The following is a 57073-nucleotide window of genomic DNA, read 5'->3' on the forward strand; positions in this document are numbered from 1 at the left end:
CCTCACGGCGCAACCGCTCGATCTCCTGCTGCTCCGGCTTCATCTGCCCGTGGCCGGGAAAGGCCTGCACCGGATCGGAGCCGAACTCTTTCACCCATTTGCGCAGAACGTTCTCATGAACATCCAGGTCGCGCCCGGCCTGCGCCACCGACACCCCACGCTCCCTAACCAGCTTGACCGCCTCGATCTTGAACTCGCGACTGAACTTCCGTCTCTTCATCGCCCACCTCCGGCTTCATGAAACACCTAATCTCGGTGTCCATCAAACCGGCAGCAGCTCAACCCCACCCCGTCTCACATTTTCGCTGCGCTCAATGTGAGCCGACCCTCCCCCTCCAGGGGAAGGGTAAGAGGCACCGTTCGTGCCGCACCGTCCTCATCTGCAATTCTGTCCTGCGCTGCCCCGCCCCCCGTTGAGCAACACCAAAACTATCTCTAATCTGGCCCCAACCAAGAACCAGGAGACGCGCCATGTCCGCTCCGCGCGACGACGAATTCGGCTTTGCGCCCGACTACGATTCTCCCGTCCCCTACATGCAGCGCACGCGCGACTATTACGCGGCGATCGGCTACACCACGCCGTATCGCTGGGCGCATTACACCGAGGCGCCGTTCCAGCCGCTGAAGAAGCCGCTGGCGCAATCGCGCGTCACCATCATCACCACGGCTGCGCCTTACGATCCGGCCAAGGGCGACCAGGGGCCGGGCGCGGCATATAACGGCAGCGCGAAGTTCTACCAGGTCTATGACGGCGACACGTCCAAGCCACACGACCTGCGCATCTCGCACATCGGCTACGACCGCAAGCACACTTCGGCCACCGACAGCGGAAGCTGGTTTCCGCTGCCGCAGCTCTTGAAGGCCAGCGCCGCGGGACGGATCGGCGAAGTGAGCCAGCGCTTCTTCGGCGCGCCGACCAACCGCAGCCATCGCGTCACGCTCGATACCGACGCGCCGGAGATTCTTTCGCGCTGCCTGGCCGACAAGGTGGATGTCGCGGTGCTGGTGCCGAACTGCCCGGTCTGCCACCAGACCACGGCGCTGGTGGCGCGGCATCTGGAGCGCAACGGGATTGCGACCGTGATCATGGGCTGCGCCAAGGACATCGTCGAGCACGCCGCCGTGCCGCGCTTCCTGTTCAGCGATTTCCCGCTCGGCAATTCCGCCGGCAAGCCGCACGACATCGCCTCGCAGGCCCAGACGCTCGAGCTCGCGCTTCGGCTGCTGGAGTCCGCCAGCAGCCCGCAGACCACGATGCAGTCGCCGCTGCGCTGGAGCGAGGATGCCTCCTGGAAGCTCGACTACAACAACGTCGCGCAGCTCTCGCCGGAAGAGCTCGCCCGCCGCCGGGCCGAATTCGACAAGCAAAAGGAGATCGCGCGCGGCAACCGCGCCGCCTGACGTCCTCCAACAACAATAAACCAAGGGAGAGCGGCGTGACGCGACCGTTCGAGGGCGTGAAGATCCTGGACTTCACGCAAGTGCTGGCCGGCCCGTATGCGAGCTACCAGCTCGCGCTGCTCGGCGCCGACGTCATCAAGGTCGAACGGCGCGAGGGCGAGGACATGCGCCGCACGCCGCTCAGCCGCGAATGGGCCGAGCGCGGGCTGGCGCCGGCGTTCCAGGCCATCAACGGCAACAAGCGCAGTCTGACGCTCGACCTGCAGAAGCCGGAGGCGATCGCGATCGTGAAGAAGCTCGTGGCCCAGGTCGACGTCGTCATGGAGAATTTTCGCCCAGGCGTGATGGACAAGCTCGGCATCGGCTATGAGGCGCTGTCGGCGATCAATCCCAAGCTGATCTATTGCGCAGTCTCCGGCTTCGGCCAGACCGGCCCGGATCGCCTGCGGCCCGGTTATGACGGCAAGATGCAGGCGCTGTCGGGCATCATGGCCATCACGGGCCATCCCGAGACTGGGCCGACCCGCGCGGGCTTTGCGGTGTGCGACGTGCTCTCGGGCGCCACGGCCGCGTTCGGCGTGTCGAGCGCGCTGTACCAGCGCGACCGCACCGGCAAGGGCCAGCTCATCGACGTCTCCATGCTGGAGGCGACGCTGGCGTTTCTCTCCGGCCAGATCGCGGACTGGTCGGTTGCCGGCCATCGCCAAACGCTCTCGGGCAACCAGGCGGTCAGCCGCAGGGCCACGGCGAATTTGTTCAAATGCGGCGACGGCCACATCCTGCTCGCCGTCAACAACGAGAAGCAGTATCGCGCGCTGATGAACGCGCTCGGCCGCGAGGACACGCTCACTGACCCGCGCTTTGTCGACTGGTTCGCGCGCAACGAGAACGAGGGCGCGCTCCGCGCCATCATCGAAGAGGCGCTGGCGCAAAGGCCGGCGCGTGAATGGGAGACGATTTTGGAAGACGCCGGCGCGCCCTGCGCCAGCATCTGGAAAGTCGAGGAGGTCATCGACCATCCGCAAGTGAAGGCGCGCGGCGCGATCCAGGAGCTGGATACGCAATACGGCCGCCTGCGCTTTGCCGGCAGCGGCTTCAAGCTCGCCCATGGCGGCGGTAGGCTGGACCGGATGGCGCCGGAGCTTGGGGCGGATACGGATGCGGTGCTGGGCGAGCTGGGGTTTGATGCGGCGGAGATCGCGGCGTTGCGGGCGCGGGAGATTGTGTAGCGCTGCCGCACGCTCCGCTGCCTAGAACAACGATCCCTGCCCGTCATCCGCCGGGCTGGCGGCAACCTTCCGCACCGCCTTCTTCGGCCTGGCCGCCTCTGCCTCCGTCTCCATCTCCTCCGCGCTGATCGGCAGCACGAGTTGCGCGTCGTCATTGGCAACGCGGTTGACGCGGGTGGAGACGGGGTGCCAGGCGAATTCGCCGATGCGCGGAGCGGTCATCAGCGGCAGGATCGCGTCGACCTCGTCGCTGCGATGATCGAGCCAGCGCTCGAAATCGCGCGGGCTGATGGTCACGGGCACGCGGTCATGCAGCGCGGCGAGGTCCTCGCCCGCCGCGGCAGTGACGATCGCGACCGTGTCGAGCTCCTCGCCGTTCGGCCCGACCCAGGTTTCGAACACCGCGGCAAAGCCGAGCGGTTCGCCGTCGGCGCGGTGGATGAAGAAGGGCTGCTTGCGGCCGCCCTCCGACTTCCACTCGTAATAGCCATCGGCTGGAATCAGGCCGCGCCGGCGGCGAATCGCATTTTTGAACGCCGGCTTCTCCAGCACGGTCTCGGAGCGGGCGTTGATCAGGAGCGTAAACCCGCGCGGATCCTTGACCCAGCCCGGCAACAGCCCCCATCGCATCAGGCGGAAATGGCGCGCGCCGTTCTCAACCAACACCACCGGAATCGGCTCTGTCGGGGCGACATTGTACCGGGGCGGGAAATTCGGCTGCTCGACATAGCCGAACAGTTGCCGCAAAGCCGCGGGGGCCGAAGTTATGACGAAGCGTCCACACATCCTTGGGGGCCTATATAGGGTCCGTTCAGGTCCTTTTAACCCCGAACGTTAACACTGCGGCAGATGAGCTCAACGGCCTCCAAACCCGCGCGCACGCATGTACAGACGGGCCCCGAGGCGGCCGCCTGGGCCGAACGGCTGCGCGTGGCCAACATCAACCCGCGGACCGGGCTTGCCACCGACTATCTCAACCATTTCAATGAAGCCGTCATGCTGCTCGAAATGGTCCCCGATATGCCCGAATGCGCCGAAGACTTCCTGACCTGGACGCCGCTGTCCTATGCCGAGCATTTCACGGCGTCGAATTTCAAGGCGCGGGACCTCGCCATCGAGGCCTATGAGAAGGCCGATCCCAACGTGCGCGCCCAGTTCGACCACATCACTGATACCATGACCTCGATCCTGACCGCGGTGGGCTCGGCCATGCGCGAGGTCGAGAAGGACACGACCCGCGTCCGCCTCGCCGAGCAGGCCACGCTCTGGGTCAAGCCGCTGATCGCGGCCTGCGGCGGCATCATCAATGGCGGGGCGGAAGCCGACGTCGACACCATCATGGCGAACTCGGCCGGATAGGTGACGAGATTGGCCGCCGTCGTCCAGCCCACCCACCCCCAGCTTGCGGTCAGCGCGGCCATCTTCCGTGACGGCAAGGTGCTGCTGGTCCGCCGCGCCCGCTCGCCCGCCAAGGGGTTCTATTCGCTTCCGGGCGGCCGGGTCGAGTTCGGCGAATCGCTGCATCAGGCCCTGAGCCGCGAGGTCGACGAGGAAACCGGCCTTCGCATCGAGATCATTGGCCTCGCGGGCTGGCGCGAGGTGCTGCCGGCCGCGGCCGGCGCCGGCCATTATTTGATCATGTCGTTTGCCGCCCGCTGGAGGGCGAAGGAACCGGCCTTGAACGACGAGCTCGACGATTACCGCTGGATCGCGCCGGATGCCCTCGCGAGCCTCGGCGACCTCAAGCTGACCGGCGGACTGGAGGAGGTCATCCTGTCCGCCCACCGGCTGCTTGGGGCCTGACGGCCCGCCTTGCGCCCGCCGTCCCGAGGGGGCATACAGCCGCCGATGTCCACGCGATTTCTGGCCATTTTTGCCCTGATTCTCGCCTGCGCCTCCGTGCCCGCGAGGGCCCAGGACGTGGCGGCGCCGTTTGACGGCGATTTGCAGCGGTTGGCGGAGATCCTCGGCGGGCTGCATTATCTGCGCGGCATCTGCGGATCCAACGAGGGCAACAAATGGCGCAACGAGATGCAGGCGCTGATCGATGCCGAAACCCCCTCCGGCGAGCGCCGCACCCGCATGATCGCCGGTTTCAACCGCGGCTATAACGGCTTTCAGCAGACCTACCGGAGCTGCACGCCGGCCGCGACGGTGGCGATCCGCCGCTACATCGAGGAAGGCTCGAAGATCTCGCGCGATCTCACGGCGCGCTACGCGAACTGAACACTCTCCACGTGTCATTCCGGGGCGCGCGCAGCGCGAGCCCGGAATCCATTCATCCATCGTCTCTGCAGCCTGATGGATTCCGGGTTCGCGACTTCGTCGCGCCCCGGAATGACAGGGAGCAGGAACCCTGTCATCGACTTTGTTCACAGCCGTTAACCGTTCTTAAAGATGTGGCCTAGCGGTCGTTAACGCCCGTGCTACACCTCTCGCACAGCGCATCGCCGTGGATCGCGCCCCAGCCCTGATCGAGTTTCATGAGCCAGCCGATTTCCTACGCCCCCGCCCGCGCGCCGCTGCCCGATCACGAGCAGAAACAGGCTGCCCTGAGCTATCTCAACGAGGCCTGGGCAGAGGCGCGCCATGACGGCGTCGACGGTGATTGCCTGGCGCAGGCGAGCCTGTTCGCCGCATTGGCCGAGCTCGTCGGGACCTATGGCGAGGACGCGGTGGCGAAGTTCGTCGAGGGCTTTCCCGGCCGCATTCGCAACGGCGAATTCTCGGTCGGCATCTCCAGGCAGTAAGCCCATTTCCAAAAATGACCCCGCCATTCGGGCGGGGCCAGTAAACGGATGAATGACTTTGTGAAGTCGTCGCGAAGTCTGCTGCGATTTATCGCACGAAAGCCGTTCCCCGCGGACAAGCGTTAGTCTTGCAATGAGCGGGAGATGTTCCTGAGACGATCGGGGATGCGGTCCTTCCCTCCATCACGGCGCAACCTTGAGCGTCGCCTTCATGTTGGGATGATAGCGGCAGTAGTAGTCGATCGCTCCCGCCTTCTTCAGAACGAATGTCGCCGATTTCTTCGGCGGCAAGTTCACATCGAAATCGCCATTCTCTGAGGTGGCGGTGTGGGCGAACACGTCCTTGTTGATCCATTCGATGGTGTCGCCCACCTTCGCCGACATTTCGGCTGGTGAGATCACGAGATTCTCCATCGTGATGCGAATGGTCGCGGCACGCGCCGGGACGACCATCGACAGGAGGACGACCGCAAGTGCGATCGAAGCGAGGCGTCCCGGCATCATCTGACGCTCCTATTTCAGCTCGGCCGCGACGTGCTCGGCGTGGTGCTGATGACCCTGGAAGATCTTCAGGCCGGTTTGCAGCAGGCTCTTCAGCTCCGCGTTGCTCGCAGACGGGATCAGCTGCGTCTCCAGCGCGCCATTGACCGCCTTGTGGTAGGCGACCTCGTTGGCGACATAGGCCTTGTCGAAGGCAGCACCGCTCAGCTTGTCGAGCTCGGCCAGCTTGTCGCTCGCCTGCTTCGACAGCGCGCGGCTGGTGTCGTTGTCTTCAGGCGTGACGTTCAGCTTCTTGACCAGCGCGAGCGCCTGCTTGTTGACGGCCTCGTGGTCGCGCAGCATGTCCTCGGCAAACGCCTTGACGTCCTTGCTCTTTGCCTTCTTCTGTGCCTGCTTGGCCGCTTTGATGTCGATCACGCCCGCGGTATAGGCGACATGTGCGATCTGCGGATCGGTGGGCTTGTCGGCTGCGCTGGCACTTTGCAGCAGTACGGGACTCGACAATAGAATTGCTGCGGCGGCCGCCGCGCTCCATCGGATCAACATGGCTTGACACTCCTGTGGAGCCGGAACAGTTTCCGGCGTGTTGCTTGCACAGGTTGGATGCCGATTTCGCGCGAACGTTCCCGGAAAATTACGCGGCCACGCCAAGGCGCCTGAGAACCGCCTCGGTCAGGCGCTCGCAGCGCCGGCCGGCGAACGGAAACGCATCCAGCACGACCGGACCGATCTTCTTCTCGACATTCGCGCGCAACAGCGTGCGCGCACGGTGCAGCCGCGTCTTGACGGTCTCGGGTTTGATGCCGAGCAGCTCGGCGGTCTCGTCCACGCTCATTCCCTCCATCACCCGCGCGATGAAGACCATGCGGAAGGTGTCGGGCAGTTCATCGACCGCGTGTTCGACGACGCGCTGGATCTCGCGTTGGGCCATGGACTTTTCCGGATCAGTTGCGGCGGACGAAAGCGGAAACTGGATGATCTGCGCTTCGAGCACTGCCTCCGGCAGCGATCCCAGTTCGACCTGGGGCTTCCGACCGCGTGCGCGTCCGAGCGCTTCGTTGATCGCAATGCGCGACAACCACGTCGACAGCGCCGACTCACCAAGAAAGCCGTCAAGATGGGTGAATGCGCGGACATAGGTTTCCTGCACCACGTCCTCGGCTTCGCTGTCGCTGCGCAGGATGCCGCGGGCAAGCCTATAGAGCCGGCGGTTATTGGCCTGCATGATCTCGCGCAAAGCGGTCTCGTCCCGGTGCCGCGCGCGGTCGATCAGCGCGGCTTCCGATGTCCTGGCGTGAGCGGACAGGCTGGCTGCGGTCCCTGGCATGGCGGTTACCTTATCTCCATTGGTTCCGGACATTGGATGCAGGCCCAGGCGAAAGGTTCCCAATCTTGTTACTCGGGGCTCTTACCCTCCCCTGGAGGGGGAGGGTCGCTTCGCGTGGAGCAAAGCGCAATGCGAAGCGGGGTGGGGTGATCTCTCCACAGGGGCACCGCCCATGGCGAGAGACTGTCACCCCACCCCGCTCGTGCTTCGCACGATCGACCCTCCCCCTCCAGGGGAGGGTAACAGCAATCCTCTAATCCGTCTCGATCGGCAGCGACGGGTCCCTCGCCCATTCGCCCATGGATGCGTCGTAGAGCGTCAGCTTGTCGTAGCCGAGTTGCGTCAGCAAGAAGAGGTCGATCGTCGCCGAGATGCCGCCGCCGCAATAGAGAATCACGTTCTTGTCGCGCGTGACGCCCTGGGCCGCGAACTTCGCTTCCGCATCTGCAAGGCTCGTCAGCGTCTTGTCGGCGTTCACGAGCGTTGCGGCTGATACGTTGACGCTGCCGGGCACGCGGCCCGACCGGCCATAGCGGCTCGGCTCGAGGCCGCGGTGAAACTGCGGCCCGAGCGCGTTGACCATGACCGTCGCGGGATCGCCGATCCGCGCCTTCACGGTGGTCTTGTCAACGAAGAATCCTGGGCGCGGCGCGGCCTTGAAGATCGTGGGTGGATAGCCCTTCGGTGCGCCCGTCTCGACCGGCCGCCCCTCCTCCTTCCATTTGTCGAAACCACCGTCGAGCACGCGAGCATCGGCGCCGAGCGAGCGCAGCATCCACCAGAACCGCGTTGCCCACATCATCGTGCCGATGCTGTAGACCACGATGGTCTTGCTCGCACCGAGGCCGTGGCGGCCGAAGGCGATCTCCAGCTGGGCCACATCGGGCATCATGAAGAAGTATTGCGACGAGGTGTCGGAGAACTCGCCTTGCAGGTCGAGGAAATCGGCGCCCGGGATGTGGCCGGCCGCGAACGTCTTGTCGCCGGGCACCGCGCGATAAGGTACATCGCTGCCCGGCGGGACGGGCTCGTTGTACGTCGTGCAGTCGTAGAGGCGAAGATTGGGATCGCCGAGCATGGCGGCGAGTTGCTCGGTGGTGATGAGGGGTGTCGGTTGGGACATTGTCGCCTCGCGTTAAAAGCCGTAGCCGGGTGAGCGTAGCGAAACCCGGGAATGGGCGAAACCCCGCATATCGCTTCGCTCATGCGGGCTACGACCTTTCCCTCGTCATTGCGAGCGCAGCGAAGCAATCCAGACTGCCGCCGCAGAAAGAGCCTGGATTGCTTCGCTGCGCTCGCAATGACGCGCGTGGAGGCACTACGTGGCCCCAGCACAGCACCCTACTGCTTCAGCGTCTCCAGAAACCGCACCGCCTCGCCTTGCGACGGGGTCATCAGCTCACCCTGCCACATCACGCGGCGGCCGCGGATGAAGGTGCCGACGGGCCAACCGGTGACACGGACGCCGTCATAGGGCGTCCAGCCGGCTTTGGACGCGACCCATTTGTTGGTGATGGTCTCGCTGCGCTTCAGGTCGACGATGGTGAAGTCGGCATCGTAACCGGCGGCGATGCGGCCCTTGCAGGCCATGTTGTAGAGGCGTGCGGGGCCGGCACTGGTGAGGTCGACGAAGCGCGCCAGCGAGAGCCGACCCGCGTTGACGTGATCGAGCATGATCGGCACCAGCGTCTGCACGCCGGTCATGCCCGAAGGCGAGACCGGATAGGTCTTCTGCTTCTCTTCGAGCGTATGCGGGGCGTGGTCGGAGCCGAGCACGTCGATGATGCCCTGCTCGATGCCGCGCCATATGCCGGCGCGATGATCGGCCCCGCGCACTGGCGGGTTCATCTGGGCGAGCGTGCCGAGCCGCTCGTAGCATTCGGGCGCGACCAGCGTGAGATGGTGCGGCGTCGCCTCGCAGGAGGCGACATCCTTGTGGTCACGCAGAAACTCGATCTCTTCCTTGGTCGAGATATGCAGCACGTGGATACGCTTGCCCGTCTCGTGCGCGAGCTTGACCAGGCGCTGCGTCGCCATCAGCGCCGCGGTCTCGTCGCGCCAGACCGGATGCGAGCGGGCATCGCCCTCGATGCGCTGCGATTTGCGCTCGTTGAGCCGATACTCGTCCTCGGCGTGGAAGGCGGCACGGCGGCGGATCACCTGAAAGATGCGGCGCAGGCTTTCGTCGTCCTCCACCAGAAGCGCGCCGGTCGAGGAGCCGATGAAGACCTTGACGCCGGCGCAGCCGGGTGCGCGCTCGAGCACCGGCAGGTCCTGCACGTTCTCGCGCGTGCCGCCGATGAAAAAGGCGAAATCGCAATGCATGCGGTGGTGGGCCCGCTTCACTTTGTCGGTGAATTCGGTCTCCGTCACCGTCAGCGGCGCGGTGTTCGGCATTTCGAACACGGCGGTGACGCCGCCCATCACGGCGCTGCGCGAGCCGGTCTCGAGGTCTTCCTTGTGCGTCAGCCCGGGCTCGCGGAAATGCACCTGCGTGTCCATCACGCCGGGCAGGATGTGCAGGCCCTTGCAGTCGATCACCTCCGCGGCGCTGCCTTGCGACAGCGGGCCCAGCTCGGCGATGCGACCGCCCGCGATGGCGATGTCACGAACGCCCTCACCGTCCTGGTTGACCACGGTGCCGCCCTTGAGGATCACATCGAAACGCTGGCTCATGGCTGAAGGCCTCTCTCATCCCCAAGCGCAGGGCTCGAGGTCTTGTCGTTTATGCGTTGCGGGCTTACGTTCCGGAGCAACATGTCGCAAGAGATTTTCGCATGAAATCGGCGTTTCTTCCCGACCGGGGCGTGGTCAAGGTCGCGGGCGAGGATGCGCGCAACTTCCTCAACGGCCTGGTCACGACCGACCTCGACAGGCTGAAACCCGGCCTGGGGCGATTCGGCGCGCTGCTGACGCCGCAGGGCAAGATCATCGTGGACTTCCTGATCACGGAAGCGCCCGCGGGTCACGGCGGCGGGTTCCTGATCGACTGCCCGAAAGCGCTGGCGGACACCCTGGCCACCAAGCTGAAGTTCTACAAATTGCGCGCCAAGGTCACGGTGGACAACCTTTCCGGCGATCTCGGCGTGCTCGCAGCCTGGGACGGCCAGCCCGCGGTCCAGCCCGACCTTGCCTTCGCCGATCCGCGGAATGACGGGCTCGGCACCCGCATCCTGATCCCAGAAGATCTCAAGCAGAAGCTGTCCGATCTTATCGGCGCCGAGCTGGTCGATGCGGCCGAGTACGAGGCGCACCGTATCGCGCTCGGCGTGCCGCGCGGAGGGCTTGATTTCACGTACAGCGATGCGTTCCCCCACGAGACCAACATGGATCGTCTCGCCGGCGTTGATTTCGACAAGGGCTGCTATGTCGGTCAGGAGGTCGTCTCGCGCATGCAGCATCGCGGCACTGCACGTACCCGCAGCGTCAAGGTGCTGCTCGACGGTCCTTCACCCGAAATCGGCGCGACCATTCTTGCCGGCGACAAGCCGGTCGGCACGATCGGCTCGACCGCCGGCGGCAAGGGCATCGCGCTGGTGCGGATCGACCGCGTCGCCGATGCGCTCGACGCGGGCCAGGCGCTCACCGCTGGAGGGCTGGCTGTGACGCTCGCTGAACCAGATGCCATTCGAATTCCAGCCAAGCAGCCCATCGCATGAGCCGCGCTCCCCGTCTGCATCCCGATGGTCTGACCCGCTGCCCCTGGCCGGGCGAAGATCCGCTTTATGTCGCCTATCACGACACCGAATGGGGCGTGCCGGAATATGACGACCGCGCACTGTACGAGAAGCTGATCCTGGACGGTTTCCAGGCCGGCCTGTCCTGGATCACGATCCTGCGCAAGCGCGACAATTTCCGTAAAGCCTTCGACGATTTCCAGCCGGAGAAGATCGCGCGCTATAACGCCAAGAAGGTTCACGCGCTGATGAACGATGCCGGCATCGTGCGCAACAAGGCCAAGATCGACGGCGCGATCCTGAGCGCGAGGTCGTATCTCGATATCATGGAGAAGGGTCCGGGCTTCTCGAAGCTGCTGTGGGACTTCATGGACGGACGGCCCAAGGTCAACCAGTTCAAGACCACAGCGAGCGTGCCGGCCTCGACGCCGCTGTCGGTGCAGATCTCCAAGGAGCTGTCCTCGCGCGGCTTCAAATTCGTGGGCCCGACCATCGTCTATGCCTTCATGCAGGCGACCGGCATGGTCAACGACCATCTGGTCGACTGCCACTGTCACGCCACCTGCGGCAAGACGCAGCGCAAGCCGCGCCTCAAGGCCAAATGACTGCGAAGAAGACCGCGCCCGATGCGCAGTCCCGCGCCTGGCAGCGCATGCTGTCGGGCCGGCGGCTCGATCTGCTCGATCCCTCTCCGCTCGACATCGAGATCGGCGACATCGCCCATGGGCTGGCGCGGGTGGCGCGCTGGAACGGGCAGACCCTTGGCGCGCACATCTTTTCGGTCGCGCAGCACACGCTGCTGGTGGAGACCGTGCTGCGGCACGAGATGCCGCGTGTCGATCAGCGCGTGCGGCTCGCAGCCCTGCTGCACGATGCGCCGGAATATGTGATCGGCGACATGATCTCGCCGTTCAAGGCGGTGCTCGATGGCCACTACAAGGCGGTCGAGAAACGGCTGCTCGGCGCTATCCATATCCGATTCGGTTTGCCACCAGTGCTACCGGAGGAGATCACGCTGGCCATCAAGGCCGCCGATCGCGGTGCGGCCTACCTCGAGGCAACCGTGCTGGCCGGCTTCAAGCAGCCCGAGGCAAGGCGCCTGTTCGGCAAGGATCCCGGCCTGCCCGACAGCGTCCGGCGCGATTACCTGACGCCCTGGACGGCGGCGCGGGCTGAGAAGCAGTTTCTGGAGCGGTTTGGCGCCGTGTTTGCGTAGGCGCTGTTGTGACTGGTGGCGCGTCTCACTCCGCGGTCGTCCCCGCGGACGCGGGGACCCATAACCACAGGGAGCGGTTGCAGCGCAAACTGGCGACCATGAGTCTTCGCCAAACCCAATCCATCCTGTGGTTATGGGGTCCCGGATCCGCACTCCGCCCTGGACAACGCTGCGCGTTGCCAAGAGCTGCGTTTGTCCGGGACGACAGTGAGGCTTCGCTTTGCCCACCCAACAGCGGGCGTTATAATCGCCCAAAAAGGTCCGCCATGATCCACGTCTGTTCCCTTGCCGCGCTTCCCGAGACTGTCCGCACCACAGGCGCCAGCCATGTGCTGACCGTGATGGCCAATGTCGAGCAGGTGGCACGCCCGGTGTCGGTGCTCCCCGCCAACCATCTCAAGGTGTCCATGGACGACATCACCGAGGAGATGGACGGCTTCGTCGCGCCATCGGAGACGCATATCGAGCAGGTGCTGACCTTCGTGCGCGGCTGGGACCGCAGCGCGCCGCTGGTGGTGCATTGCTATGCCGGCATCAGCCGCTCCACCGCGAGCGCGTTCGCAGCCGTGTGCGCGCTCAATCCTAATCGCGACGAGATCGAGATCGCCAGGAAGATCCGCGCGGCCTCGCCGATCGCCTCCCCCAACCGGCGCATCGTCAGCCTCGCCGATCGAGCACTCGGGCGCAACGGCCGCATGCTGCGCGCGCTCGACGAGATGGGCCCCGGCGCGATGATGGTGGAGGGCCGCCCCTTCGTGATCGAGCTCGAATGACAGCTGGTCGCCACAATGGAGGTGCGCCCCCTCTCCCGCCTGCGGGAGAGGGTATCTCGGCGACGAAGACTCCCCCAGAGGAAAGAGCCCTCTCCCGCCTCGCATCTGTCGATGCGATGCGACCTCTCCCGCAAGCGGGAGAGGTGCAGCGAGTCCGCGGATGGGCTGTCTCAACCAAGCGGCATTCTGTTCAATTGAACGACACGACAGCCGCATGAGCGACACGCAGCTGACGCCGATCGAGATTGGCCTCACCGCCGCAATCGTCGCGATCGAGAACCACGAGCCGCTGATCCTGACCGCACGCGGTGCTGACGGGCTTGCCGGCCTGCCGTTCGGCCCGTTCGACGCGGTGAGCCATCGCACCTTCGAGATCGGCCTGCGTGCCTGGGTTGAGCAACAGGCGGGCTTGCGTCTCGGCTATGTCGAGCAGCTCTACACCTTCGGCGATCGCGGCCGTCATGCCGAAGCCGGCGACACCGGCGCGCACATGGTGTCGATCGGCTATCTCGCGCTGACGCGCCCTGTGGACGGCGAGCTCGCGGCAAACGCGGCGAGCTTCGCGCCATGGTACCGATTCTTCCCCTGGGAAGACTGGCGCGAGCAGCCGCCAGAGATCATCGCCCGCGACATCATCCCGGCGCTGACCAAGTGGGCCGAGGAGGAGACGCCGGAAACGACGCGCGCGCTGCCGCGGAAGGACCGCGTACGGTTCTATTTCGGCCTCGATGGCGCGCCCTGGGACGAGGAACGCGTGCTCGACCGCTACGAGCTCTTGTACGAGGCTGGGCTGATCGAGGAGGCGCGGCGCGACGGCCGTCCTGCGGCATTAGCGCGCAAGACGCTTCCCCCGCTCGGGACCTCGATGCGGTTCGACCACCGCCGGATTCTCGCCACGGGAATCGCGCGGCTGCGGGCAAAACTGAAGTATCGTCCTGTCGTCTTTGAACTTTTGCCAGCTGAATTCACACTTACCGAACTGCAGCACACGGTGGAGGCGATCTCCGGCCGGCACCTGCACAAGCAGAATTTTCGGCGCCTGGTCGAAATGGAGGCCCTGGTCGAACCGACCGGGATCATGTCGACACAGACGGGCGGACGGCCGGCGGCGCTCTACCGCTTCCGCCGCGAGGTGCTCCAGGAGCGACCCGCGCCGGGCTTGCGCGTACGCTCCCGGCGCTAGAGCATGATCCGGAAAAGTGCGTAGCGGTTTTCCGGGAAGATCATGCTCAACACTAAGACCTGATATTTGTGGTACCGGCCCCTGCCAGCCGGTTGCCTGGAGGCTTCATGTTCGACGGCCCGTTTGACGTCTTTGCGCTGATCATTGCGATCATCGCCTTCCTGATCGCGATCAAGGCGTCCAGCCAGGCGACCGAGCTGCGCCGCCGGCTGAACTTGCTCGAAGAGAAGTTTTACGCGCAGCGGCCTGTGCAACCACCGCCGCTGACGCCCGCGCAGGTGCAGGCTGAAGCGCCCGCACCAGCCTCCGCCGAGCCACCGCCGCTTGCACCGGAAGCCGAAACGACGCCGCCTCCGCTCGTCACCGAAGAGATTTCACCGCCCCCGCTTGAGCCGAGCACGAGCGCCGATGCGCCGCCTCCGGTACCGGAGGCAGCACCCGGCTTCGAGGAGCGGCTCGGCACCCGCTGGGTGGTGTGGATCGGCGGGCTTGCGCTTGCGCTCGGCGGCTTCTTCATGGTGCGCTATTCGATCGAGGCCGGCCTTGTCGGCCCCGGCGTGCGCGTGTTCCTCGGCGGCCTGTTCGCGCTGGCGCTGCTGGGTGCCGGCGAATGGACACGGCGCAAGGAGAGCATCTCGAGCATCCAGGCGCTGCCGATCGCCAACATCCCCGCGATCCTCACCGCAGCCGGCACGGCGGTGGCGTTCGCGACCATCTACGCGGCCTACGCGCTCTACGGCTTCCTCGTGCCTGCGACGGCCTTCGTGCTGCTCGGCATCGTTGCGATGGGCACGCTTGCCGCAGCGCTGCTGCACGGGCCCGCGCTCGCCGGCCTCGGCGTCGTCGGCGCATTCGTGACGCCGATCCTCGTCTCCAGCGGCAAGCCGGACTATTGGGCGCTCTACATCTATCTTGCGATCGTGACCGCTGCGAGTTTCGGTCTCGCCCGAATCCGGCTGTGGCGCTGGCTTGCAGTCACGACCATCGTCTTTGCCGTGCTCTGGATCTTCCCGGATCTGGATACGGAAGAGTTGCAGGTCGCGCCGCACACCTTCCATGTCATCGCGGGCTTCGTGCTGGCCGCGCTGCTCGTCGTCTGCGGCTTCATGTTCGGACCCAGCTTCGAGGACGGCGAGATCGAGCCGGTCTCGTCGGGCGCGCTCGGCGCCTATCTGTTCGGTGCGATGTTGATCGTGCTGTCGAGCGGGCATGCCGATCTGGCGTTGATTGCCTTCACGCTGCTGGTCGCAGGAACGCTGTTCGTCGCCTGGCGTGCGCCGGCGGCCACCGGCAGCCTCGGCGCGGCTGCAGCGACCGTGTTCATCGTGTTCGCCGAATGGGCGGTGCGCGCCAATCCTGATATGCTGGTGCTGCCGGGCGGCCCCATGCCAGGCATCGGACCGACCGCGACCGACAGCGCGGTGACGCTGCATCTGGTGACGGCCGCGATCTTCGCCGCCGGCTTCGGCATCGCGGGCTTCCTGGCGCAAGGCCGATCGAACTCGGCGATCATTCCGGTGGTGTGGTCCGCATCTGCAGTCGCGACGCCGATTGCGATCCTGGTCGCGCTCTACGCGCGTATCGCTCATCTCGACCGCTCGATTCCGTTCGCAATCCTCGCGGTCCTGCTCGCTGCCGCTTTCGGCGCTGCGACCGAAGCGCTCACGCGCCGCGAGACGCGGCCGGGCATCGCGATCTCCACGGCCCTGTTCGCGACCGGCACGCTCGGCGCAATGGCGCTGGCGCTGACCTTCGCGCTGGAGAAGGGCTGGCTGACGATCGCACTGGCGCTGATGTCGCTCGGCACCGCCTGGATCTCGATGCAGCGCCCGATTCCGTTTCTGCGCTGGCTCGCTGCCATCTTCGCGGGGCTCGTTACCGCGCGCATCGCCTACGATCCTTGCATCGTCGGCGATGCCGTCGGCACGACACCGATCTTCAATTGGCTGCTGTGGGGCTACGGCCTGCCGGCGCTTTCGTTCTGGGCCGCGAGCGTCCTCCTGCGCCGCCGCGCCGACGATGCGCCGCTGCGCATGGTCGAGACCGCCGCGATCCTGTTCACCGCGCTGCTCGCCTTCATGGAGATCCGGCACTTTGCGACCGGCGGCCGCATGACGGCACCGCCGTCACTGCTCGAATTCGCGCTGCAAGCCTGCGTCACGCTGGCGATGGCGATCGGGCTGGAGCGCTTGCGGCTGCGCAGCCGCAGCATCGTGCACGATGTCGGCGCGGTCGTGCTGACGGCGATCGCCGGCCTGATCAGCGTGTTTGGCCTCTTGATCCTGGAGAACCCGCTGCTGTTCTCCGGCGTCAATGTCGGCGGCCTCGTGTTCAATCTGCTGCTGCTCGGCTATGCGTTGCCGGCCTTGCTGTTGCTGCTGCTATCCTACTCGGTAGCGGGACATCGCCCTGTCGCATACGCGAACACGATTGCGGGCGGCGCCCTGGTGTTCGCGCTCACCTATGTGACGCTGGAGATCCGCCGCTTCTATCACGGCCCGGTCCTGCTCTACGGCGGCACCACGAGTGCCGAGCAATACACCTATTCGGTCGGCTGGCTCGCCTTCGGCGTGGTGCTGCTCGGCGTCGGCATCCTGGTCAATTCCGAGCGTGCGCGGCTGGCCTCGGCCGCCGTCATCGCGCTGACGATCCTGAAAGCCTTCGTCATCGATATGTCGACGCTGACAGGCGTCTACCGCGCGCTATCGTTCATGTGCCTCGGCGTCGTGCTGGTCGCGATCGGCTGGCTCTACCAACGCATCCTGTTCCGGCGGCAGGTCACACCGCCGCCGGCTGCGCCGCAGACAGGCAGCTGAAGCGTCAGGCGAGTTACTCACCTCTCCCTACGGGAGAGGTGCACAACGACCGCTCATCACTAGGCCGCGCGGACCGATACCAGGAACTGCGCGACTTCGACCTTCAGGCGCGTGCTGTCGGTCGCCAGCGACTTCGCCGCCGACAGCACTTCGCTCGAGGCAGAGCCGGTCTCGATCGCGCCGCGCTGCACGTTGGTGATGTTGGACGACACTTCCTGCGTGCCGAGCGAGGCCTGCTGAACGTTGCGCGAAATCTCCTGCGTGGCCGCGCCCTGCTCCTCGACGGCGGCGGCGATGGCCGAGGACACCTCCGACAGCCGCTCGATGGTGCCGCCGATCTCCTGGATCGCGCTGACGGATTCTTGCGTCGCGGCCTGGATGCCCGAAACCTGCGCCCCGATCTCGCCGGTCGCTTTCGCGGTCTGCTCGGCCAGTGCCTTGACCTCGGAGGCGACGACGGCAAAGCCGCGGCCGGCTTCGCCTGCGCGCGCCGCCTCGATGGTCGCGTTCAGCGCGAGCAGGTTGGTCTGGCCCGCGATGGTGTTGATGAGCTCGACGACGTCGCCGATGCGGGCGGCCGCCTGCGACAGCGCGTTGACGCGCTCGTTGGTCCGCGCCGCCTGCTCGACGGCCTCCGCAGCCATCCGTGCCGAATCCTGCACGCGGCGGCTGATCTCGGTGATGGAGGACGACAGCTCCTCGGAGGCGGACGCCACCGCCTGGACGTTGGTGGAAGCTTCCTCCGACGCAGCCGCAACGACGGTTGCGAGCTCCTGGCCGCGCTGCGCCGTGCCGCTCAGCGTGGCCGCAGACGCCTCGAGCTCGGTCGAGGCCGATGACACGGTCTCGACGACCTCGCCGATCATGGCCTCGAAATTGCGGGTGATGGCATCGACGCGGCGGCCGCGTTCGATCTTGGCCTCGGCGTCGCGCGCCGCCGCCTCGTCGGCAGCCTTCTTCGCGATCAACGCCTCCTTGAAGATCTGGAGCGCATCCGCCATCGAGCCGATCTCGGTCTTCTCGCCGCGATGCGGCACCTCGGCCGAGAGGTCGCCCTCGCCGAGCGACTGCATCGGGCGAATGATCGAGGCGATGCCGCGCGAGACGTCGCGCACGAGATAGTAGGCGGCGCCGATCGCGATCACGACGGCAGCGACGATGATGCCCACCAGCACGCGGAAAACGGTGGCATAACTGTCGGCCGCCTGCTTCGTTTCCAGCTCGGCCCCCCTGTTGTTGAGCTCGATGCCCTTCTGCAGCAGAGGATCGGCGGCCTGCGCCATCTTCGCAACCTTGGTCTGCAACAGCTCGTTGGCATCGGTCGGGAAGCGGCCGACGTTCTTGCGCGACAACGCCATCACGTCCTGCACGCCATTCAGATACTCGGCCCAGGCCTTGGTCCATTGCTCGTAGAGCGAGCGCTCTTCGGCGGCCGTGATCAGCGGCTCGTAGACCTTGCGGGTCTTCTCGATGCGCTCGCGCAACGATGCCAGCCGCTTTTCGGCGGCCTGCTTGCCTTCGGCGGTATCCTGCATCAGGTGCAGACGCAGTGCGACGCGCAGCTCGTTGATGTCGGCGCGCATCGAGCCGAGCGCACGCACGCTCGGCAGCCAGCTCTCAGCAATCTCGACGGTATGGGCGTTGATGTTCTGCATCGTCCCGATCGCCATCACGCCGACGCCGGCGAGCGAGAGCACGAGGACCGAGAGCACGGTCAGCAGCTTGAAGACGATCGACAACTTCGACATCACACAAATCCCGATGATACCAGCACGCGCAAATCACCTGCGCCGCAGTCGTCGCGACGGACGACAGGGTGGAAGTCAGTTCAACAATGCTGGCTAGTTCTTATCCCGTGAGATTGCGCCCTATATTCGCAAGCAGGCGTTAACATCATCCTACGCAAACTACAGGCGGGCCCGGCGCCCGCTATTTCTTCGCAACCGCCTGTTGCAACCGCACAGACATTTGCTGCTGCGACGCGAAGCGCGCGATCCTTGGCGCATTGCAGCATCCGAATCAGAATGGCAGTCGCCGTTACGCCGCGCGCACGGTATCCATGAATTTTCCGACCTCCAGCTTCAGGCGGTTGCTGTCACCAGACAGCGATTGCGCCGCCGCCAACACCTGCGAGGACGCCGAACCGGTCTCGCTCGCGCCGTGCTGCACATCGGTGATGTTGGACGACACCTGATGGGTGCCTGCCGCCGCCTGCTGCACGTTGCGGGAAATCTCCTGCGTTGCGGCGCCCTGCTCTTCCACCGCGGCCGCGATAGTCGAGGAGATCTCGGACAGCTTCTCGATGGTGTGGCTGATGTCCTTGATCGCGCCGACCGAATGTTCGGTGGCGATCTGGATGCTGGCGATCTGCTGACCGATCTCGCCGGTCGCCCTCGCGGTCTGCTCGGCAAGCGCCTTGACCTCGGAGGCAACGACGGCAAAGCCGCGGCCCGCCTCACCGGCCCGCGCGGCCTCGATGGTTGCATTGAGCGCCAGGAGATTGGTTTGGCCGGCGATGGTGTTGATCAGTTCGACCACGTCGCCGATCCGCGATGCGGCAGCGGAAAGCTCGCCGACACGATCGGTCGTGGTGCGGGCTTGGTTCACCGCATCGCTCGCGATGCGCGCTGATTCCTGCACCTGTCGGCTGATCTCGGTGATGGACGACGACAGCTCCTCGGTCGCCGACGCTACAGACTGCACATTGGTGGATGCTTCCTCGGAGGCGGCGGCAACCATGGTGGTGAGCTCCTGCCCGCGCGCCGCAGTCGAGGTCAGCGTCGACGCAGAAGCCTCCAGCTCGGTCGCGGCCGAGGACACGGTATCGACGATTTCACCGATCGCGGCTTCGAAGCTGTCCGCGAGCTTGTGCATCTCTGCCTTGCGCTGCGCGGCCGCAATCTGGTCCTGCCTGATCTTGGCTTCGGCCTCATCGCGCGCCTTCTGTTCGGACACGATCTTGAACTTTTCGACTGCCGCAGCGACGCCGCCGACCTCGTCCTTGCGGCCGAGACCGGGCAGAACCACGGAGAAATCCCCGCCGGCGAGCTTGTCCATGGCCACGGTGAGCGCGCGGATCGGCCGCGCGATAGTCAGGAACGACATCAGCCAGGAGCCGACGAGGACGAGCATAGCGAGTGCGCCGACCAGGATCGCAAGCTGCTCGCTCGATCTCATTTGTGCGGCGGCCGCGGCATTTTTCTCCTCGGATTTGCGTGTCGCGTAATCGGCGATCTGACCGATCAGCACATCGAGCTCGCGGGCGATCGGCAGGGTAATCTCGCGTGCGATGCGAACGGCGTCTTCATTGAGCTTCGCGGCGCGCGCGGCGCCGTCTGCGCCGCTCGCGGCCAAGGCTTCGCCGCGCACACCAGCAATCTGCTGTGCAGCCTTCTCGTAATTTGCGGCCAGCGATCCCAGTTTCTCCATGCGAGCGCGATTCTCCGTCTCGTGAGAAAGCCTCAGCATCTCATCGACCAGCAAATTGGTCGATTTCTGCTGCTCGCCCAGGCTCCGGGTGGCCTTCTGAAGATCGGCCGAGCTATTGGCGAGACGAATGTCGCGTACCGCGAGCTGCATGCCGCGAACTGCGGCCGCGGCCTTCACGGCGTCGCGCGCGATCTGCTGCTGGGCTAGCGCGCTCTGGCTGGTTTCGCGGATGCTCGCATTGCCGAGCATCTGGCTCGCGATCATGGCTCCAACCAGCAGCCCTCCGAGAGCCGAAGCGATCGCCAGCTTGGTTCCGATCTGCAGATTCCGAAAGAGACTCAACATCGGTGCGTTTCCCCTGGAAACGAGCTGCCAAGTCATTGCTGGCAGCTTGGACGTTGATCGCCCTTACCGCGAAGATACCGGTCGGAGCTCCATCTTCTGGTTAACGAGATCCTTCGCAGAAATACTGATTTTGTACGCTAATTGATTGAACGCGAAGGGAAATGATCTCGTCATAGTTGTAAATTGCAGCCTCAAGTCGGATCTAGGAAGCCTTGCATCCGACGGCCTCACCGACGAGGCTGATTCGAAAGACCGGATTCTTGTTCTCGTCGAGCAGCTCCATGCACCACTCGGCGTTCGGCTTCAGGCTGCGCGCGATGCCGCCGAGCAGATTGGCGCACACCTCGGTCATCTCGGTCCAGGCCGCCGCGTGATCCTCGAACTCGTACGGCAGGTCGGCGGCGCCGGAATAGCGGCCGGTGCTGATGCGGAAGAAATACAGCGACATCGTCGAACCCTTGCGTGCGACCGCCCCCCGGCCGCACGCAAACTGAAGCGCGAACAGCTACCAACGCATGAAGGCCGCCGTCCGTATGACTACGGCACGGCGGCTTCGTGTTCGATGGACGTCTTCGACGACAAAGTGCGCGGATTGTCCCGCGCTGGCCAGCTCACTGGGTCGACCGGCGCAGCTCCAGCGGGCCTTCGTTCTTCGCTGGCTCGGACTTCACCGGCTCGAGCCGGCTGCTCTCGACACGCGGGGTCTCGACGCGCGCGGCGACCTCGGTGTTCGACGCGGCGACCGAGCCGGTGTGCTCTGCAGAGCGCAGCGAGCGTGGCCGCGCCGAAGCCCGCGCCATCAGCATCTGATTGCCGCCCTGGTGATGGAAGTCGCAATAGGCGAAGCCCATGCCCGATACCGAGCCGCGGAAGCTGCGATCATCGGTCTTTTCCAGGTTGAAACAGGGCTCGAACGGAATGCCCTTGATCGAGGCGCAGACGTTCTGGCCGCGGATCTGGAGCGTATTGCCGGGCAGGCGAAGATGGCGGACCGGGCCTGCGCCCGAGAACTGCACCGCGCCGGCGGCGCCGAGATCGTCGAGGATGCGGCCCGCACCGCGGGTGCCGTCGAAACAGGTGAAGGCGAACACCTTGCCGGCGACGAAGCGGCGCGCCTCGTCGGCGTTCATGCTTCCAGCAACGGCCGGCGCAAACGTCGCTGCCGCCGTGACAGCCCCCAACATAATACGCGCAAGCATGCTCAACTCCGAACTCAACCCCCGCAGCGGGCGATGCCCTATCTCTTTACCCGCTGCTTACCATACGAACCAAGGCAACATTGGAGCAGCTTGGTTGGTAAAGTCTAAACGCCATTAGACAATTTTAACCACGATACGGCCCCGGACCTGACCAGCCAGGATTTTCGCACCCCATCCGGGGACCTCGTCGAGCGAAATTTCCTGAGTGATTTCAGATAGTTTTGTCCGATCCAGATCGGAGGCCAAACGCTGCCAGGCGGCTCTCCTGGGCTCAATCGGGCACATCACGGAATCGATGCCGAGAAGGCACACTCCGCGCAAAATGAAAGGTGCGACCGAAGACGGCAGGTCCATGCCGGCCGCCAGGCCGCAGGCGGCGATCGCGCCACCGTACTTCGTCATCGACAGGAGATTCGCCAGCGTGGTCGAGCCGACGCTGTCGACGCCGCCTGCCCAGCGCTCCTTGGCGAGGGGTTTTGCCGGCGCCGACAATTCATTGCGATCGATGACCTCGGCGGCGCCGAGGTGCTTGAGGTAGTCGGCTTCCGCCGCGCGGCCGGTCGAGGCAATAACGTGGTAGCCGAGCTTGGACAGCACGGCGGTCGCAACCGAGCCGACGCCGCCGGCCGCGCCCGTTACCACCACGGGACCGCTCTTTGGCGACAGACCGTGCTTCTCCAGCGCCAGCACCGAGAGCATCGCGGTGAAGCCCGCAGTCCCGATCGCCATGGCGTCGCGCGCCGACAGGCCCTGCGGAAGAGCGACGAGCCAATCGCCCTTCACCCGCGCCTTCTCGGCATAGGCCCCAAGATGGGTCTCGCCCATGCCCCAGCCGGTGCAGACGACCTTATCGCCCGCCTTCCACTGCGGATGCGAGGAGGCCTCGACCGTGCCGGCAAAGTCGATGCCGGCGATCATCGGGAAGCGGCGCACCACCGGCGCCTTGCCTGTCAGCGCAAGGCCGTCCTTGTAGTTCAGCGTCGACCATTCGACGCGGACGGTGACGTCGCCCTCCATCAGCTCGGCTTCGTCGAACTGCGTGAGCTGCGCGATGGTGCCCTTGTCCGCCTTGTCGATCCGGATCGCCTTGAATGTGGCCACGACTGAACTCCCTGACTTGTTTCAGGAATGTTTAGCCCATCAGGCCGGCTGCGCAACCGCTCGCTCGACAGGTTTCTCCACGATCGGAAGATTGATCAGCGCGGAAAGCACGCCAAACAGGATCGAGAGCCACCAGATCGGCGTGTAGGAACCGAACTTTTCGAACACGATGCCCCCGAGCCAGACGCCGAGGAAGCCGCCGACCTGATGACTGACGAAGGCAAAGCCATAGAGCGTCGCGAGCCAGCGCGTGCCGAACATCAGCGCCACCAGCGCCGAGGTCGGCGGCACCGTCGACAGCCAGGTCAGGCCGGAGATCGCGCCGAACGCGATCGCCGAGAACGGCGTGATCGGGAATGTGATGAAGGCAAGCGTCGCCAGCGCACGCGTGAAGTAGATGGTCGAAAGGATGTAGCGCTTGGGCAGATAGTTCTGGAGATAGCCGACGCTGAGCGAACCGATGATGTTGAACAGACCGATCGCCGCGATCACCCAGCCGCCCGTTTGCGTCGAGATGCCGCGATCGACCAGGAAGGCCGGCAGATGCACGGTGATGAAGGCGAGCTGGAATCCGCAAGTGAAGAAGCCGAGCACCAGGAGCACGTAGGAGCGGTGGCCGAAGGCTTCGGCAAGCGCCCTGGTGAAGGTCTGGTCATCCGCCGGCGTCGCGTTTGCCGTATTTGCGACCGGCGGCGTCGAGAGCGCCAGCGACAGCGGGATGATCAGCAGCATCAGGAAGCCGAACACGGAGAGCGCCTGCTGCCAGCCGAAATTATCGATCAGCGCAACGCCGATCGGCGCGAACAGGAACTGCCCGAACGATCCCGCCGCCGTGCCGGCGCCGAGCGCGAGGCCGCGCTTCTCGGCCGGCAGGAGCTTGCTGAACGCAGAGAGCACCAGGTTGAACGAGCAGCCGGCGAGACCAAAGCCGACCATCACGCCTGCACCGACATTCAGTGACAGCGGCGTCGAGGAATAGCGCATCAAGAGCAGGCCGCCGGCATAGAGCAGGGCGCCGACGCACATCACTCGAAACAAGCCGAAGCGATCGGCGACCGCACCGGCGAACGGCTGGCCCAGCCCCCACAACAGATTCTGCACGGCGATGGCGAGGCCAAACACGTCGCGGCCCCAGCTGAATTCGTGGCTCATCGGCTGCACGAAGAAGCCGAGCGCCGAACGCGGGCCGAAGCCGAGCATGCCGATCGCACAACCGCACAGAATGATGACGGCCGGGGTGCGCCAGTTGGAGGAACGTGAGGCCGGAGCGAGCTCGCCGATCTGTGTCGACATGTCTTCCTCGTCTGTCGTTGGCGGATCCGCAAATCAGCAGCCGCGGGAAAGCCCGTTTAATGCATATGCATGAAAATCCCAAATCAAAAACGATTGCATTCCACGGGGAGCTGCCGCGGGAGCATTGCGTTTCCATCTGGCCTCGCCTGACGTTTCAGCCGCGAATTGACAGGAATGTGTGCGGCAGGACCTAGCGGCACGCAGCGGAGCGTGCTATCTTTGATTTACTCATATTGAGCATATTAGGGTATGCAACGACGTCGACCGGCCCTCTTGGCCGGATTTCTCGGTCCCTACATATTCTCAAATTGAGCATAATAACGCATGGGAGGCTTCAATGCCGATCGCTGGAATTTACGGCCCCGACGACTTTGCCAACCGGCCTCAGGGCCAGCCCGTCACCTCCGCGCGCGCCGCACCGGTGCCCGCGGGACCGAAATTGCCAATGCCCTCGCTGGAATGGATTCCGGCGGTCGAACGCGCCACCGCGCCGCTCTACGACCGCGTGAAGCACGTGATCCCGCCGATCGAATGGCCGCTGATGGCGCCGACGATTCACGCAATCAACCAGCTGAAGCGCGCGCGGGGCGCGGTCATCCTCGCCCACAACTACCAGGCCCCGGAGATCTTCCACTGTGTGGCTGATATCGGCGGCGACTCGCTGCAGCTCGCGGTCGAAGCCACCAAGGTGAAGGCAGACATCATCGTCCAGTGCGGCGTGCACTTCATGGCGGAAACCTCGAAGCTGCTCAATCTGGACAAGACCGTCTTGATCCCGGACTCGCGCGCGGGCTGCTCGCTTGCCGCCAGCATCACCGGCGCGGACGTGCGGCTGCTCCGCGAAAAATTTCCCGGCGTGCCTGTCGTCGCCTATGTCAACACGTCGGCGGAGGTGAAGGCCGAGGTCGACATCTGCTGCACCTCGTCGAATGCGGTGCAGGTGGTCGAGAGCCTGAATGTCCCGACGGTGATCTTCCTGCCCGACCGCTACCTTGCGACCTACGTCGCCTCGAAGACCGACGTCAAGATCATCGCCTGGAAAGGCGCCTGCGAGGTGCACGAGCGCTTCAAGGGCGAGGAGCTGCGTGCCTATCGCGAGGCCGATCCATCGGTGCAGATCATCGCGCATCCGGAATGTCCGCCGGACGTGCTGGCGGAAGCCGACTTCACCGGATCGACCGCGCACATGATCAACTGGGTGCGCGCCGAGCGGCCGCGCCGGCTCGTCATGATCACCGAATGCTCGATGGCCGACAATGTCCGGGCAGAGCTTCCCGACGTGGAGATGCTCCGCCCCTGCAATCTCTGCCCGCACATGAAGCGCATCACGCTCGCCAACATTCTGGAGAGCCTGCTCACGCTTCGCGAGGAGGTGACGATCGATCTCGCGCTTGCGGAACGCGCGCGGCGCTCGGTCGAGCGCATGATCAATCTGAAGAACTAGGACGGGATGCAGCAACAAACATCACTGTCGTCCCGGACAAGCGCGCCTCAAGCGCGCGCAGATCCGGGACCCATAACCACAGGAAGATGTTTGGCGAAGAACAGCGTTGCAGAGCTTCGCGCAGCAACTTCCGCTGCGGCGTATGGGTCCCCGCCTTCGCGGGGACGACGGTGGAGTCAAAGGATAGAACGATGACGCAAAACATCCACAACCTCACCCGCAGCACCGATGACGTCGTCATCGTCGGCGGCGGCCTTGCCGGACTGTTCTGCGCGCTGAAGCTCGCGCCGCGGCCGGTGACCTTGATCTCGGCGGCACCGCTCGGTCAGGGCGCATCCTCCGCATGGGCGCAAGGCGGCATCGCGGCAGCAGTGGCCGAAGGCGATACGCCGGAGGCACACGCCGCCGATACAGTTGCCGTCGGCGGCGGCCTCGTCGATGAAGCCGTCGCACTCGGGATCGCACGCGAGGCTGCGTCGCGCATCCATGACCTTCTCGCCTATGGCGTGCCGTTCGATCGCGATCTCGACGGCAGGCTTGCCGTCGGGCGGGAAGCTGCGCATTCCGCCCGACGCATCGTGCATGTGCGCGGCGATGGTGCTGGCGCCGCGATCATCGCGGCCCTGTGCGATGCGGTGCGTCGCACGCCTTCGATCCGCCTGATGGAGGGCTTCGTCGCCGAAACACTGTTGACGGAGGACGGAGCGGTTACCGGTCTTCAATTGCGCGAGGCCGGCAAGCCCGCTGCACAGCCGGTCGTGCTCGCCTCGCGTGCGGTCGTGCTGGCGACCGGGGGACTCGGCCATCTCTATGGCGTCACCACCAATCCGTGTGAAGCGAGCGGCTCGGGCCTTGCGATCGCCGCCCGCGCCGGCGTCGTGATCGCCGACCCTGAATTCGTGCAGTTCCATCCCACTGCCATCATGGTCGGCCGCGATCCGGCGCCGCTCGCCACAGAAGCCCTGCGTGGCGAAGGCGCAATGTTGATCAACGGCAACGGCGAGCGATTCATGAGAGCGCGCCACCCACTCGCCGAGCTCGCGCCGCGCGACATCGTGGCCCGCGGTGTGTTCGCCGAGATCGCGGCCGGGCGCGGCGCCTTCCTCGACGCACGGGAGGCGTTGGGCGCGCGCTTTGCCGAAAAATTTCCGACCGTGCATGCGAGCTGCATCGCCGCCGGCATCCATCCCGCGACGCAGCCAATTCCGGTTGCGCCCGCAGCGCACTACCACATGGGCGGCATCGCGGTGGACGCGCGCGGCCGCAGCTCGATCGAAGGGCTCTGGGCTGGCGGCGAAGTGTCCTCGACCGGTGCGCATGGCGCCAACCGGCTCGCCTCCAATTCGCTGCTGGAGGCCGTGGTCTATGCTGCGCGCATTGCCGACGACATCGCCGGCCGCACGGTGCCCTCGCCGGCCCGCCTTCCGGACGCGCTGGTGACGCCGCGCGCTGGCACGCTGGATGCTGCAGAGGTGAAACGGCTGCGCGCGATGATGAGCGCGCATGTCGGCGTGATCCGCGACGGTGACGGGCTTGCGCAAGCCGTGCGCCACTTCGCCACGCTCGAGCGCGAGGCTGAAAACATTGCTGTCCGCAACATGGCGACATCCGCCCTGCTCGTCGCCGCTGCGGCCTGGACGCGGCGCGAGAGCCGCGGTGCGCATTTCCGTTCCGATCATCCGGCCGATAACCCCGCGCTGGCGCAGAGAACCATGACGACGCTCGCAGCAGCGCGCGATGTCGCGGAGAGCCTGAACGAGCGTCCGCGGCCACGCATTGCGCAATCCATGATCGCCTGAAGGAGGCCCCATGATCACCCCGCCCTCACTGCTCCATCCCGACGCCTTCCTCTCTCCGCTCGCGATCGACGCGGCCGTCCAGCGCGCGCTCGACGAGGACCTCGGCCGCGCCGGTGACATCACCTCGCTTGCGACGATCCCGGAAGCGACGAGGGCGCAAGCGATCCTCGTCGCGCGCCAGTCCGGCGTGATCGCGGGGCTGCCGCTGGCGCTCGCGACCCTGCAGAAGCTGTCGTCCGACATCGAGGTGCGCGCACATGTCCGCGATGCCGCGAGGGTTGCTCGCGGCGAGCATGTGCTGACGATCTCGGGCCCCGCGCGCGCCATTCTGACGGCGGAGCGGACCGCGCTGAACTTCGTCGGCCCGCTGTCGGGGATAGCCACGCTCACGGCGGACTATGTCGCGCGCACCGAAGGCACCAGGATGCGTATCTGTTGCACGCGAAAGACCACGCCGGGATTGCGCGCGTTGGAGAAATACGCAGTGCGCTGCGGCGGCGGCTTCAACCACCGCTTCGGGCTCGACGATGCCATCCTGATCAAGGACAACCACATCGCGGTCGCCGGCGGCATCCGTCCGGTGCTGGAGCGCGCCCGTGCCCACGCCGGCCATCTCGTCAAGATCGAGATCGAGGTCGATACGCTGGCGCAGCTGCGCGAGGTGCTGGACAGCGGAATGGCCGACGCCGTGCTACTCGACAACATGGACCTGGCGATGCTGCGCGAGGCGGTGAGGATCAACGAGGGCCGTCTCAAGCTGGAGGCGTCCGGCGGCGTCACGTTGGAGTCGATCGCGGCAATCGCGGCGACCGGCGTCGACTATGCATCCGCCGGCGCCCTGACGCATTCGGCGCCGAACTTCGACTGCGCGTTGGACATCGAGGCGTGATTGGAACACTAACGCCTCCACAACGTCATGGCCGGGCTTGTCCCGGCCATCCACGTCGTACTGCACGGAACGAAGAACGTGGATGCCCGGGACAAGCCCGGGCATGACGATCACTTACAGATCTACCGCCGCTCGCCCAACTCCGCGGAGCTCTTGGCTTCCTGCGCGAGTTCAGCCGAGAGTGCGGCGGTCTGGGCCGGGGTGCCCCAGCTCGGCTCCTCGCTGCCGTCGCCCCAGTTGCGCGGCCGATAGAAGGTGTGCACGCCGGTCTTGTACATCTTCTTCATCTCGGCGACCCAGGACGGGCGCACCCAATAGGCGTGGTAGTGCGTGGACTTGCCGACCTCGGGCAGCCAGATCTGGCCGTCCAGCATCGCCTTGGAGATCTTCTTCGCGCGCTCCCACATCTCGGGCTCGCGGATCACGTCCGGATTGTTGTCGCAGGCGAAGGTGAACTGGCAGGCGAAATGGCGGTGCTTGTTCTGATAGACTGCTCCGCACACGGTATCCGGATATTTGCCGGAGAAGACACGGTTCATCACCACCTGCGCCACCGCGATCTGGCCGCGCACCGCCTCGCCGCGGGATTCGAAATAGACGGCTTCGGCGAGGCACTTCTCGGATTTCGCCCGCGACTTGTCGTCGAGCGCGAGCCGCTCCGCCGGCGATCTGGCGCGCTGGTTGTCGGCGTTGACCTCGCCCTTCGGCGCAACGCTCTCGCCGCTCTCGATGTCCTTGGCGATGTCCGCCGTCGGCGGGGTCAGCGAGGCCGTCACCTTCATGTCGGGGTCGGGCATCACGATCAGCGGCTCGGCGCCGGGCTGCCAGCTCTCGATGCTCTCGAGATTGCCGCCGAGCGAGGAGCTGCCGAAGAACAGGCTCGAGGTCTTGACGCTGAAGGGATCGCGCGCCGGTGCGGGCGCAGCCGAGGCCCGCTTCGCAGCGTCGCTGGCCTGCGGCGGATTGGAATATTGCGGCAGCGGCGGCGCGCGCAGCGCTTCCTGGAGCTCGGGGTCGAGCGCGGCCGCGGATTCCGGGGACATCGCCTGCGGCAATGCGGCGGTCTTGGCGCCGAACACCGAGCTGTTCGACGTCGCGGGATCTTCCTGTGCCGGTGCCGCAGCTGGCGCGACCGTCTCGGGAGACTGCGTCGGCGTGACGATTGCGAGGCGATCACCCTTCAGGGAGCGATCGACCTTGGGAAACTCGGAAGCCTGGTAGCGCGGCGGCGCCTGAAGTGCAGGATTGCGGCTGATCGCGCCGGTGACGTCGCGGCCGTCGAGGCTCGCGAGCCGAACCATCGCGCTCTGCGGAGCGGAGGTGCCAATGGGGCGCGAAAAGCTGTAGGTGGCGAGCTGGATCGAGGACGCCGCGGAGAACACCTGCTTCTGCCAGCGCTCGGCGACGCCGGGTTGGCGCGCCAGCAGCGAGGCAATGTCCTGATAGCCGGTCTCTCTCGGCATCAATGCGAAGATGCAGAGACCGATACCGAAGGACGCGAACCGCGCGCCCTTCGGATGGTTACGCAACACTGACATCGATACGCTCACGCTACGCTTACGCTCGTCCGATCGAACTCAGTACATCCGTGCAATTCGATCTATCGTGAGTATCTAATTTAGGTTGCCGGGGCGTTAATGCGCGTTGCGCGAGCGGCACACGCAAGCGGGCACAGGTGTTTTCACGGGGCGATGTGGCGCATTGGTAAATGCGGCCTGACGAGCAGCGGTAAACATCTGGTCAATACGAATGGTGAAGGAACTCTTGCGCGCACGTGTCATTACGGGACGCGTGATGAGTTCTTGTTGTTGCGTGAGGTGCCTCCACAACAACCGCTGTCATCGCCCGGCTTGACCGGGGCATCCAGTACGCCGCGGCCTCTCGATTCCATCACTACCGCCTCGGCGTACTGGATCCCCCGGTCAAGCCGGGCGATGACAGCGAGTGTGTGGGCGTAGCTCAAATGAAAAGAGAGGCGGAGCTTGGCCCGCCTCTTTCACATTTATACTCTTGCGCTTCGTCTTACGCCTGGCTCGCAATTTCCTTGCCGAGCGCGGCTTGCGCCGCTGCAAGCCGCGCGATCGGCACGCGGTAGGGCGAGCAGGAGACGTAGTCGAGACCGATGTGGTGACAGAAGGCGACGGAGGCGGGATCGCCGCCGTGCTCGCCGCAGATGCCGACTTTGAGCGAGGCGCGGGTCTTGCGGCCGCGCGCGACGCCGATCTTGACGAGCTCGCCGACGCCGTCCTGATCCAAAGAGATGAAGGGATCGACCGAGAGGATGCCCTTCGCGACATAGGGACCGAGGAAGCTCGCCGCGTCGTCGCGGCTGATGCCGTAGGTCGTCTGGGTGAGATCGTTGGTGCCGAACGAGAAGAACTCGGCCGACTGCGCGATCTCGGCCGCGAGCAGACAGGCACGCGGCAACTCGATCATGGTACCGACCTGATAGGCCAGCTTGGTGTTGGTGTCGCGCATCACCGCCTGTGCGGTCGCATCGATCCGCGCCTTGACGAGATCGAGCTCGGCCTTGGTCGCGATCAGCGGCACCATCACCTCGAGGCCGACGGCCTTGCCGGTGCGCTTCTGCGCCTCGACTGCCGCCTCGAAGATCGCGCGCGCCTGCATCTCGGCGATCTCCGGATAGGCGATCGCGATACGGCAGCCGCGGAAGCCGAGCATCGGGTTGAACTCCGAGAGCTCACGGGCGCGGTCCGCCAGACGCCGCGGGTCGGTGTTCATGGCGCGCGCCACTTCCTCGACCTCGGCATGGGTGTGCGGCAGGAATTCATGGAGGGGAGGATCCAGAAGCCGGATCGTGACGGGCAGGCCCTTCATGATCTCGAACAGCTCGACGAAATCGGCGCGCTGCATCGGCAGCAGCTTTGCCAGCGCGGCACGGCGCGACTGCTCGTCCTCGGAGAGAATCATCTCGCGCACCGTGCGGATGCGGGTCTCCTCGAAGAACATGTGCTCGGTGCGGCAGAGGCCGATGCCTTCGGCGCCGAACTTGATCGCGGTGCGCGCATCATCCGGCGTGTCGCCATTGACGCGCACGCCGATCTTGCGGGCCTGGTCGGCCCAGTTCATCAGCGTGCCGAATTCGCCGGACAGCTCCGGCTCGATCATCGGCATGCGGCCGGCGAGCACCTGGCCGAGCGAGCCGTCGATGGTGATGACATCGCCAGTCTTGAAGGTGCGCGAGCCGATGCTCATGGTGCCGCGGCCGTAATCGACGCGGATGGTGCCGCAGCCGGAGACGCAGGGCTTGCCCATGCCGCGCGCGACCACCGCCGCGTGCGAGGTCATGCCGCCGCGGGTGGTCAAGATGCCTTCGGCGGCATGCATGCCGTGGATGTCTTCGGGGCTGGTCTCGATGCGGACCAGAATCACCTTGCGCCCGTCGCCCTGAAGCTTGGCCGCTTCATCCGAGGAGAACACGATCTCGCCGGAGGCGGCGCCCGGCGAGGCCGGCAGGCCGGTCGCGATCACGTCGCGCTTGGCGTTGGGATCGATGGTCGGATGCAAGAGCTGGTCAAGCGAGGCCGGATCGATCCGGGTCACCGCTTCCTTCTTCGAGATCAGGCCTTCATTGGCGAGCTCGACCGCGATGCGCAGCGCCGCCTTGGCGGTGCGCTTGCCGCCGCGGGTCTGGAGCATCCAGAGCTTGCCCTGCTCGACCGTGAACTCCATGTCCTGCATGTCGCGGTAATGCTTCTCGAGCAGCGTGTAGATCCGCGTCAGCTCCTTGAAGGCCTCCGGCATCGCCGACTCCATCGACGCCTTGTCGGAGCCCGACTCTTTCCGCGCCTCCTCGGTGATGTCCTGCGGCGTGCGGATGCCCGCCACCACGTCCTCGCCTTGCGCGTTGATCAGAAACTCGCCGTAGAGTTTGCTCTCGCCGGTCGAGGGATTGCGCGTGAAGGCAACGCCGGTGGCCGAGGTCTCGCCCATGTTGCCGAACACCATGGCCTGCACGTTGACCGCAGTGCCCCAGGATTCCGGAATGTCGTGCAGCTTGCGGTAGGTCACCGCGCGCGTGTTCATCCAGGATGAGAACACCGCGCCGATCGCGCCCCAGAGCTGGTCGTGCGGATCCTGCGGGAATTCCTTGCCGGTCTCGCGCGCGACCGCGTCCTTGTACTTACCGACCAGTTCGACCCAGTCCTCGGCGGACAGATCGGTGTCGAGCGTGTAGCCCTGGCTGTCCTTGAAGGTGTCGAGGATTTCCTCGAAGTGATGATGCTCGAAGCCGAGCACCACGTCCGAATACATGGTGATGAAGCGGCGATAGCTGTCATAGGCGAAGCGGCGGTCGCCCGACAATTCCGCCAGCGCTTCCACGGTCTGGTCGTTGAGGCCGAGATTGAGCACGGTATCCATCATGCCCGGCATCGAGGCGCGCGCGCCGGAGCGCACCGAGACGAGCAGCGGGTTCTTGGTGTCGCCGAACACCTTGCCGGTCAACTTGCCGACATAGTCCAGCGCCTTCTCAACCTGCGGCTTCAGCTCCTTGGGATAGGTCTTGTCGTGCTCGTAAAAATAGGTGCAGACCGAAGTCGGGATGGTGAAGCCGGGAGGCACCGGCAGGCCGAGATTGGCCATCTCGGCGAGGTTGGCGCCCTTGCCGCCGAGCAGGTCGCGCATTTCCGAGCGGCCCTCGGCCTTGCCGTCGCCGAACGTGAACACCCATTTGCCGGCCTTTGCGGCGCTTGGGGCCGCCTTAGCGGGCGCAGCCTTCTTCGGCGCGACCTTCGGCGTAGCCGCCTTTGTCACGGCCTTTGCCGCCGGCTTAGCAGCGGGCTTGGCAACAGATTTGGCGACCGGCTTCGGCGCGCTCTTGGCCAGCGCCTTGCGGGCCGGCGGCGCCGCTTTCGCGAGGGCGGAGGACTTTGATTTCGCTGGGATTTTCGCTGGGATTTTCTTGGGCTTCGAGGCGGCTTTGGCCATAGCTTGCACACAACCTGCGAGAGGAATGGGAAATCGCGGGCCTTACACCATTTTGGGCGGGCCCGCGCAAGTCGGACAGTTCCGAAAAGTGAACGCCTAGAAGCGGAGCCACTTCAGGAGCCCGAGCCCGATCGCGCCGTTGACGATGAGGAAGATCGCGACAATGAGGTTGAGAAGTCGCGGCATGATCAGGATGAGCACGCCCGCAATCAACGACAGGATCGGCGAAATGTGGGCGACGGTGATGTGCATGAACTATCTTTCTGTGGAGGTGAGGCGAATCGCGCGCGGATCATAGCCGGCCAGGTTCCGGGAGTAGAGATGCGCAAGACGCGCCGCGAGTTCCCCGCACCCACGAAAACTGCCCGAAATTGCCGCGAATGCGGCAGGCCTTTTCCCGGAACATTGGCTTTAGGCACGCATTGGCAACCAGTCGCGCCACTGGCGCGTCCGCAGAATCACGTCGAAGGAGTTGTCCATGCGGAACAGGATTCTTGCTCTTGCAGCGCTCGCGGCCGCGATCGGCTCGCCCCTTGCGGCGCAGGCGCAAAGCGATGTCACCATCGGACGCGCGCCCGCCACGGTCGACAGCGCCCCGACAATTGCCGTCGAACAGCGGCCGGCCTTCCGCGAATATGTCGTCGAACAACGTGTGCCAGCCTTCCGCATTCCGGATCGCGTGGTGGTCGGCGCCACCCTACCCGAGAGCGGCATCACCTATTATGACGTGCCGCAACGCTTCGGCGCCACGACCTATCGCTACACCGTCGTGAACGGCGAAACCGTGCTGGTCGAGCCGCGGTCGCGCCGCATCGTCGAGGTGCTGAACTAAATTCTTGTCTGGACGCGTTTTCTTTGAGCGAACAGGTATCCACTTCGCTTGAAAGCGCCGTCGTTCCATTTTGATGTCCGGCGCGTCACATCAGGCTGGCGCGAGCAGTGTTAAATCGGACATCAGCCCCGCCCGGTCCTCCCCCCGCCGGGCGGGGCTTTTTGCCATCGCCTCGTGCTTGTCCTCTCGTATCCCGGACAAGGCGCAGGGCGTAGCACTGCGACGCAGAGCCGGGATCCAGAAGCTCCGAGCACGCGGCTCGCATGGGCCCCGGCTCTGCAGCGCACCGCTGAAGTAGCGCTGCGCTGCGTCCGGGGCACGCACCTCAATCCTGGATCTTCGAAAAATCCGCCACCGCACGCGTGGCGCTGCGGATCTCGTTCAAGAGCTTCAGGCGGTTCTCGCGCACCTTCGGATCGTCGTCGTTGACGCGGACCTTGTCGAAGAACGCATCGACCGGCGGGCGCAGCTTTGCCATCGCGCTCATCGCGGCCGCGAAGTCTTCCTTCGCGACGGCGGCGCTGGCTTCCGCCTTCACCTCGTCGATTGCCCTGGCCAGCGCCTTCTCCTCGGCGAGACTGTAGAGCGCGGGCTCCGGCGCGCCGTCGAAGGTCCGCTTGTCCTTCTTCTCCTCGATCGAGAGGATGTTGCCGGCGCGCTTGGTGCCGGCGAGCAGGTTCTTGCCGTCGTCGCTCTCAAGGAATTTGCCGAGCGCCTCGACCCGGCGGACGATCATCAGAAGATCGTCCTGGCCGCCGAGCGCGAACACGGCGTCGACGAGATCGTGACGCGCGCCCTGCTCGCGGAGCTGGACCTTCAGGCGGTCGGCGAAGAAGGGGAGAAGATCAATAGCTCCCTTCCCCGCAAGAGTCTGAAAATGCTGGGCGATGGATCGAATGACAGTGTCGTAGTGTTTGTCGAAAAGCTCTCCGAGAGAGATTCGAACCCCGTTCTCGACGAGCAGCCTGATCACGCCCAACGCCGCACGACGGAGCGCATAGGGATCCTTGCTGCCCGTCGGCTTTTCGTCAATCGCCCAGAATCCAACCAGCGTATCGATCTTGTCCGCGAGCGCCACGGCAACGCTGACCGGGTCGGTCGGCACGCGATCGGCGGGGCCTTGCGGCTTGTAGTGCTCCTCGCAGGCGACGGCGACGGAGGCGTCTTCGCCCTGCGCGAGGGCATAGTACTTGCCCATCAGGCCCTGCACCTCGGGGAATTCGCCGACGACTTCGGTCAACAAATCCGCCTTGGCCAGATGCGCAGCACGCGTCGCCTTGGCGACATCGGCCCCGACCAGCGGCGCGATCTCGGCGGCGAGGCGCTCGATGCGCTTGATGCGCTCCGCCTGCGTGCCGAGCTTCTCGTGGAACACGATCTGCTCGAACTTCGGCAGCCGGTCCTCGAGCTTCGTTTTCAAGTCCGTCTCGTAGAAGAATTTCGCATCGCTTAAGCGCGCGCGGATGACGCGTTCGTTGCCGGCGATGATGGTCGCACCACCGTCGGTCGCCTCGATATTGGCGACCAGGATGAACTTGTTGGCGAGCTTGCCCGTTTTGGGATCTCTGACGACGAAGCACTTCTGGTTGTTGCGGATGGTGGCGCGGATCACTTCGCCTGGAGTCGCCAGGAACTCCGGTTCGAACGAGCCCATCAGCACGACAGGCCATTCGACGAGGCCGGCGACCTCGTCGAGCAGGGTCTGGTCCTCGACCAGCTCAAAGCCTTGCGCGAAGGCGAGCTGCTTGGCGTCGGTGAGGATCGCGTCCTTGCGGCGCTCGGAGTCGAGCACGACTTTCGCGGCGAGAAGCTTGGCCTCGTAATCCTCGAAGCGGCGAACAGCAATCGCGCCCGGCGCGAGGAAGCGGTGACCGTAAGTGGTCTGGCCGCTCTCGATGCCGTCCACCTCGAACTTCACGACATCGGGCTCTTCGGTCTCGAGCCCGAACGTCGCGGTGATCGCGTGCAACGGACGCACCCAGTTCAGCGAGCCGGGCTTTCCGGAACGCGCACCCCAGCGCATCGATTTCGGCCAGGGGAAGGTGCGGATGATGACGGGCAGGATCTCCGCGAGCACGTCGATCGCATCGCGGCCGGGCTTCTCGATCAATCCGATGTAGAAATCACCCTTGGGGTCGCGCTGGATCTTGGCCTCATCCAGCGACTTCAATCCAGTCGCCTTCAGAAAGCCCTGCACGGCGGCATCGGGCGCGCCGACTTTCGGTCCGCGGCGCTCGGTCTTGAGGTCAGGCTGGCGCGCGGGGATGCCGTGCACGGTGAGCGCAAGGCGGCGCGGCGTCGCAAAGGCTTTTGCGCCCTCGTAGACCAGGCCTTCGGCAACCAGCTTGTCGGTGACCATGCGGCGCAAATCGTCGGCCGCCTTGGCCTGCATGCGCGCGGGGATTTCTTCCGAGAACAGCTCAAGCAAAAGATCGGGCATCAGGCCGCTCCGCCCGCTTCAGTGTGGATCCAGGCCTCGCCGCAGGCCTTGGCCAGCTCGCGCACGCGAAGAATGTAACTCTGCCGCTCCGTCACGGAGATCACGCCGCGCGCATCGAGCAGGTTGAAGACGTGGCTGGCCTTGATGCACTGGTCATAGGCCGGCAGCGCCATCAGATGCTGCTTGCTGTTGCCGCCTTCGCGCCAGCCTGTGTCGAGATATTTCTTGCAGGCCGCCTCGGCCATCTTGAACTGCTCGAACAGCATCGCGGTGTCGGCGTATTCAAAGTTGTGCCGGGAATATTCCTGCTCGGCTTGCAGGAACACGTCGCCATAAGTGACCTTCTGATCACCATCGTGGCCGTTAAAATTGAGATCGTAGACGCGGTCGACGCCTTGCACATACATCGCGAGGCGCTCGAGCCCATAGGTGAGCTCGCCCGCGACCGGGGCGCATTCGAAGCCCGCGACCTGCTGAAAATAGGTGAACTGACTCACCTCCATGCCGTCGCACCAGCACTCCCAACCGAGGCCCCAGGCGCCGAGCGTCGGGCTCTCCCAATCGTCCTCGACGAAGCGGATGTCGTGCACGGCGGAATCGATGCCGATCGCGGCGAGCGACTTCAGGTACAGCTCCTGAAGGTTCGGCGGCGACGGCTTCATGATCACCTGGAACTGGTAGTAGTGCTGCATCCGGTTCGGATTCTCGCCGTAGCGGCCGTCCTTGGGCCGGCGCGAGGGCTGCACATAGGCTGCGTTCCACGGCTTTGGCCCGAGCGCACGCAGGGTGGTCGCCGGATGGAAGGTGCCCGCGCCCATTTCCATGTCGTAGGGCTGCAAGATCACGCAGCCCTGCTCGGCCCAGAACCGCTGGAGCGCGAGGATGAAGCCCTGGAACGAGCGTTCCGGGCGCATATGGGCGGGCAATGAGGCGTCCATCGTCAGATCAGGCTCTCGCGGGGGGCTTTGAATCGCGCGGGACCGTATCGACGGAGGGGATGGGAATCAAGGCAAAGGGGGCGGAAATGGCTGTCATTCCGGGACGATGCGATGGGACCGCGTCAGCGGCCCGCAGGACCGAACCCGGAATCTCGAGATTCCGGGTTCGGTCCTGCGGACCGCCCCGGAATGACGGCGTGTGAAAAGAGCAGCGTCTACCCCGGCCGGTAAGCCCCGGTCACGGGGTCACGCTTCAGCGTCTGGATATCCCCCATACGAGCGGCTTCAGCGACGCGCGACACGCGCATCTCCTCCAGCTCCTGGTTGATCCGGACAGCGGTCTTGTAGGCCCAGCGGACCACGGCAAGCCCGCCCAGGACGCCCGCGAAAGCGACGAACGGCGGCATCGGTCGATCCTTGTCTAGTGCTCAGCCCCCACCTGCATTGTTGCGCAGATGGACCTGCGCCGCAATTGGCCCACCTCGGGCCAAATGGCGCGGGAGGGCTCGGCCTAGAACCCGAATTTCGCCCAAATCGCCCGCGTCTCGACGGCCGAGATCAGCTCGTCCGGAAGGCCGGCGATAGATTCCAGGGCTGAAAGCTGCCCCGCGCCGGGGGCTTTTCGCCCCAAAAGGCCGGAGAGCAGCCCGGTCGGCTGCGCGATCACGGGCGTGAGAACCTTCTCACCATAGCGGGCACGAAGAGTTGAGCGGAGATCGCCGATGCCGTCGGCGAGCCCCAGCGAGATGGCGCTCTCACCGGCCCAGTATTCTCCAGTGAACAGCGTGTCGTCCGCTCCCTTCAGCCGCGCGCCGCGGCTCTCCTTGACCAGCGAGATGAAGATCTGGTGGATCTCGCGCTGGATCGCCTTCAGTCTAACGACGTCATCGGGGTTTTCCGGGAGGAACGGATCGAGCATCGCCTTGTGTTCGCCTGCGGTGTAGAGGCGCCGCTCGATGCCGAGCCGCCTGATCGCCTCCTGAAAACCGAAACTGCCGCCGACCACGCCGATCGAGCCGAGAATCGAAGAGGGATCGCAGATGATCTCGTCGCCGGCGCAGGCGATCATGTAGCCGCCGGAGGCCGCGACGTCTTCGACGAACACGAGCACCGGCAGCTTCTTCTCCGCCGCCAACTGCTTGATGCGCAAGTAGATCTGGCGCGACTGCACCGGCGAGCCGCCGGGCGAATTGATCACCAGCGCCACGGCCTTGGCGTGGCGATAGGAAAACGCGCGCTCGAGCACCCGCGCGACGCCAGCAAGCGTCAAGCCGGGGCGCAGCGGCGTCACCGCACCGATCACGCCTGACAGCCGCACCACCGGCACCACTGCCGCACCGGGGCGGAAGCGCGCCGGTAGATATTGCATGAGCTTGTCGGCCAGGCCGGAACTCTCTCGATCGTTCAATTGTTCGGCCATGCCGCTACCTCTGATTAACCATTTCTTATCACGCGAGTGTCATTGGAAGTGCCTGGAACGTGTTTTGCAGATTTCCCGTTGGGAAGCTGCAATAGGCAGCGGAGGAAACGCCATGAAGATTTATCTGCTGATGCTGCTGATCGGTGCGCTTTTCACGGCGATTCGCTTCACGTCCCCGCAAGAGCAGCAGTCGGAATCGCTTCCGCAGTAAGCCGTCATGGCTCCACCAGCGGCAACTCCGCCCTCCCCTCCAGAATATCCCTCACCCCTTTTTTAGGCACGCTTGACTCTCCGTTAAGCATGAGGCTCGGCAGCAATCGTGTCGGAGCCCGGCCGCCTTTGACTGCGCGCACCAGCACGCGGATCGCGGGCTTTCCCGCTTCGCCATGAACCGGCAGGATCGCGAGGCTGCCGAAGCCGCGTGACAGCGCGGCCAGAACGTCGGCGATTCCGTCCGCCCGCCAGATTAGAGTGAGCGCGCCGCTCGATCGCAGGATACGCCGCGCTGCATGCACCCACGCATGCAGCGTCTCCCCGGTTGCCACATGGGCGGTGTGACGTGCCTGATCCGGCGAGCCGCGATGACGTGCGGGATCGTTGAAGGGCGGGTTCATCAGCACTGCGTCGACACTGTCAGGCAGGAGTCCGTTTGCTGCAAACGCCTGCGCATCCGCGGTGACGTCGAGCACGATGGTCTCGGCGGCGATCGCGTTCGCCGCAGCATTGGCCCGCGCGAGCTCCGCCAGTTCCGGATCGATCTCGACCAGGCTGAGCCTGATCCCCTCTACGCGCCGAGCAAGCGCGAGCCCCGCCGTGCCAACGCCGGCGCCAAAATCGACCACGCGGTCCCCCGCACGGGCGCCGGTTGCCGCTGCGAGCAGGATGGCGTCATGCCCGGCGCGATGGCCGGATCGCTTCTGCATCAAGCGCAACTGCCCGCCGAGAAAGGCGTCCTCGGTAATATCTGCGGCCTCAATCATCGCCGCGCAGTTCGTGGCTGAGGCCGGCTTCGGTGAGGAGCTCCCGAGCCTCCTGGGCGTCGTCCTCATGAACCAGGATCCGCCGCGGCAAAATGCCGAGCGAGCCCTCGATGATGCTCATGTTCTGGTCCAGCACCAGATGATGGATGTTGGCACCGTCGAGCAGCGCGCCAATCGCCGACACCAGCACCATATCGTTGGTCCGAACCAGTTCGCGCAAAACGAAGGTCTCCTGCCTGAAGGTGGCTAAAGCGGCAAATGTCAATGGTTCCGCGGGCCTTGCCGCATCCGCCGCCAGTTTCTATTGTATTTCCATCAGAATAGCCCTTTCGGGGCAAATATTGGAGACCGGCGTGGCCGTCATCGTACCTTTCGAAACTCCCGGCGCGTCGATCGAAGAGCTGGTTGCCCTTGTCGCCCCTGACATGGAGCGCGTCAACGCCACGATCCTGTCGCGGACCGGTTCGGACGTGACCATGATCCCCGAGGTCGCCAACCACCTGATCTCCTCCGGGGGCAAACGCCTGCGCCCGATGCTGACGCTCGCCATGGCCAACCTCGCTGGCTACACCGGCGACGGCCATATCAAGTTAGCTGCCTCCGTCGAGTTCATGCACACCGCCACCCTGCTGCACGACGACGTCGTCGACGAGAGCGAGATGCGCCGCGGCAAGCTGTCGGCGCGCATGCTCTGGGGCAACGAGGCCAGCGTGCTGGTCGGCGACTTCCTGCTGGGACAGGCCTTCCGCATGATGGTCGAGGTCGGCTCGCTGCGCGCGCTCGACATCCTCTCCGCGGCCGCCGCGACCATCGCCGAGGGCGAGGTGATGCAGCTCGCCGCGGCCAAGAACACCGCGACCACCGAGGACGAATATCTCGCCGTGATCCGCGGCAAGACGGCCGAATTGTTCGCCGCCGCCTGCGAGGTCGGCCCTGTCATCGCCAACCGCCCGAAGGCGGAGCAGACCGCGTGCCGCTCGGTCGGCATGAATCTCGGCATCGCCTTCCAGCTCGTCGACGACGTGCTCGACTACGGCGGCAAGAGCGCAAAGCTCGGCAAGAACACCGGCGACGATTTCCGCGAAGGCAAGATCACGCTGCCGGTCGTGCTCGCCTTCCGCCGCGGCAACGACACCGAGCGCGCGTTCTGGATCCGGGCGCTCGAACGCGGCGAGATCGGCGACAGCGATCTCGATCACGCCATCGGCCTGATGAACAAGCACCGCGCGCTCGAGGACACGCTGAGCCGGGCCCAGCATTACGGCGCCATGGCCGTGGACGCACTGGCGCTGTTCCCGTCCTCGCCGATGAAGAGCGCGCTGGAGCAGGTCGTGGCATTCTGCCTGGCGCGGTCGCATTAGGCGACTGACGCTCTTTCCGCACTCCCGCAATTTGGCCCCCGTCATCCCCGCGCAACGGCGAAGCCGTTGTCGCTGGAGGCGCGAGCGGCGCGATGCGAGGCATCGCACCGCGAGCCTCGAAGGATGCACGGCCGGGATGCAGCCGGGCCGTCGCCCTTCGAGGCTCGCCGAACAGGCGAGCACCTCAGGGTGACGGAGATGAATTGACGCGCGCTGCTTCCACATCGTCATTGCGAGCGCAGCGAAGCAATCCAGAATCTCTCCGCGACAGACTGGATTGCTTCGCTGCGCTCGCAATGACGGAGTATGGTGCGCGGCCATCATTCGCCAACTCGCATGTCAATCGCAGCGCGAGCCGCACTGCCTTGCAGCCCCGCTCTCCACCCGCACTCATCCAGTGACTTGCATTTTGCAAGTGACTCCCCTAACTTCCCCACATGCAGCCGAAATCCCCCTCGATCCTGGAATGCCCGGTCGGCCGCGCCGTGGAGACGGTCGGCGAATGGTGGAGCATCCTGATCTTGCGCGATGCGTTCCAGGGTGCGACGAAGTTCGACGAGTTCTCGCAAAGCCTCGGCATTGCGCCAAACATCCTGTCGCGCCGCCTCGCCCATCTCACCGAGAGCGGCATGTTCGTCCGCCGTCGCTATCAGGAGCGGCCGCCGCGCTATGAATATGTGCTGACGGACAGGGCGCGGGATTTCTTTCCCGTGATCGTGGCGCTGCTCGCCTGGGGCAACAAGCATCTCGCACCCAAAGGCGAAGCCATCCTGCTGGCGAACCGGAACGGCGCACGCCCGTTCGATCCGGTCGTGGTCGACGCTGCCGACATGCAACGGATCACGCTCGCCAATGCGGTCGTCATCGCAGGCCCCCGCGCCAGCCGCGGCATGCGCAAGCGGCTCGCTTCACTCAAGGCCATGAACCCGGCCGTCGCGCCGGCTGGAGACTGACATGCGTCGTATCGTCGTGACCGGAATGGGCGCGGTGTCGCCGCTCGGCTGCGGAGTCGAACTGTCGTGGCGGCGGCTGCTGGCCGGCCAAAGCGGGCTGCGCCCGCTGCCCGAATGGACGCAGGCGCTGCCGGCGCGCATTGCTGGTCTCGTGCCCGGCAAGGCCGATGACGCCGAGGGCGGCTTCGATCCGGCGCAGGCCGCAGCGCCAAAGGACCAGCGCAAGATGGACCGGTTCATCCTGTTCGCGCTGCTCGCCACGGCAGAAGCGGTCGCGCAGGCCAAATGGACGCCGCAGGACGCGAGCACGCTGGAGCGGACCGCGACGATCATCGCCTCCGGCGTCGGCGGCTTTCCGGCGATGGCGGAGGCCGTGCGCATCACCGAGCAGCGTGGCGCGCGCCGGCTTTCGCCGTTCACGATCCCCTCGTTCCTCGCCAATCTCGCCGCCGGCCACGTCTCGATCAAATACGGCTACAAGGGCGCGCTGGGCACGCCGGTCACGGCGTGCGCGGCCGGCGTGCAGGCGATCGGCGATGCCGCGCGCATGATCCGCGCCGGCGAAGCCGACGTTGCAATCTGCGGCGGCGCAGAAGCCTGCATCGATATCGTCAGCCTTGGCGGCTTTGCGGCGGCCCGTGCACTGTCGAGCGGCTTCAACGACGAGCCCGCACGCGCCTCGCGGCCGTTCGATCGCGACCGCGACGGCTTTGTCATGGGCGAAGGTGCCGGCATCCTGGTGATCGAGGCGCTGGAGCATGCGCTGGCGCGCGGTGCGACGCCGATCGCGGAGATCGCCGGCTACGGCACGACGGCGGACGCCTATCACATGACATCGGGTCCACCGGATGGCGAGGGCGCCCGCCGCGCGATGGAGATCGCGCTCAGGCAAGCGGGTCTTGCGCCCTCCGATGTGCAGCACCTGAACGCACACGCGACCTCGACGCCGGCCGGCGACGAGAGCGAGCTTGGCGCCATCGCCACGCTGTTCGGCCGTGGTCGCGGCATTGCCGTGAGCGCGACCAAATCGGCTACCGGTCATTTGCTCGGCGCCGCCGGCGGGCTGGAAGCGATCTTCACCGTGCTCGCTTTGCGCGACCAGATCGCGCCGCCGACGCTCAATCTCGAAAATCCCGATCCGGGCGCAGACGGCATCGACATCGTCGCCGGTCCAGCGCGGCCGATGCCGATGCAGCATGCCATCTCCAACGGATTCGGCTTCGGCGGGGTGAATGCCAGCGTGATCTTCCGCCGGATGGGCTGAACGAGAGGCCTTGCAATCGCCGCTCGCTCCGCTACGAAAACAGGATGACCGAAACCAGTTTCTGGCTATTCCTGGCCGCAGCATTCCTCATTGCGGCAATTCCCGGCCCAGGCATCTTCTACGTCGCGGCACGGACCTTGTCGGAGGGGCGCGTCAGCGGTTTTGCATCGACCGCGGGCACGGCGCTGGGCGGACTGGTTCATGTCGTGGCGGGCAGTCTCGGCATCTCCGCAATCATCCTCGCCAGCGCGGAACTGTTTGCCGCCGTGAAATTCGCCGGCGCGCTCTATCTGGTCTGGCTCGGCATCAAGACGTTTCGCAGCGCCGGCCGCGCGCCATCGCTCGGGAGCGAGCCGGTCGGCGACAAGCGCGCCTTCCGAGACGGCGTGCTGGTCGAGGCGTTGAACCCGAAGACCGCCGCGTTCTTCCTCGCCTTCATTCCGCAATTCCTCGATCCCGCGGGATCAAGCCCGACGCTGCAATTCATCATGCTAGGTGCGATCTCGGTGACGCTGAACACGCTCGCCGATGTCGTGGTGGTGCTGATGGCCTCCGCGACGCGCGCGCAGCTGATCGGACGGCCGCAGCTGATGCGGCGTCTCACGCAGGGCTCCGGCGTCTTCATCGCGGGCCTCGGCCTCTCGCTCGCGCTGACGCGGCGGCCGGCAAATGGATAGCTCCCCGCAAGACCGCTTCTATCAATCGCACGGCCTGCGGCTGCATTACGCCGACTGGGGCAACGAGGGCGCGCCCCCTCTGATCCTGGTGCATGGCGGCCGCGATCATTGCCGAAGCTGGGATCACATCGCCCGATCGTTGCAGCCGCATTTTCACGTGCTCGCGCCCGACCTGCGCGGTCACGGCGATTCCGACTGGACCCGAGGCGGCAGTTACGCGCTGACCGAATATGTCTACGATCTGACCCAGCTCGTCCGCAGCATCGCAGCGCCTCAGATCGCTCTCATCGGCCATTCGATGGGCGGCATGGTGAGCCTGATCTTTTCGGGCTCATTCCCCGAGCAGGTCACCAAGCTCGTCGTGCTCGACGGCGTGACCATGTTGCCGGACACGCCGAAGCCGCCGGTGCATGAGCGCATCGGCAAATGGGTAGCCCAGCTCGACAGACTGCACGACCGCACCCCGCGCCGCTACTCGACGCTCGAGGACGCTGCCGCGCAGATGATGCTTCACAACAAGCGCCTATCCCGCGACCTCGCGCTGCATCTCGCCACGCATGGGGCGCGACAGAACGAGGACGGCACCTATAGCTGGAAATTCGATCCCTATCAGCGCGCCTCTGCGCCGCACCGGCTCTGGCCCGACGATCATGTCGCGCTGTGGTCACGCATCGCCTGCCCGACGCTGCTGCTCAATGCCGGCGAAAGTTTTTTGGCGGCCGCAAAGGCCGCGGGCCTGGAGCGATATTTCCAGAACGTGCGCATCGAGACCATCGCCGGAGCGGGACACTGGCTGCAGCATGACAAGCCGCAAGAGGTGCTGGGTGCGATCCGAAAATTTCTCGGGCTGGCCGAGCACGACGTGAATTAGCTCCACCGCAGCCCGTCCTGCGGCAGTATCGTCGCCCGAATCGAGCGCAGCTACGCGGCCCAATCGACGACGGCGTCTATGAAGGTCTGTGCCTGACGGATCGCATCCAGCCTGGTGGCGCAGACGCCGACCGTGACCGTTCTTCCCTTGCCAACGGTCCACTTCCAACCACGCGGAAAGTTCATTTCAATGATCGAGAAACTGATGCCACGATGTTCCACGGCGGACCTCCGTTGACATGAGTTGCACGCGGATCGAGGCTACTGCGTCCCCCAACAGAGGTCCAGTATCGTAGACCGGATGGAGCGCAGCGCAATCGGGAACCATTGCCAGCGAAACATCCCGGATTACGCTGTGCGCTTCATCCTGGCTACGCAGCTTCGTCCGGCAAATACCTAACTCAACGTCCCCGCATGCACCCACCAGCCCGGGTGATCGCGCCGGATCTTCTCGGCGGCAGCATGGGCCTCGACCGGTGCGCCATAGATCGCAAAGCACGTCGCGCCCGAGCCGGACATGCGGGCGAGCTTGACGCTGGCGGAATCGCGCAAGGCGTCCAGCACCTCGCCGATCACAGGCTCGATCCGCAGCGCTGGCGCCTCGAGGTCGTTGGCGACGGTGTCGAGAACCTCGACCCAATCGGCGATCGAGGCCCCCTCCTCCGGCCACGCCGGCGCTTCGAGGACCGAGGTAGCACCAACCAGGAGCTCGCCGTTGCGCAGGCCCAGCGCCTGGAACACGTCCTTCGTGGCAACCGGCACGCGCGGATTGACCATGACGCAGGGCATGCTCGGCAAGGCGAGCGGCAACAGCTGCTCGCCGACACCGGTCATGTCGCAGGCGCGCGAGAGGAGGCACACCGGCACGTCGGCGCCGGTCGCGAGCGCGACCTTTTGGAGCCGCGGATCATCGAGCGACAAATCGTTGACACGCGCCAGGAGGCGCAGCGCTGCCGCGGCGTCCGCCGAGCCGCCGCCGATACCGGCCGCCACGGGGAGCATCTTATCCAGCGCGAAGGCGCCCAGCTTCAGGCCCGGCACGGCCTCGGCCAGAAGCTTGGCGGCCTTGAGCACGAGATTGTCGGCGGCGTCGCCGCAGGCCGCAGCCAGCGGCCCGGTTGTGGTGAGCTTCAGCTCGCCGCCGGGCTCCAGCGTGAGCCGGTCGGCACAGTCGGCGAACGCAACCACGCTTTCGAGATCATGATAGCCGTCGGCACGACGGCCGACGACGCGAAGGCTCAGATTGACCTTCGCCCGCCCCTCTTCAATCAACGCCGACATCGGCGACAGCCCCCAACTTCGCTCAGATTAGCCGCCCTTGCCGTCGTCCTTCCTCTTTTCGGCCTGCGCCGCGGAAGAGTTCGAATTGTCGTCCGGAAGGCCGTTGGCGATCTTGGCCTCGATCTTCGGCAGTTCTTCCGGCTCGGGCTTGAGATCACGCGCATGCGACCACTGGAATTTTGCTTCCAGCGTGCGGCCGACGCGCCAATAGGCATCGCCAAGGTGGTCGTTGATGGTGGGATCCTCGGGCTTGAGATCGATCGCGCGCTCGAGATTCTTCACCGCCTCCTCGTAATTGCCGATGCGGTAATAGGCCCAGCCGAGGGAATCGACGATGTAGCCGTCGTCGGGACGCTGCTCGACGGCACGTTTGATCATCTTCATGCCTTCATCGAGATTCACGCCCTGGTCGATCCAGGAGTAGCCGAGATAGTTGAGGACATGCGGCTGATCGGGCTGGAGCTCGAGCGCCTTCTTCATGTCGGCCTCGGCCTTGGCCCACTGCTTGGAGCGCTCCTCGCAGATGCCGCGATAATAGTACCAGACGCTGTTGGCCTTGTCGTTGCCCGCCGGCAGCACGTCGATTCCTTGCGAATAGGTCGCGCCACAGTCACCGAACCGCTTGCGGCCGCGCTCGATATTGCCGAGCGCCATGATGGCTTCGAGGTCCTTGGCATCTTCCGATGTGACGCCCTTGAGGATCTTGATCGCCTCGTCGGTGCGGTCGGCGGAGTCGAGATCGATGGCGAGCTGGATCTGCGCATTGCGCTTGAGCGGCGAGGTCGCGGGCACGCGCTCATAGACCTTGATCGCCATCTGCGGCCGCTTCACCGATTCATAGAGGTCGGCGAGCGAGAGCAGCGCCAGCGGATGGCTCGGCTGAAGGTAGAGCGAGAGCTGGAGATAGACCAGCGCCAGATCCTCGCCGCCGCGGCGGGTCAGCGTGGCGCCGATGCCGTAGAGCGCTTCGGCGGCGCCGGCCTGCGCGGAATCGACCAAGGGCGGCATCTTCTTGCCGGCCTTGGTCTCGCGCAAGCCTTCCTGGATCAGCGGATGGCGCGCGAGTTTCTTGTCGAAGGCTTGGTAGACGGTGGTCGCAGCGGCGGAATCCTTGTTGCGCGAGAGCCAGCGCGCATAGGCCTCGGTCACGCGCAACATGGAATCATCGAGCTTGTAGGCCCGCTCGAAGCGGGTGCCGGCGTCTTTCTCCTTACCGGAAAGCTCCAGGATCATGCCCGCATGAAGGTCCTTGAACAGCGGATACCATTCCGGACCGGCCAGCTTGTCGATGGTGGCGACACCACCCTTGGCATCGCCAGCACCATAGGCGGCCCAGCCCGACAGCAGCGTCGCGACCAGATCGGTGATGGGACCGCGGATCGACTGATTGATGTTGGTCTGCGCGGCCGCGTACTTCTTCAGCTTGAGATCATGCACGCCGACGACGAGACGCGCGACGCGGTTGGTCTTGTCGATGGTGAGGATGCGCTCGGCGAGCTTGACCGCCTCGTCGATGTCGCCGTCCGCGACCGAAGATATGAAGGCACGGTCGAGCAGCTCGTTGTTCTTGGGATCGGTGCGGAGCGCCGAACGGTAGAATGCGGCGGCGGACGCCGCGTCACGCTCGACGCTGGCGTGGCGGGCGGCGAGATAGCTGCCGGCACCGGTGAGCGACTTCAGATCGTTCCTAGTCGGAAATTGCGCCGCCGTGTTCTCGGGATGATCCGGCGTCTGCGCCAGGACCGCGCCGGGGACCGCCACGAGCGCGGTGCCCATGAGGGCGATGGCGGCAGCAGTCCAGCGGTTGAAACGATTTGAAAACATCAGGGCTCGCCTTGAGTTGGTAGTGCCTGGGTTTGCAGCAGAAGGCCGTATCGCATGCGTACGCGGCCGGTGGCATCGGGACCCGGAACCGTCAGGCCGACAATGCCGCTTTTGGCGCTTCGCCGCAAGGATTCGGACCGGGCGATCGCCTCCGCATGCCCCAAATCGGCCAATGAATCCCAAGAGCGCCCCAAGACGCCGCTACTATGGCCTTATCGTGGCCGCGACCGGTAGCCGCGGCCCCATCCTCACGCGAACGTGCGCTGGATCACCTTCGTGACCAGGTCCGCTTGCTCGGCCGCCCTTACATCGCCTCGTAGTTCGGGCCGCCACCGCCTTCCGGGGGAACCCAGGTGATGTTGCCGTTGGGATCCTTCACGTCGCAGGTTTTGCAGTGGACGCAGTTCTGGGCATTGATCTGGAAGCGCGGGCCCGCCCCCTCTTCGATCCACTCATAGACACCGGCCGGGCAGTAGCGATTCGAGGGGCCGGCGAAGACGTCATGCTCGGAGGTCTTCTGGAGGTTCATGTCGGTGACCTTCAGATGGACCGGCTGGTCCTCCTCATGATTGGTGTTGGACAAAAACACCGAGGACAGCTTGTCGAACGTGATCTTGCCGTCGGGCTTCGGGTAGTTCCTGGGCGCGTGGCTCTTGGCCGTATCGAGCGTGGCGCGGTCATGCTTGAGATGCGATTGGGTGCCGAACAGCGAAGCGCCGAACAGCGTGTTGCACCACATGTCGAAGCCGCCGAGCGCGACGCCGAGCACGGTGCCGAACTTCGACCACAGCGGCTTGACGTTGCGGACCAGGAACAAATCCTTGCCGACCGCCGAGGACCGCCACGCATTCTCGTATTCGACGAGTTCGTCGTTGGCGCGATCGGCGGCCAGCGCGGCTGCGACGTGCTCGGCAGCCAGCATGCCGGTGCCCATCGCATTGTGCACGCCCTTGATGCGCGGCACGTTGACGAAGCCGGCGGCGCAGCCGATCAGCGCGCCGCCGGGGAAGCTGAGCTTTGGCACCGACTGATAGCCACCCTCGGTGATGGCGCGCGCGCCGTAAGCGAGCCGCTTGGCGCCTTCGAAAGTGCCACGGATCGAGGGATGGGTCTTGAAGCGCTGGAATTCGTCGAACGGCGACAGATAGGGATCATCGTAGTTGAGATGCACGACGAAGCCGACGGCGACGAGATTGTCGTCATAATGATAGAGGAACGAGCCGCCGCCGGTCTTCATGTCGAGCGGCCAGCCGAACGAATGCTGGATCAAGCCCTTCTGGTGCTTGGCGGGATCGATCTGCCAGACCTCCTTGAGGCCGATGCCGAATTTCGGCGGCTCGCTCTTGGCGTCCAGCGCGAATTTGTTGATGAGCTGCTTGGTCAGGCTGCCTCGGGCGCCTTCGGCGAACAGCGTGTACTTGCCGAGCAATTCCATGCCGCGGGTAAAGGAGTCCTTCGGCTTGCCGTCGCGGCCGATGCCCATGTCGCCGGTGGCGATGCCCTTGACCTTGCTGTCCTCGTCATAGAGCACTTCGGCCGCAGCAAAGCCCGGATAGATCTCGACTCCGAGCGCCTCGGCCCTGCGCGCCAGCCAGCGGCAGATATTGCCGAGCGAGCCGATGTAACAGTGATGATTGTCCATCAGCGGCGGCATGATGAAGTTCGGCAGCTTGATCGCGCCGCCGCCAGTCATCCAGTAGAAGCGGTCGTCCTTCACCTGCGTCTTCAGCGGGCAGTCGGCATCCTCGCGCCAGTCCGGGATGAGCTTGTCGAGCCCGGCCGGGTCGATTACCGCGCCCGAGAGAATGTGCGCGCCGACCTCGGAGCCCTTCTCCACCACGACGACGTTGAGATCGGCGTTGAGCTGCTTCAGCCGGATCGCGGCCGACAGACCCGAGGGGCCGGCGCCGACGATGACGACGTCGAATTCCATGGATTCGCGCGGGGGAAGTTCTTCGGTGCTCATCTGATCTCAGCCCTTGAGACGGTCCTTGGTCGATTGCGCCCTCTTGTTTCCGATTTTTCCGGGTAGGACAACCTCGGAATCGCGTTCCGCCGGGATGCAAGGCCCTCCAAGGTGATATAAAAGTCAGTCTTTCCCATGATCCCCGAACCCGCACCCACCGTCCGAGAGCTGCTCGCCTTCTATCTGGAGGCCGGAGTCGACTGCGCGCTAGCGGAGGAACCGATAGACCGCCTGGCGGAAATCGATGCGCCGCCGCCGGCCCCACGCGCGGCGTCGCCAGCCGAGGCGCCCCGGCCGGTTACGGCGCCCGCGGTCATGCGCGGCGAGGCCGCGCCTGCACCGGAAGTGGCCATCGCCTCGGCACGCGAGGCCGCGCGCACGGCGCCGACCCTGGAGGCGCTGCGCGAGCTGATGCAGAATTTCGAGGGCTGCGCGTTGAAGCACACCGCGACGCGGCTGGTGTTCGCCGACGGCAATCCGCAGGCGCGCATCATGTTCGTCGGCGAGGCGCCCGGCCGCGACGAGGACATCGAGGGACTGCCCTTCGTCGGGCGCAGCGGCAAGCTGCTCGATCTGATGATAGGAGCCATAGGCCTCAACCGCACCACCGCCTACATCGCCAACGTCATTCCCTGGCGGCCGCCCGGCAACCGGACGCCGACGCCGCAGGAGACGCAGATCTGCCTGCCCTTCATCCAGCGCCAGATCGAGCTGGTAAATCCCGACGTGCTGGTGACGCTTGGCAATCCCTCGACCCAGACACTGCTCGGAACGCGCGAAGGCATCATGCGTACCCGCGGACGCTGGTTCGATTACGACACCGGCGCACGCACCATCCGCGCGCTGCCGACGTTCCACCCAGCCTATCTGTTGCGCTCGCCGGCGTACAAACGGCTGGCCTGGCAGGATTTGCGGTCGATCGCGAAGGCGCTGGCGGGCGCGTGAGGTGCAGTACGCGCCCTCCCCGTCATTGCGAGCGCAGCGAAGCAATCCAGAGTGCCTCGGCGGAAAGATCCTGGATTGCTTCGTCGCAAGGGCTCCTCGCAATGACGCCGGAGATAGCAAGCGCGCGGCTCACGTCCCCTTCGGCCGAACGATGGCCCAGCCGATGCGCAAGAGCTGCTGGCGGCCGGTCACCAGCCATTCGAAAGCGCGGGGCACTTCCGGCACGATGCCGGGGAAGCGTTTGAGGATGTCCGGCGGCGGCGTGCCGGCGGTATCGGAGGCGCGCCAGACCACGACGCCGCCGGTCTCGCTGAACTTCGTCTGGTTCATCCACGGCGTACGCGCAGGGTCAGCGTCGATGAAGAGATGCGGCCGGCCGGAATGCAGCGCGATCAGGCTGGCGAGCTGGGTCTCGCCGGCGACCGCCCGCAGGCGATGATTGGTGCGGCGGGCAAAGCTCTCGTCGAAGAAGTCCGAGATCGCGCGCGCCGGCATCGAAGTCGCAATCTCGCTCGTGCCGGTCCAGGGTAGGAACAGGACGGCGAGCACCACGCCGGCGGCGGGTGCGGCGACGGCGGCGGCCCAGACCATGCGCAGCATCCGCGCGCGGCGCATCGCGATGAGATCGCTGGCCGCGACGACCACGGCAAGCCCCGACATGACCAGCACGACACCAGCGCCGCCGACGACGGAGTCGAGCCCTATCAAGCCGGAGATCAGCACCGCGCCGAGCGGAAGAGCCAGCGCGAAGAAATAGACGAAGTTGCGCGCGAGCGGCTCGACCGGCGGGCGGAAGATGATCGGTGGCTCCTCGCCCTTGCCAGCGAACACCCCGGTATTGAGAAAGGTCAGCGCCGGGATCGCCGCGGCCCCGAGCACCAACCCTCCGAGCAGCCAGGCCGCATGCAGCGCACGGGCGCTGAGCTCGGCGACGTGCGGCAAGGCCGGCAGCGTCAACGTCTCGGCACGCATCAGCCAGACCCCATAGGGCAGCGCCAGCACGGCGACGACGATCAGCGCAAACAGCGGATCGAGCCCGCGTAGCGTCCTGCGGCCGCCGGCGGTCGAGATCGCGAAGACGACGATCAGCGGGAGCAGAAAGATCGCGGCGGGCGTCGTCAGCAGCAAGAGGCCTGCTTCGATCGACCAGGCGAACCAGGCATTGCCGCGGCGCTGGCCGATGATCTGCCAGGAGTGCAGCAGCAATAGCGCCCAGAGCGGCCGCGCCAGCACCAGCGGGCCGAAGTCGAGCGCGGACGAGGAGAAGGCGAGCACGGTCATGGTCAAGAGCACGGCGAGCACCGCGTGCTGGGAGCCGACCACGGCGCGAGACAGATGAAAGAGCGCGATGAAGGTCGCGATCTCGCACACCTCGGCAAGCACATAGACCCCGAACATATGACCACCGGCGGCGCGATAGGCGATGTCGGCGAGCCAGACCGGCAGCGGCGGGCCGAGATCGGTGCCGACCTGGTATTCCCTGCCGAAGGCCAGGAGCGTCGCGAGGGTACCGGGCGGGCTGCGGTAGAACACCAGCGCCACGAACAGCCACATCGCGGCCTGAAGCAGCACGGCGATCCACACGATCAGCCGCGGCCGGGCGCGAATGAGCTCGATGACCAGGGAGGTAAACCGCATGCAACGTCCGAATGATGCAGCCAGTCCAGCCGGCCCTATTCGCTCACATCCGTTTTGATAATGGGCGCTGCGCGTCGTGGCAACCGCGTCTCTCCTCCCTCTCCCCGCTTGCGGGGATGGTCGGGTGAGGGGGAGCCCCCGCAAGGAAGGTGAGAGTTGGGCTCGCGGAGACTCCCCCTCACCCGGAATGCATCTTCGATGCATTCCGGCCTCTCCCCGCACGCGGGGAGAGGCGAGGAGTTCCGCAGTTGCAGTGGAATCCTAGAGGCCTGTGGAAGCGTCGAGCTCGATTTGCGCCTCCACCTGCACCTCGACCTCGGCGACCTCGAACAAGTCCTGCACCGGCTCGACGGTCCAGGGCATGTGCTTGGCGCGGGCGGCGGCGACGGGGGCGAAGAAACTGCGGTGGTGGATGGACGGGCCGAGGCGGTCGAGCGCCTCGAGATGTTCGGGGACGGCATAGCCCTTGTGCTGCTCGAAGCCGTAGCCGGGGCAGTCCTGCGCCAGGGCGCACATCAGCCGGTCGCGGGTGACCTTGGCGACAATGGATGCCGCGGCGATCGACAGCACGATGCCGTCGCCGCCGATCACCGCCTCGCAATCGCATTGCGTGTCGAGCCGGTCGCGGCCGTCGACGAAGACGTGCCTGGGCGCCTCGGGCAGTGCCACCACGGCGCGGTTCAGCGCCCACAGCGAGGCGCGCAGGATGTTGTCGCGGTCGATCCGGGCGGGCGAGGCGACGGCGACCGAGACCTGCGCGGTGGCGCAGATCTTGTCGAACAGCTTCTCGCGCTCCTCGGCCGTCAACCGCTTGGAATCATCGATGCCGCGCGGAATGCGATCGGGATCGAGAATCACCGCCGCCGCCACCACGGGGCCGGCGAGCGGGCCGCGGCCGGCCTCGTCGCAACCGGCGACCGGCCAGACGCCGCGCTTGATCAGCGCGCGCTCGCGGCGGAAGCTGGGGGGCGCAATGGCAATGACGCCCTTCTTGCCCGCGTCGACCTTGGCGGCCTCGACCTTGTCCATTGCGCGGTTGGTCACCTTCGATGCAGCCTTCCCGGCGGCATCCTTCTTTGGCGCGTTCTTGGCCGGCTTGGCGGATAGGTCCCGAATCATGGCCGGGATCGTGCGCAAGCCAGCCCGCCTCCGCAACCGGGAACTCGGGGTAATTCCCGTTATTCAGCCTGCCACTCTTCTGCTGTCGTCCCGGACAAGCGCGCCACAAGCGCGCGCCGATCCGGGACCCATAGCCCCAAAAAGTGGTTGTGGCGCTAGCCGGCAACTCCGAGTTTCCGCCAAATCCAATCCTGTGGCTATGGGCGCCGGATCTGCGCTAGCGCTTGTCCGGGGCGACACCGATTGTGTGGCTGCCGCATCCGCTCGCAACGATCGGGAGCGCCGCCTAGAACAGGCTGAGCTGATCGCCGTTCCGCTTCGGCCGCGCAAAGTGGTCCGTGGTCAGCTTGGAGCGCCGCTTGTTGAGGCCGAGTCTGTCGCAGGCGATCTCGAAGCGGCGGCCGATGGTCCAGGCCATCGGACCGGTGCCCTTCATCCGCTCGCCCCATTTCGCGTCGTAGTCGCGGCCGCCGCGCATGTCGCGAATCAGGGTGAAGACGTGGCGATAGCGGTCCGGGTAGTTCGCCATCAGCCATTCGCGGAAGAGATCACGCACCTCCAGCGGTAGCCGCAGCAGCACGTAGGAGGCTTCCTTGACGCCGGCATGGGCGGCGGCGTCGAGGATGCGCTCGATCTCGGAATCGTTCAGCGCGGGGATCACGGGCGCGACCATCACGGTGGTGGGAATGCCGGCATCTGAGAGCTGCTTCAGCGCCTCCAGCCGCTTCGGCGGCGTCGAGGCGCGCGGCTCCATGGTCCTCGCCAGCTTCGGATCGAGCGAGGTGACGGAGATCGCGACCTTGGCGAGGTTGCGCTTGGCCATGCGCTGGAGAATGTCGATGTCGCGCACGACCAGCGCCGATTTGGTGACGATGCCGACGGGATGCCCCGTGCGCTCCAGCACCTCCAAAATGCCGCGCATGATTTTGCGCTCGCGCTCGATCGGCTGATAGGGATCGGTGTTGGTGCCGATCGCGATCATCCGCGGCTCGTAGCCGGATGCGGCGAGCTCCTTCTCAAGCAGCGAAGGCGCCTCGGGCTTCACGAACAGTTTCGACTCGAAGTCGAGCCCCGGCGACAGGCCGAGATAGGCGTGGGTCGGCCGCGCGAAGCAATAGACACAGCCATGCTCGCAGCCGCGATAGGGATTGATCGAGCGATCGAAACCGATATCTGGGGAGTCGTTGCGGGTGATCACCTTGCGCGAGGTGTCGACCGCTACCGTCGTCTTGAACGGCGGCAAATCCTCAAGGCTCTGCCAGCCGTCGTCGAAGGCGACGCGCGCCTCGGCCTCGTAGCGGCCGCTGGCATTGGATTGTGCGCCCCGCCCTCGCCTGCGCGCGCGGTCGATGGCGACGCCAAGCTCGGGGAAATCTGAAGGCGCACCCGCCGGCTCGGAGGGCGCCGTGACCGGCGGGTGCTTGAGGGCACTAGAGGATGCTCGACTCATGAAGCCAAGATAGCACGTAAACGGAACAAATCAAGAACACAAACAAAAAGCGTGAAAACAACCCCATGCAAAGTAGCCGCCCAAATTTCGGGCGCGCCTTTGACCTCACGCACCATGCCCGCCACCGCGATTTCGTTTGATCCCGCACAGGGATCGATCGCGCCGGAACAAAGTTGGTGACGATCGCTGGGTGAAAGCCGACTGGAACATGACAATTCAACAAAAAACGGCCGCCGCGACCGGCGACCTCGATCTGCTCGATCGCTATTGGCGCGCCGCCAACTACCTTTCCGTCGGTCAAATCTACCTGCTCGATAATCCGCTTCTGCGCGAGCCGCTGCGGCCCGAGCACATCAAGCCGCGTTTGCTCGGCCATTGGGGCACGACGCCCGGCCTGAACTTCATCTACGCCCATCTCAACCGCGTCATCCGCGCGCTGGACCTCAACATCATCTATGTCTGCGGGCCCGGCCATGGCGGCCCGGGCATGGTCGCCAACACCTATCTCGAAGGCAGCTACAGCGAGATCTATCCCGACATCGCGCGCGATACGGACGGATTGCGCAAGCTGTTCAGGCAGTTCTCCTTCCCCGGCGGCATCCCGAGCCATGCGGCGCCGGAGACGCCGGGCTCGATCCACGAAGGCGGTGAGCTCGGCTACGCGCTGGTGCATGCCTATGGCGCCGCATTCGACAACCCTGATTTGATCGTTGCCTGCGTCGTCGGCGACGGCGAGGCGGAGACCGGCCCGTTAGCTGCGTCCTGGCACTCCAACAAGTTCCTGAACCCGGCTCATGACGGCGCGGTGCTGCCGATCCTGCATCTCAACGGCTACAAGATCGCCAACCCGACCGTGCTGGGGCGGATGCCCGACAGCGAGATCCGCGAACTGTTCCGCGGCTTCGGCCACGAGCCGCTGTTCGTCGCGGGAGACGATCCAAAATTGATGCACCACGCCATGGCGGATGCGCTCGATGTTGCGCTCGCCAGTATCCGCTCGATCCAGCAGCATGCCCGTGACGGGCGCACAAGCGTCGAGCGGCCACGCTGGCCGATGATCGTGCTGCGCAGCCCAAAGGGCTGGACCGGCCCGAAGGAAGTCGACGGCAAGAAGGTCGAGGGTTTTTGGCGCGCGCATCAAGTGCCCGTTGCGAGCTGCCGCGAGAACCCTGCGCATCTGAAGATCCTCGAAGACTGGATGCGCAGCTACGAGACGGAAAAACTGTTCGACGCGAATGGCGCACTTGTCCCCGAGCTTCAGGCGCTGGCGCCTGAAGGTAACAGGCGCATGGGCGGCAATCCGCATGCCAACGGTGGCCTGCTCAAGAAGGAGCTGAAGCTGCCGGACTTCCGCAGCTTTGCGGTGGACGTGCCGCAGCCGGGCGGCGTCATCGCAGAAGCGACGCGCGAGCTCGGCAAATTCCTACGCGACGTCGTTCGCCTCAATACCGAGGCGCGCAATTTCCGCATCATGGGCCCGGACGAGACCGCGTCAAACCGGCTGGATGCAGTATTCGACGCGACCGAGCGGGTGTGGATGGAGCCGACGGAGCCTTACGATGTGCATCTTGCGCAAGACGGGCGCGTGATGGAGGTGCTGAGCGAGCATCTCTGCCAGGGCTGGCTCGAAGGCTACCTGCTCACCGGACGCCACGGCCTCTTCTCCTGCTACGAGGCCTTCATCCACATCGTGGATTCCATGTTCAACCAGCACGCCAAATGGCTGAAGGTCACGCGCGACCTGCCGTGGCGGCGCCCGATCGCCTCGCTCAATTATCTCCTGACCTCACATG

The 57073-nt window shown here is 65.4% G+C and carries 52 protein-coding genes (1 of these 52 cut by a window edge); 23 read left to right on the forward strand and 29 right to left on the reverse strand.

The features are described from left to right. Positions 1-220 (reverse strand): transposase (locus tag YU9_RS0122940; protein ID WP_027574895.1); only part of this gene is annotated, 220 nt, incomplete at its 3' end. Positions 221-471: 251 nt separating this feature from the next. Between YU9_RS0122940 and YU9_RS0122945 the strand changes: the two genes are divergently transcribed. Both YU9_RS0122945 and YU9_RS0122950 read left to right on the forward strand, forming a co-directional pair. Beyond that, positions 472-1401 (forward strand): glycine reductase, encoded by a 930-nt coding sequence (locus tag YU9_RS0122945; protein ID WP_027574896.1) that lies wholly within the window; start codon positions 472-474, stop codon positions 1399-1401. A 35-nt stretch (positions 1402-1436) separates the two neighbouring features. After that, positions 1437-2630: a CaiB/BaiF CoA-transferase family protein gene (locus YU9_RS0122950; RefSeq protein WP_027574897.1), complete on the forward strand. Its 1194-nt coding sequence runs from the start codon at positions 1437-1439 to the stop codon at positions 2628-2630. A 21-nt stretch (positions 2631-2651) separates the two neighbouring features. On the opposite strand, the gene YU9_RS0122955 is transcribed toward YU9_RS0122950, so the two are convergent. Next, positions 2652-3416 carry an SOS response-associated peptidase gene (locus YU9_RS0122955; protein ID WP_027574898.1) on the reverse strand — a complete coding sequence of 255 codons (765 nt, stop codon included), beginning with the start codon at positions 3414-3416 and terminating at the stop codon, positions 2652-2654. A 63-nt stretch (positions 3417-3479) separates the two neighbouring features. Here YU9_RS0122955 and YU9_RS0122960 point away from each other — a divergent pair, with 63 nt between their 5' ends. From YU9_RS0122960 to YU9_RS0122975, 4 genes are all read left to right on the forward strand, one after another. Beyond that, a complete protein-coding gene (locus YU9_RS0122960) occupies positions 3480-3989 on the forward strand; it encodes a hypothetical protein (RefSeq protein WP_027574899.1) in 510 nt (169 codons plus the stop codon). 9 nt (positions 3990-3998) lie between these two features. Beyond that, the gene (locus YU9_RS0122965; RefSeq protein ID WP_027574900.1) at positions 3999-4433 is read left to right on the forward strand and encodes an NUDIX hydrolase; all 435 of its coding nucleotides are present in this window, start codon (positions 3999-4001) and stop codon (positions 4431-4433) included. Between the two features lie 45 nt (positions 4434-4478). Further along, complete coding sequence (locus YU9_RS0122970) at positions 4479-4856, forward strand: TIGR02301 family protein (RefSeq protein ID WP_027574901.1); 378 nt, start codon at positions 4479-4481, stop codon at positions 4854-4856. A 257-nt stretch (positions 4857-5113) separates the two neighbouring features. Continuing rightward, a complete protein-coding gene (locus YU9_RS0122975; protein WP_025034564.1) occupies positions 5114-5380 on the forward strand; it encodes a hypothetical protein in 267 nt (88 codons plus the stop codon). A gap of 183 nt (positions 5381-5563) precedes the next feature. Here the strand turns inward: YU9_RS0122975 and YU9_RS0122980 are convergent, their stop codons facing one another. The 5 genes from YU9_RS0122980 to YU9_RS0123000 form a co-directional block, all read right to left on the reverse strand. Beyond that, positions 5564-5884, reverse strand: coding sequence for a cupredoxin family copper-binding protein (locus YU9_RS0122980; RefSeq protein ID WP_027574902.1), 321 nt, complete (start codon positions 5882-5884; stop codon positions 5564-5566). A gap of 9 nt (positions 5885-5893) precedes the next feature. After that, positions 5894-6427, reverse strand: coding sequence for a DUF4142 domain-containing protein (locus YU9_RS0122985; protein WP_027574903.1), 534 nt, complete (start codon positions 6425-6427; stop codon positions 5894-5896). An 88-nt stretch (positions 6428-6515) separates the two neighbouring features. After that, positions 6516-7208 (reverse strand): RNA polymerase sigma factor, encoded by a 693-nt coding sequence (locus YU9_RS0122990; RefSeq protein ID WP_027574904.1) that lies wholly within the window; start codon positions 7206-7208, stop codon positions 6516-6518. Positions 7209-7461: 253 nt separating this feature from the next. Then, complete coding sequence (locus tag YU9_RS0122995) at positions 7462-8331, reverse strand: sulfurtransferase (RefSeq protein WP_027574905.1); 870 nt, start codon at positions 8329-8331, stop codon at positions 7462-7464. Between the two features lie 218 nt (positions 8332-8549). Continuing rightward, on the reverse strand, positions 8550-9884 hold the full coding sequence (locus YU9_RS0123000; protein WP_027574906.1) for a dihydroorotase: 1335 nt from the start codon (positions 9882-9884) through the stop codon (positions 8550-8552). 101 nt (positions 9885-9985) lie between these two features. Between YU9_RS0123000 and YU9_RS0123005 the strand changes: the two genes are divergently transcribed. From YU9_RS0123005 to YU9_RS0123030, 6 genes are all read left to right on the forward strand, one after another. Further along, on the forward strand, positions 9986-10867 hold the full coding sequence (locus YU9_RS0123005; RefSeq protein ID WP_027574907.1) for a folate-binding protein YgfZ: 882 nt from the start codon (positions 9986-9988) through the stop codon (positions 10865-10867). After that, the gene (locus YU9_RS0123010) at positions 10864-11490 is read left to right on the forward strand and encodes a DNA-3-methyladenine glycosylase I (protein WP_027574908.1); all 627 of its coding nucleotides are present in this window, start codon (positions 10864-10866) and stop codon (positions 11488-11490) included. Before YU9_RS0123005 ends, YU9_RS0123010 begins: the two co-directional genes overlap by 4 nt. Next, the gene (locus tag YU9_RS0123015; protein ID WP_027574909.1) at positions 11487-12101 is read left to right on the forward strand and encodes a YfbR-like 5'-deoxynucleotidase; all 615 of its coding nucleotides are present in this window, start codon (positions 11487-11489) and stop codon (positions 12099-12101) included. The genes YU9_RS0123010 and YU9_RS0123015 overlap by 4 nt, the downstream gene beginning before the upstream one ends. A 266-nt stretch (positions 12102-12367) precedes the next feature. Further along, the gene (locus YU9_RS0123020; protein ID WP_027574910.1) at positions 12368-12874 is read left to right on the forward strand and encodes a tyrosine phosphatase family protein; all 507 of its coding nucleotides are present in this window, start codon (positions 12368-12370) and stop codon (positions 12872-12874) included. A gap of 214 nt (positions 12875-13088) precedes the next feature. Next, the gene (locus YU9_RS0123025; RefSeq protein ID WP_027574911.1) at positions 13089-14057 is read left to right on the forward strand and encodes an NAD regulator; all 969 of its coding nucleotides are present in this window, start codon (positions 13089-13091) and stop codon (positions 14055-14057) included. A gap of 107 nt (positions 14058-14164) precedes the next feature. Next, a complete protein-coding gene (locus YU9_RS0123030; protein ID WP_027574912.1) occupies positions 14165-16873 on the forward strand; it encodes a DUF2339 domain-containing protein in 2709 nt (902 codons plus the stop codon). Between the two features lie 59 nt (positions 16874-16932). On the opposite strand, the gene YU9_RS0123035 is transcribed toward YU9_RS0123030, so the two are convergent. From YU9_RS0123035 to YU9_RS0123060, 6 genes are all read right to left on the reverse strand, one after another. Then, positions 16933-18621 (reverse strand): methyl-accepting chemotaxis protein, encoded by a 1689-nt coding sequence (locus YU9_RS0123035; RefSeq protein WP_027574913.1) that lies wholly within the window; start codon positions 18619-18621, stop codon positions 16933-16935. A gap of 289 nt (positions 18622-18910) precedes the next feature. Beyond that, positions 18911-20647 (reverse strand): methyl-accepting chemotaxis protein, encoded by a 1737-nt coding sequence (locus tag YU9_RS0123040; RefSeq protein WP_027574914.1) that lies wholly within the window; start codon positions 20645-20647, stop codon positions 18911-18913. A 202-nt stretch (positions 20648-20849) separates the two neighbouring features. Beyond that, complete coding sequence (locus YU9_RS0123045) at positions 20850-21095, reverse strand: hypothetical protein (protein WP_027574915.1); 246 nt, start codon at positions 21093-21095, stop codon at positions 20850-20852. 163 nt (positions 21096-21258) lie between these two features. Next, the gene (locus YU9_RS0123050) at positions 21259-21846 is read right to left on the reverse strand and encodes a hypothetical protein (protein WP_027574916.1); all 588 of its coding nucleotides are present in this window, start codon (positions 21844-21846) and stop codon (positions 21259-21261) included. Between the two features lie 114 nt (positions 21847-21960). Further along, positions 21961-22947, reverse strand: a complete 987-nt coding sequence (locus tag YU9_RS0123055) for an MDR family oxidoreductase (RefSeq protein ID WP_027574917.1) — start codon at positions 22945-22947, stop codon at positions 21961-21963. 39 nt (positions 22948-22986) lie between these two features. Next, the gene (locus tag YU9_RS0123060) at positions 22987-24240 is read right to left on the reverse strand and encodes an MFS transporter (protein ID WP_027574918.1); all 1254 of its coding nucleotides are present in this window, start codon (positions 24238-24240) and stop codon (positions 22987-22989) included. Between the two features lie 337 nt (positions 24241-24577). On the opposite strand from YU9_RS0123060, the gene nadA reads away from it, so the two are divergent. The 3 genes from nadA to nadC all read left to right on the forward strand — a co-directional run bounded on the left by nadA (position 24578) and on the right by nadC (position 28372). After that, positions 24578-25684: a quinolinate synthase NadA gene (gene nadA, locus YU9_RS0123065; protein WP_027574919.1), complete on the forward strand. Its 1107-nt coding sequence runs from the start codon at positions 24578-24580 to the stop codon at positions 25682-25684. Between the two features lie 191 nt (positions 25685-25875). Next, a complete protein-coding gene (locus YU9_RS0123070; RefSeq protein ID WP_027574920.1) occupies positions 25876-27483 on the forward strand; it encodes an L-aspartate oxidase in 1608 nt (535 codons plus the stop codon). A gap of 10 nt (positions 27484-27493) precedes the next feature. Next, positions 27494-28372 carry a carboxylating nicotinate-nucleotide diphosphorylase gene (gene nadC / locus YU9_RS0123075; RefSeq protein ID WP_027574921.1) on the forward strand — a complete coding sequence of 293 codons (879 nt, stop codon included), beginning with the start codon at positions 27494-27496 and terminating at the stop codon, positions 28370-28372. Between the two features lie 122 nt (positions 28373-28494). On the opposite strand, the gene YU9_RS0123080 is transcribed toward nadC, so the two are convergent. From YU9_RS0123080 to YU9_RS46095, 3 genes are all read right to left on the reverse strand, one after another. Next, entirely contained in the window at positions 28495-29910 is a 1416-nt protein-coding gene (locus tag YU9_RS0123080; RefSeq protein WP_027574922.1) for a cell wall hydrolase, read from the reverse strand. Positions 29911-30394: 484 nt separating this feature from the next. Continuing rightward, on the reverse strand, positions 30395-33322 hold the full coding sequence (gene ppdK, locus YU9_RS0123085) for a pyruvate, phosphate dikinase (RefSeq protein WP_027574923.1): 2928 nt from the start codon (positions 33320-33322) through the stop codon (positions 30395-30397). 96 nt (positions 33323-33418) lie between these two features. Then, a complete protein-coding gene (locus YU9_RS46095; RefSeq protein ID WP_008562090.1) occupies positions 33419-33574 on the reverse strand; it encodes a DUF3096 domain-containing protein in 156 nt (51 codons plus the stop codon). A 226-nt stretch (positions 33575-33800) separates the two neighbouring features. On the opposite strand from YU9_RS46095, the gene YU9_RS0123095 reads away from it, so the two are divergent. Beyond that, the gene (locus tag YU9_RS0123095; RefSeq protein WP_027574924.1) at positions 33801-34154 is read left to right on the forward strand and encodes a DUF1236 domain-containing protein; all 354 of its coding nucleotides are present in this window, start codon (positions 33801-33803) and stop codon (positions 34152-34154) included. Between the two features lie 325 nt (positions 34155-34479). On the opposite strand, the gene glyS is transcribed toward YU9_RS0123095, so the two are convergent. The 6 genes from glyS to YU9_RS0123130 all read right to left on the reverse strand — a co-directional run bounded on the left by glyS (position 34480) and on the right by YU9_RS0123130 (position 40152). After that, complete coding sequence (gene glyS, locus YU9_RS0123100; protein ID WP_027574925.1) at positions 34480-36594, reverse strand: glycine--tRNA ligase subunit beta; 2115 nt, start codon at positions 36592-36594, stop codon at positions 34480-34482. Further along, a complete protein-coding gene (locus tag YU9_RS0123105; protein WP_027574926.1) occupies positions 36594-37532 on the reverse strand; it encodes a glycine--tRNA ligase subunit alpha in 939 nt (312 codons plus the stop codon). The genes glyS and YU9_RS0123105 overlap by 1 nt, the downstream gene beginning before the upstream one ends. A gap of 215 nt (positions 37533-37747) precedes the next feature. Beyond that, entirely contained in the window at positions 37748-37939 is a 192-nt protein-coding gene (locus tag YU9_RS0123110) for a hypothetical protein (protein ID WP_027574927.1), read from the reverse strand. Between the two features lie 104 nt (positions 37940-38043). Continuing rightward, positions 38044-38952 (reverse strand): S49 family peptidase, encoded by a 909-nt coding sequence (locus YU9_RS0123115; RefSeq protein ID WP_027574928.1) that lies wholly within the window; start codon positions 38950-38952, stop codon positions 38044-38046. Between the two features lie 215 nt (positions 38953-39167). Next, positions 39168-39932 carry a tRNA1(Val) (adenine(37)-N6)-methyltransferase gene (locus YU9_RS0123125; RefSeq protein WP_027574929.1) on the reverse strand — a complete coding sequence of 255 codons (765 nt, stop codon included), beginning with the start codon at positions 39930-39932 and terminating at the stop codon, positions 39168-39170. Continuing rightward, positions 39925-40152: a DUF2007 domain-containing protein gene (locus YU9_RS0123130; protein ID WP_014497336.1), complete on the reverse strand. Its 228-nt coding sequence runs from the start codon at positions 40150-40152 to the stop codon at positions 39925-39927. Before YU9_RS0123130 ends, YU9_RS0123125 begins: the two co-directional genes overlap by 8 nt. 133 nt (positions 40153-40285) lie before the next feature. Between YU9_RS0123130 and YU9_RS0123135 the strand changes: the two genes are divergently transcribed. The 5 genes from YU9_RS0123135 (at position 40286) to YU9_RS0123155 (ending at position 45058) form a co-directional block, all read left to right on the forward strand. Further along, positions 40286-41293 (forward strand): polyprenyl synthetase family protein, encoded by a 1008-nt coding sequence (locus YU9_RS0123135; protein WP_026202916.1) that lies wholly within the window; start codon positions 40286-40288, stop codon positions 41291-41293. A 437-nt stretch (positions 41294-41730) separates the two neighbouring features. After that, positions 41731-42246 (forward strand): helix-turn-helix domain-containing protein, encoded by a 516-nt coding sequence (locus tag YU9_RS0123140; protein ID WP_027574930.1) that lies wholly within the window; start codon positions 41731-41733, stop codon positions 42244-42246. A 1-nt stretch (position 42247) separates the two neighbouring features. After that, a complete protein-coding gene (gene fabF / locus YU9_RS0123145) occupies positions 42248-43510 on the forward strand; it encodes a beta-ketoacyl-ACP synthase II (RefSeq protein ID WP_027574931.1) in 1263 nt (420 codons plus the stop codon). A gap of 44 nt (positions 43511-43554) precedes the next feature. Next, positions 43555-44187 (forward strand): LysE family translocator, encoded by a 633-nt coding sequence (locus YU9_RS0123150; protein WP_027574932.1) that lies wholly within the window; start codon positions 43555-43557, stop codon positions 44185-44187. Next, entirely contained in the window at positions 44180-45058 is an 879-nt protein-coding gene (locus YU9_RS0123155) for an alpha/beta fold hydrolase (protein WP_027574933.1), read from the forward strand. The genes YU9_RS0123150 and YU9_RS0123155 overlap by 8 nt, the downstream gene beginning before the upstream one ends. Positions 45059-45108: 50 nt before the next feature. Here YU9_RS0123155 and YU9_RS49160 read toward each other — a convergent pair whose 3' ends face one another. From YU9_RS49160 to YU9_RS0123180, 4 genes are all read right to left on the reverse strand, one after another. Further along, positions 45109-45279, reverse strand: coding sequence for a hypothetical protein (locus tag YU9_RS49160; protein ID WP_198028287.1), 171 nt, complete (start codon positions 45277-45279; stop codon positions 45109-45111). Between the two features lie 174 nt (positions 45280-45453). Then, positions 45454-46338: a 4-(cytidine 5'-diphospho)-2-C-methyl-D-erythritol kinase gene (locus YU9_RS0123165; RefSeq protein WP_027574934.1), complete on the reverse strand. Its 885-nt coding sequence runs from the start codon at positions 46336-46338 to the stop codon at positions 45454-45456. Between the two features lie 27 nt (positions 46339-46365). Then, positions 46366-48162: a tetratricopeptide repeat protein gene (locus YU9_RS0123170; protein ID WP_027574935.1), complete on the reverse strand. Its 1797-nt coding sequence runs from the start codon at positions 48160-48162 to the stop codon at positions 46366-46368. A gap of 304 nt (positions 48163-48466) precedes the next feature. Continuing rightward, positions 48467-50128: an electron transfer flavoprotein-ubiquinone oxidoreductase gene (locus YU9_RS0123180; protein WP_027574936.1), complete on the reverse strand. Its 1662-nt coding sequence runs from the start codon at positions 50126-50128 to the stop codon at positions 48467-48469. A 135-nt stretch (positions 50129-50263) separates the two neighbouring features. Here YU9_RS0123180 and YU9_RS0123185 point away from each other — a divergent pair, with 135 nt between their 5' ends. Continuing rightward, the gene (locus tag YU9_RS0123185; protein ID WP_027574937.1) at positions 50264-51073 is read left to right on the forward strand and encodes a uracil-DNA glycosylase family protein; all 810 of its coding nucleotides are present in this window, start codon (positions 50264-50266) and stop codon (positions 51071-51073) included. Between the two features lie 129 nt (positions 51074-51202). On the opposite strand, the gene YU9_RS0123190 is transcribed toward YU9_RS0123185, so the two are convergent. From YU9_RS0123190 to YU9_RS0123200, 3 genes are all read right to left on the reverse strand, one after another. Beyond that, complete coding sequence (locus YU9_RS0123190) at positions 51203-52711, reverse strand: glycosyltransferase family 39 protein (protein WP_027574938.1); 1509 nt, start codon at positions 52709-52711, stop codon at positions 51203-51205. Between the two features lie 261 nt (positions 52712-52972). Continuing rightward, positions 52973-53830, reverse strand: a complete 858-nt coding sequence (locus YU9_RS0123195; protein WP_027574939.1) for a ribonuclease HII — start codon at positions 53828-53830, stop codon at positions 52973-52975. A 286-nt stretch (positions 53831-54116) separates the two neighbouring features. Continuing rightward, complete coding sequence (locus YU9_RS0123200; protein WP_027574940.1) at positions 54117-55280, reverse strand: PA0069 family radical SAM protein; 1164 nt, start codon at positions 55278-55280, stop codon at positions 54117-54119. A 208-nt stretch (positions 55281-55488) separates the two neighbouring features. Between YU9_RS0123200 and YU9_RS0123205 the strand changes: the two genes are divergently transcribed. Beyond that, positions 55489-57073, forward strand: partial view of a phosphoketolase gene (locus YU9_RS0123205; protein ID WP_036017925.1) — the 5' portion only. 830 nt of this gene lie beyond the right edge of the window; the window shows 1585 of its 2415 coding nt (coding positions 1-1585); it begins with the start codon at positions 55489-55491; its stop codon lies off the right edge, out of view.

It is taken from the genome of Bradyrhizobium sp. WSM1743 (genome assembly GCF_000473065.1).
GTDB lineage: Bacteria > Pseudomonadota > Alphaproteobacteria > Rhizobiales > Xanthobacteraceae > Bradyrhizobium.

Excerpts from the sequence above, each read along its gene's own strand:
- YU9_RS0123185 (WP_027574937.1), top strand. The coding sequence starts at position 50,264 with ATGATCCCCGAACCCGCACCCACCGTCCGAGAGCTGCTCGCCTTCTAT.
- YU9_RS0122960 (WP_027574899.1), top strand. The coding sequence starts at position 3,480 with ATGAGCTCAACGGCCTCCAAACCCGCGCGCACGCATGTACAGACGGGC.
- YU9_RS0123180 (WP_027574936.1), bottom strand. The coding sequence starts at position 50,128 with ATGAGCACCGAAGAACTTCCCCCGCGCGAATCCATGGAATTCGACGTC.
- YU9_RS0123025 (WP_027574911.1), top strand. The coding sequence starts at position 13,089 with ATGAGCGACACGCAGCTGACGCCGATCGAGATTGGCCTCACCGCCGCA.
- YU9_RS0122945 (WP_027574896.1), top strand. The coding sequence starts at position 472 with ATGTCCGCTCCGCGCGACGACGAATTCGGCTTTGCGCCCGACTACGAT.
- YU9_RS0123030 (WP_027574912.1), top strand. The coding sequence starts at position 14,165 with ATGTTCGACGGCCCGTTTGACGTCTTTGCGCTGATCATTGCGATCATC.
- YU9_RS0122955 (WP_027574898.1), bottom strand. The coding sequence starts at position 3,416 with ATGTGTGGACGCTTCGTCATAACTTCGGCCCCCGCGGCTTTGCGGCAA.
- YU9_RS0123070 (WP_027574920.1), top strand. The coding sequence starts at position 25,876 with ATGACGCAAAACATCCACAACCTCACCCGCAGCACCGATGACGTCGTC.
- YU9_RS0122985 (WP_027574903.1), bottom strand. The coding sequence starts at position 6,427 with ATGTTGATCCGATGGAGCGCGGCGGCCGCCGCAGCAATTCTATTGTCG.
- YU9_RS0123060 (WP_027574918.1), bottom strand. The coding sequence starts at position 24,240 with ATGTCGACACAGATCGGCGAGCTCGCTCCGGCCTCACGTTCCTCCAAC.
- YU9_RS0123010 (WP_027574908.1), top strand. The coding sequence starts at position 10,864 with ATGAGCCGCGCTCCCCGTCTGCATCCCGATGGTCTGACCCGCTGCCCC.
- YU9_RS0123200 (WP_027574940.1), bottom strand. The coding sequence starts at position 55,280 with ATGAGTCGAGCATCCTCTAGTGCCCTCAAGCACCCGCCGGTCACGGCG.
- YU9_RS0123195 (WP_027574939.1), bottom strand. The coding sequence starts at position 53,830 with ATGATTCGGGACCTATCCGCCAAGCCGGCCAAGAACGCGCCAAAGAAG.
- fabF (WP_027574931.1), top strand. The coding sequence starts at position 42,248 with ATGCGTCGTATCGTCGTGACCGGAATGGGCGCGGTGTCGCCGCTCGGC.
- YU9_RS0123105 (WP_027574926.1), bottom strand. The coding sequence starts at position 37,532 with ATGGACGCCTCATTGCCCGCCCATATGCGCCCGGAACGCTCGTTCCAG.
- YU9_RS0123125 (WP_027574929.1), bottom strand. The coding sequence starts at position 39,932 with ATGATTGAGGCCGCAGATATTACCGAGGACGCCTTTCTCGGCGGGCAG.
- YU9_RS46095 (WP_008562090.1), bottom strand. The coding sequence starts at position 33,574 with ATGCACATCACCGTCGCCCACATTTCGCCGATCCTGTCGTTGATTGCG.
- nadA (WP_027574919.1), top strand. The coding sequence starts at position 24,578 with ATGCCGATCGCTGGAATTTACGGCCCCGACGACTTTGCCAACCGGCCT.
- YU9_RS0123035 (WP_027574913.1), bottom strand. The coding sequence starts at position 18,621 with ATGTCGAAGTTGTCGATCGTCTTCAAGCTGCTGACCGTGCTCTCGGTC.
- YU9_RS0122980 (WP_027574902.1), bottom strand. The coding sequence starts at position 5,884 with ATGATGCCGGGACGCCTCGCTTCGATCGCACTTGCGGTCGTCCTCCTG.
- YU9_RS0123165 (WP_027574934.1), bottom strand. The coding sequence starts at position 46,338 with ATGTCGGCGTTGATTGAAGAGGGGCGGGCGAAGGTCAATCTGAGCCTT.
- YU9_RS0123005 (WP_027574907.1), top strand. The coding sequence starts at position 9,986 with ATGAAATCGGCGTTTCTTCCCGACCGGGGCGTGGTCAAGGTCGCGGGC.
- YU9_RS0123110 (WP_027574927.1), bottom strand. The coding sequence starts at position 37,939 with ATGCCGCCGTTCGTCGCTTTCGCGGGCGTCCTGGGCGGGCTTGCCGTG.
- nadC (WP_027574921.1), top strand. The coding sequence starts at position 27,494 with ATGATCACCCCGCCCTCACTGCTCCATCCCGACGCCTTCCTCTCTCCG.
- YU9_RS0123080 (WP_027574922.1), bottom strand. The coding sequence starts at position 29,910 with ATGTCAGTGTTGCGTAACCATCCGAAGGGCGCGCGGTTCGCGTCCTTC.
- glyS (WP_027574925.1), bottom strand. The coding sequence starts at position 36,594 with ATGCCCGATCTTTTGCTTGAGCTGTTCTCGGAAGAAATCCCCGCGCGC.
- YU9_RS0123040 (WP_027574914.1), bottom strand. The coding sequence starts at position 20,647 with ATGTTGAGTCTCTTTCGGAATCTGCAGATCGGAACCAAGCTGGCGATC.
- YU9_RS0123050 (WP_027574916.1), bottom strand. The coding sequence starts at position 21,846 with ATGCTTGCGCGTATTATGTTGGGGGCTGTCACGGCGGCAGCGACGTTT.
- YU9_RS0123045 (WP_027574915.1), bottom strand. The coding sequence starts at position 21,095 with ATGTCGCTGTATTTCTTCCGCATCAGCACCGGCCGCTATTCCGGCGCC.
- YU9_RS0123000 (WP_027574906.1), bottom strand. The coding sequence starts at position 9,884 with ATGAGCCAGCGTTTCGATGTGATCCTCAAGGGCGGCACCGTGGTCAAC.
- YU9_RS0123015 (WP_027574909.1), top strand. The coding sequence starts at position 11,487 with ATGACTGCGAAGAAGACCGCGCCCGATGCGCAGTCCCGCGCCTGGCAG.
- ppdK (WP_027574923.1), bottom strand. The coding sequence starts at position 33,322 with ATGGCCAAAGCCGCCTCGAAGCCCAAGAAAATCCCAGCGAAAATCCCA.
- YU9_RS0123020 (WP_027574910.1), top strand. The coding sequence starts at position 12,368 with ATGATCCACGTCTGTTCCCTTGCCGCGCTTCCCGAGACTGTCCGCACC.
- YU9_RS0122975 (WP_025034564.1), top strand. The coding sequence starts at position 5,114 with ATGAGCCAGCCGATTTCCTACGCCCCCGCCCGCGCGCCGCTGCCCGAT.
- YU9_RS0123140 (WP_027574930.1), top strand. The coding sequence starts at position 41,731 with ATGCAGCCGAAATCCCCCTCGATCCTGGAATGCCCGGTCGGCCGCGCC.
- YU9_RS0123115 (WP_027574928.1), bottom strand. The coding sequence starts at position 38,952 with ATGGCCGAACAATTGAACGATCGAGAGAGTTCCGGCCTGGCCGACAAG.
- YU9_RS0123095 (WP_027574924.1), top strand. The coding sequence starts at position 33,801 with ATGCGGAACAGGATTCTTGCTCTTGCAGCGCTCGCGGCCGCGATCGGC.
- YU9_RS0123155 (WP_027574933.1), top strand. The coding sequence starts at position 44,180 with ATGGATAGCTCCCCGCAAGACCGCTTCTATCAATCGCACGGCCTGCGG.
- YU9_RS0122970 (WP_027574901.1), top strand. The coding sequence starts at position 4,479 with ATGTCCACGCGATTTCTGGCCATTTTTGCCCTGATTCTCGCCTGCGCC.
- YU9_RS0123150 (WP_027574932.1), top strand. The coding sequence starts at position 43,555 with ATGACCGAAACCAGTTTCTGGCTATTCCTGGCCGCAGCATTCCTCATT.
- YU9_RS0122990 (WP_027574904.1), bottom strand. The coding sequence starts at position 7,208 with ATGCCAGGGACCGCAGCCAGCCTGTCCGCTCACGCCAGGACATCGGAA.
- YU9_RS0123170 (WP_027574935.1), bottom strand. The coding sequence starts at position 48,162 with ATGTTTTCAAATCGTTTCAACCGCTGGACTGCTGCCGCCATCGCCCTC.
- YU9_RS0122995 (WP_027574905.1), bottom strand. The coding sequence starts at position 8,331 with ATGTCCCAACCGACACCCCTCATCACCACCGAGCAACTCGCCGCCATG.
- YU9_RS0123190 (WP_027574938.1), bottom strand. The coding sequence starts at position 52,711 with ATGCGGTTTACCTCCCTGGTCATCGAGCTCATTCGCGCCCGGCCGCGG.